We start from the raw sequence: 57,671 nt of genomic DNA on the forward strand, positions 1-57,671 counted from the left end.
TTTAATTTCCCCTCCTTACTTGCATGAACGGATCTGTCCGGGAGGACAGTGTCCCCAGCGCTTGGTGTAACCGTAGATATAGCCGTACTCAATCTGTCGTGCCCGATAGTACGAGTTGGCATTGGCTTTCCAGGTAACCCGGAAACCTCTGCCGCCGGTCGCCGAAGATCACATTTTCAGTTGAAGCTTGGGCCACGTGACACCCTTCGGCGCCGGCGCCGGGCTGCGCTCGTTGATCCGTGAGCTATTGCGAGTAGCCCTACCCACCGATCCGCGCGCGCTGCCGATACTTCTCCTTTTCCTCTTCCGAGAGAGACTCCCACAAAGAAAGGAAATCCTCCCGGCCGCCTCGAACAAGAGACCGATCCCGAAGGAAAGTACAGCGGCAGCGGCTTCGGTTCGGACAGGTTTCGGGCCGCCATTCAAGTTCCTCGCTCACGTGGACCTCCACGTTGGAACTCCCTAGAACGATCGGGTGCCACCATTGTTGCCATAAGAGCACATGACACAACAAGGACCACGCGGAATGCACCGCGGTTGCTCGATGACGGTCAGTCCGTGGCTGAGCGTCCGGCGACGATCCGCCCGAGCACGGCCTCGACGCTCGGCTCCTCGACCAGCCCCGACGGCACGTCCGGGCGCCGGACGACGACCACCCGCACGCCGAGTTCGCCGGCCGCGGTGAGTTTGGCGGCGGTGTAGGCACCGCCGGAGTCCTTGCTGAGCAGCACGCCGATGTTGTTGCGCTGCAAGAGTTCTCGCTCTGAGTCGAGCGTGTAGGGGCCACGGTCGAGCACCACCGTCCATGCCGGCGGCGCGTCGTCGAGCGGCTCGACCACCCGCACCAGCACCGGCATCTCACGCCAAGCGGCGTAGTGCGGCAAGGTCTGCCGACCGGTGCTGAGGAACGGCACGCCGCCGGTGTGCCGCAGGTGGTCCTCGGCTGCCTGCAACGCCTCCTGGTGGTCGTCGACCCACGTCCACGAGTCGGCGTCAGGGTGGTGCGCCCACCCGGGCCGCGCCAACCGCACCGCCGGCACGTCGGCGAGCCGCGACGCCTGCGCCGCATTGGCCGTCATCGCCGTGGCGTAGGGATGGGTCGCATCGACGAGCAACTCGATCTGCTCCGTCTGCAGGTAACGGGCGAGCCCTTCGGCCCCGCCGAACCCGCCCGAACGCACCGGTCCGGCCGGCAGGCGCGGGTGCTGGACGCGTCCGGCGAGCGAGGAGATCAGCGGCACGCCGGCGGCCACCAGGCCGTCGGCGAGCGCTCTCGCCTCGGCCGTCCCGCCAAGAATCAACACGGTCACGCAGACAGTTCTACCGGTCGCTGCACAGTGCCGCACCGGCGCGCCGGCCCCGGCTACTGCTCGGCGCCCGGGAATGCATCCTGGATCCGCTCGAAAGGATGCGCCTGCTCCACCTGCAGTGCGAGCTCGAGCAGCAACCGCTCGGCGCCGTGGGTGGCCGACAGCATCGCGCCCACCGGCAAACCCCGGTCGTCGACCCCCGCCGGCAACGAAATCGCAGGAGCTCCAGACGCATTGGCGAGTGGGGTGAAGCCGACGAGGTCGAGCAGACGATCGAAGTGCACCGACGGGTCGACCTCCGGTCCGAGGAAACCCAACTCGGGAGTGGGCGCCGTGAGCACCGGAGTGAGCACGACGTCCGGGCCGCGCCGGAACTCCCGGCGGCTCGCAGCACTCGAGGCAAGCAGGCGCGCAATGTAGAGCGGCGCCTTCGGCAACGAGGCCTTGCCTCGGCGGGCAAGTTCGACGGTAAGCGGCTCGAGTTTGGACGCGTCGAATCCCTTGCCGAACAACTTCTCCCCCTGGCTCGAACCCATGAACGCCAGGAACTGCCAATAGCGCGAGAAGTCGTCGGCGAAGAACTGCGGCACGTTCACCGCATAGGGCTCGACAGTGTGCCCGAGCGCTTCGAGGGACGCGGCGAAGGTCTCCACCACAGTCCGCACCTGGGGGTCGGTCGCCGGGGCGACCGGCGAGTCGAGCATCAGGCCGATCCGCAGTGGCCGCTCGAGTGGGCGCTCGATGCGGCCAATGGCCGGCAGCGTGCGGTTCTTGTAGGTCTTCTCAGCCTCGGCGTAGAAGCGGGCGACATCGCGCACCGACCGGGCGAGCACCGAGTCGCTGACGATGCGCACCGGCATCTTGCCGGCGTCACCGAGGCGCAGACGTCCACGCGTCGGCTTGAGCCCGACGAGTCCGCAGGCTGCTGCGGGGATGCGCACAGACCCTCCGCCGTCATTCCCGTGGGCGATGGGCACGACGCCGGACGCCACGAGCGCGGCCGACCCACCGGACGACCCGCCTGCGGAAACATCTGTGTCCCAGGGGTTTCGGGTGGTGAACGTGCGCGACTCCGTCGAACAGGTCCACCCGAACTCGGGCATGGTCGTGGTCGCAATCGGGATCAGGCCGGTGGCCAGGTATTGCGCCGCGACAGCGCCGTTCTTCTGGTGCGGGGTGCGCGGGAACGCCGCCGATCCCTCGGTCATCGGAAGGCCGGCCACCGGGATGTTGTCCTTGAACACCGCCGGCACCCCCGCGAACGCGCCGGTTCGGCTCTCCCCGGCCCGTCGACGGGCTCGTGCGAAGTCATCGCGCATCAATGCGTCCAGCGTGGGGTTCAGCTTTTCGGCGCGCGCGATGGCGGCCTCGACCGCCTCGCTCGCCGAGATCGAGCCGGACGCGATCGCTTCGGCGACCCCGGTCGCGTCCAGGTCGCCGAGGGCGTCGTCGGTGAAGGCATGAACTCGCTGTCCCATGCCTCCCTACTATGCAGTAGCCACGGCGTTCCGCGTCGTTAGTCGCCTTCCCGTCAACAGCAAGACCTGGCCCGCCCCCGCCGTGACCGCCCTCACAGCCCAAAAATTTGACCAATGGCCTGGCTCTTCCATAGCGTTCTGTTATTCATTGCATAGTTAAGAGTTATCTATGTTCGAAGGGTTTCGCTGTGCCTGCGTCCGACTCCGCCATCCCGCCTCTGCCGCCGTACCCGGGCCACGACCGCGGCAGATGGCTCGGCCTCATCGCGGGTGCCAGCGCACTCGCCCTCGCCGCCGGGTTCGGCATCGGCCGAGCCACCGCGGGTGACGACGGCAGCGGCCCGAAGCTGACCACCGTCAAGGTCGGCACCACCGAGGCGAACAGTGACATCTGGCCGATCATGCAGCGCCTGGGCAAGGCCGAGGGCCTCAACATCGAGCCGGTCAGCTTCAGCGACTACACGCAGGCGAACCCGGCCCTGTCCCAGGGACAGATCGATCTCAACCTGTTCCAGCACCTGCAGTTCCTGGGCAGCTACAACGTCGAGGCGAAGCAGAACCTCACGCCCATCGGCGCGACCGTCATCACTCCGCTCCCGCTGTACTCCAAGAAGCACCAGAAGCTGAACCAGATCCCGGCCGGCGGCAAGATCGCCATCCCGAACGACGCCACCAACCAGGCACGAGCGCTGCTGGTGCTGCAGGCGGCAAAACTGCTGACCCTCAAGGACGGCGGCAACGCCCTGTCCACACCGGCCGACATCGACAAGGCCGCCTCGAAGGTGACCGTCGTGCCCGTGGACGCCGCACAGACCGTCGCGTCCCTGCCTTCCGTGGACGGCGCGATCATCAACAACAACTTCGCGCTCGATGCCGACCTCGATCCGAACAAGGCGCTGTTCCAGGACGACCCGAAGTCGCGCAACGCCGAGCCGTACATCAACGTGGTCGTCTCCCGTGCCGAGGACAAGGACAACGCGACTTACGCCAAGGTCGTGAAGATCTGGCACAACCCCGAGGTCCTCGCTGCGAAGAAGAAGGAAACCAAGAACACCGCGGTGATCATCGACCGTCCGGCGGCCGACCTGAGCAAGATCCTGCAGCGGCTCGAGAAGGACATCGCGGCGAAATGACCGAGTCCATCATCCGCTTCGAAGGCGTCGGCAAGACCTTCAAGCGTGGCAAGTCGTCCGTGCGCGCTCTCGACGACATCACTCTCGACATCGAGGCCGGTGAGATCTTCGCGTTCATCGGCTTCTCCGGTGCGGGCAAGAGCACCCTGGTGCGCCTGATCAACGGTCTCGAAGCACCGACGGACGGCACCGTCACCGTGCACGGAGATACGTTGAACCGTTTGTCCCCCAAGAAGATCCGCGAAGTTCGCGGCGATATCGGGATGGTCTTCCAGCAGTTCAACCTGCTGCGTTCGCGCACCGTCTACGGCAATGTCGCCTATCCGCTCGAACTCGCGGGGTGGAGCAAGCGCGACATCTACGAGCGCATTACCGAACTGCTGCACTTCGTCGGTCTCACCGAGCGCGCCTGGTCCTATCCCGAGGAACTGTCCGGTGGGCAGAAGCAGCGGGTCGGCATCGCCCGCGCACTCGCCACCAGGCCGTCCATCCTGCTCGCCGACGAGGCGACCAGTGCCCTCGACCCGGACACGACCCGCGACGTCCTCGCGCTGTTGCGCAAGGCCAACGAGGAGCTCGGCACCACCGTCGTCGTCATCACCCACGAGATGGAGGTCGTCCGCTCGCTCGCCGACCGCGTCGCGGTGCTGGACGCCGGACGCATGGTCGAGCACGGCAGCGTCCGAGAGATCTTCTCCGCACCGAAGGCCGACGCCACCCGCCGCATCGTCGGCGCGACGCTGGACACCCAACCGGACGAGCAGGAGATCGACGAACTCGAAGCCTCCTACCGCGGACGTCTGATCACCGTCACCGCGAACCCGGGCGAGAACCTCGGCGCAGTCATCGGACGCGTCGGTGAGCGCGGTGTCGGGCTGGAGTTCGTCCACGGAGGTGTCACCCGGATCAAGGGCGACGACCTCACCACGTTCACGCTCAACCTGACCGGGCAGGAGTCCGACGTCCAGACCGTCGTCGACGAACTCGCCCGCATCGCCACCGTGAGGGAGGTCGCCTGATGGGTAACGACACCGACTGGGGCGTACTGTCGCCGATTCTGCAGGAATCGATCTGGCAGACGCTGCTGATGGTCGCGGTGACCGTGGTCGTCGGCGGCGGACTCGGGTTGGTCCTCGGCGTGCTGCTCTACACGACCCGCGCCGGCGGCATCCTGGCCAACCGCGCCGTCTACACCGTGCTCAACGTGCTGGTGAACATCGTCCGGCCGATCCCGTTCATCATCTTCATCACCGCGGTCGGTCCGCTGACTCTCAACGTGATGGGGACGACGGTCGGGACGCGTGCCGTGCTGTTCCCGCTCGCGCTGGCTGCCACGTTCGGCATCTCGCGCATCGTCGAGCAGAACCTCGTCTCCGTCGACCCCGGCGTGATCGAGGCGGCCGAGGCGATGGGTGCGTCACCGTGGCGGACCATCCGGACGGTGCTGATCCCCGAGGCGCTCGGCCCGCTGGTGCTCGGTTACACCTTCGCCCTCGTCGCGGTGGTCGACATGACCGCGATCGCCGGCGCCATCGGCGGTGGCGGTTTGGGTCAGTTCGCGATCACGTACGGATACCAGCGCTTCGACTGGACCGTCACCTGGGTCGCGGTCGCGATCATCGTGGTGATCGTGCAGGTCGCGCAGTTCAGCGGAAACGCGTTGTCGCGCAAGATCATGCGCCGCTGAATCGCCGCGAGGTCAGGTGCCGGCGGGCATCATGCGGTGGCGGTGGTCTTCGCCAGGGCTTCCGCAGTGAGCTGCAGGCGGCGGACGCCGGTGGCGTACGCGGGCACGTGGCTCAGGCCGTCGCGTTCGACGGCGTCCAGGATCCACGCCGCGACGGACGGCGGCACAGCGGCCAGGAAGCGCTCCTGGTCGAACCGGCCGAGGGTGGTGATCTTCTTCGCCAACCGAGCGTTCGGGACGAAGCGGGGCGAGTCGACGATCACGAGCAGATCCTCGACGCTCGACGCGGCGACCCCGTTGAGGTCGGACTCCAGCGACGGACGCCCGGCAGCACTGTGCGCGTCGACGATGTACAGATGGTCGATCCAGGACGCACCGGCCTCGTTGAGGCAGCCGTCCATCGCCAGCTCGTGCGTGCCGGTGACGCGGATGTCGTCGAGGGCGATCACCCGGGCGCCGGCGACGTCGATGCGGGGGTCGACGTGCATCGACTTCGCGCCGACCGCGAGTTCACGCTCGGCCGCGTCCATCGTGGCGTAGTCGCCGGGCGAGACACCGAGACGGTGCACCCGCAGCGGCTTCAGCTCCACACCGGGTGCCAGACGGCGCATGCGCGCGACGAACGGCGACACCAGGGACCGGGCTGCCGGCGGGACCGCTCCGTACCCGGAGGAGGTGACGAAGATCCGTTCACAGTCGCGCGGCGCGACGATCGAGTGGAAACGGTCGGCGAGCGCCCGGCCGAACGCGATGGACGCGACGCCGTCGCCGTACTTGAACCGGCTGTAGTCGATGGCCGGGACGACGCCGTCCGACGGCAGGACGCAGGCGTCGGCGGCGAGCGTGTGCAGGGCGATTCGGTCAGACATGGACGACCTCCCGTTCGCGGGCGGCTCGCAGCGTGGCCATGCCGTCGGGGTAACCGGCCATGAAGGTCTCGCCGGTGGCAACCGCTCCGTCGTACATCTCCTGCACCAGCGGCGCGGGCACCTGAGCGAGGAAGGACTCGAGCTCGGGCGAGGCGAGTGCGCGTTTGAGGAAGCGGATCGTGAGGTGGAAGCGCCCGGCCTGCGCGGCCGGCACCATCTGCAGGATCGAGGTGATGCTGGCGTGGTTGAGTGCCGACTCGACGTGTGGGGACGCAGCCAGTTCGGGTTCGCAGATCGCGACGTACCCGGTGACCAGGCTCTTCGGATCGGCCGCCTCGAGGGCAGTCAGCACGGTGCGTTCGGCCAGCCCGGTGACGCGGACGTCGTCGATCACGACGCAGTTCGTGCCGTCGATCGGCTCGGCCAACACGAACCCGATGCGAGCCAACTCGGCCTCGCGCTCGGCCTGGGTGGAGGCGGCGTAGTCGGTGTGCGTGACGGAGTCCTTGCGCACCTGCACGATGCGCCCAGCGGGCAAACCGCGGTGTGCCCGCTCGGCGTTCAGCTGGTCGAGCACAGCGTCGGCCAGGAACCAGCAGGACGGGCGGACCGCCAGGTACGCCACCGGCAAGGTGGGCACGGCGTCGTCGGTGATCAGGTGCGGACACTGCTCGATGAGCGCGTCGGCGAGCAGGTCGCCCAGCGCGCGGATCGCGTCCGCGTCACCGTGCTTCATCCGGGAGTAGGTGTCTGTGTCGAACGGTGCGCCGTCACTGGTGCGGACGGCGTCGACCGGGCCGGTCAGGCGCGCGGTGGTGACGCAGGTCGAATTCATCGTGTCCCCTCACGTCGGCCGCGCCCCCGCGCGACTGCTGTCAGTTCACCGCAACGCTTCCAACGCGTCCACGGTGCTCTTGCCGTCAGGCACGACCAGCACGGCTGTCATTCCGGCGTCACGTGCACCCTGCTCGTCGGCGAGCGGATTGTCGCCGACGTGTACAACGCAGGATGACGCAATACGTTCCCCGTTGGTTGCTTCCGCGAGGGTGAGAGTCTTCTCGAAGATTCGCCGGTCCGGCTTGGCCCAACCGACCTCGTTGGAGAAGACCATGCCGAGATTCCCGGTGAATCCGGCCAGCGCCAGCAGGTCACGCATCAGGACGCCCGGCAGCATCCCGGTGTTGCTGGTCAGGATCACCGGTCGCGTTTCGGCCAGCTCGGCGACCAGCGCGGGGATGCGGTCGTCGAGGGCTATCGGGTGGTGCTCGCGGGCCATCTGCGCCTGCTGCTCCATCAGCTCCCGGACGACGTCCTCGCGAATGTCAGCGGGATGGACGACCTGATCCGCGTGTTCTGCGGCCGGTCGGGCCAAATGGGCGAGGGTCAGCTGGACGCGTTCGTCGAACCCGACATCCGTACCGCGGGCCATGCAGATCTCGTCGGCCTCGCGGTCCATCGTCCGCATCGCCTCGTCGAAGAAGTCGGGGTCGACGTCCGCGGCGAGAGCATGACGCAGCATCTCGTTGCGGGCAGGTTTGAAGTCGGGGTCGCTGCGAAGCAGCGTTCCCCAGATGTCCAGGCTGATTGCTTCGGCACGCACCCCCCGAACCTACTAACAAACGTCGAACCCACCAGGCGGGCCTGGTGGGTTCGACGTGAACAGTAGGTTCGCGGGTCAGACGACCTGCAGAGCCAGAGGCTCCAACTCGCGGGCAATGCGTCCGTTGCCGGGGTGGCCGACGGCGGTGAAGGTCCAGCCGCCGCCCTGACGCGATACCTTCGCCATCACCAGCGCGGTGTGCGTGCCCGAACCCGACAGCTGGAAGCGGGCCAACTCGGTGTCGTTCGCGTTCGAGTCGACGACCCGGACGAACGCGTTGTCGACCTCGGAGAAGTTCTCACCCGAGAAGGAGTTCACGACGAACACGATGTGCTCGACCGAGCCCGAGACGGCGGTCAGGTCGACCACGATCGACTCGTCGTCGCCGTCGCCGGCACCGGTGAGGTTGTCACCGGTGTGCTGGATCGAACCGTCCTGACTGCGCAGATTGCCGAAGTAGACGGTGTCGAGCACACGTCCCCCACCGATCAGGAGCGCGGACGCGTCCAGGTCGATGTCCTTCTGCACCTGCTTGCTGCCACCGAACAGACCCTTCTTGGTGACGATCTTGGTGTCCCAGCCCAGGCCCATCCGGACGCGGGACAACTGGCCGCCGTCCTGCTTGGCCAGGTTGACGGTCTGACCCTTGCTCAGGTTGATGCTCATCGTGCTTCTCCTAGCTGTTGGTTGTTGCTGTCTTCTCAGCCAACGCGTGGCCGGAGTCGTCGGTTTCATCGTCCCTCTTGTTGGCGACGACCGAGGAGATCCACGCTCCCGCGATGAACGCGATGCCGACTCCGCCGATGATGAACTCGCTCAGGTGCGCCTGGATGGTCAGGATCAGCATGATCGCGAGCGCACCGATGGCCCAGTGGGCGCCGTGCTCGAGGTAGCGGTACTCCGCGAGTGTGCCTTCGCGCACCAAGTAGATGGTCATCGAACGGACGCAGAGCGCACCGACACCGAGACCCATCATGATGATCAGCGGGTCGGGCGTGATGGCGAAGGCGCCGATGACTCCGTCGAAGCTGAACGTGGCGTCCAGGACCTCCAGGAACATGAACATCGAGAACGCGGCCTTACCCGCGAGCTTGACGACCTCACCACGCGACTCGGCTTCCTCGAACTCGTGGTCCTTCTCCTCCTCGCGGGCCTCCATCATCGACGACAGGCCGTTGACCGAGAGGTACAGGACGATGCCGAGCAGGCCGGCGAACAACACCTGGTTGCGGATCTCGGTGGTCTCGGCGAGGTACTCCGCGGCGAGCAGCAACACGATACCGGCGATGATCACCGACAGCACATCGAGCTTGCCCAGCTTCTGCAGCGGACGCTCGATCCACTTCAGCCACAGGATGTCGCGCTCGTCGAACAGGAAGTCCAGGAACAGCAGCAGCAGGAACATTCCACCGAAGGCGGCGATGCTCGGGTGTGCCTCGTTCAGGATGTAGCCGTAGGTGCCCGGGGTTTCCGGGTTGCCCTTCTCCAGCGCGAGATTGACCGCCTCGATCGGGCCGATGCCACCGGTGAGGGTGACAATGAGGAACGGGAAGACCAGCCGCATACCGAAGACGGCGATCAGGACGCCGATCGTCAGGAAGATCTTCTGCCAGAACTCGTTCAGTCGCACGAGGTACTTGGCGTTGACCGCCGCGTTGTCGAACGAGAACACGATCTCGACGAGGATCAGGATGGCGGTGAGGACGACGGCTGCCCAGCCGTCGTAGAAGAAGGCGACGATCAGGACGATCGCCGCGACGATCAGGTCCGGAGTGAAGTGCCGAAGAGCTTTCATTTCTGCTTTCGTGACGGGGGTTCAGGCACGACGCAGCCGCCTCAGCGTGACTGAGGCGGCTGCGATCAGTGGTGGTTCAAGCGGTGGATCAGCCCACCGAGAGGCCGAAGTCGGTGATGACGCCACCGAGGCCGCTCGAGTAGCCCTGGGCGATGGCGCGGAACTTCCACTCGCCACCGTTGCGGTACAGCTCGCCGAAGATCAGCGCGGTCTCGGTCGAGGCGTCCTCGCCGAGGTCGAAGCGAACGCCCTTCTCGGCGTTCGTGGGGTCGTCGGCGTCGAAGACGCGGATGTAGGCGTCAGCGACCTGACCGAAGTTCTGGCCGCGCTGGTCGGCCTGGTCGATCGAGGCGATAAAGACGACCTTCTCGACGTCTGCGGACACACGGGTCAGGTCGACCTGGATCTGCTCGTCGTCGCCGTCGCCCTCACCGGTGCGGTTGTCACCCTGGTGGGTGACGGCGCCGTTGTCGGCCTGCAGGTTGTTGTAGAAGACGAAGTCGGCGTCGCTGCGGACCTTGCCGTCGGCGCCGCACAGCAGCGCGGACGCGTCGAGGTCGAAGGGGGCACCGTCGGTGGTGCGCGGGTTCCAGCCGAGACCGACGATCGCCGTCGTCATGCCGGGTGCGGCCTTGGCCAGCGAGATGTTGCCGCCCTTGCTGAGGCTGACTGCCATGTTTCTTCCCTTTCTGCTCAGGCGCGGATGCCTGATGGTCGTTCGAACGGTCCTGAAGTCTTCAGAACAGTGGCGTGAACGGATCGCGCCAAGTCATCTGGTCGTATCCGTAGACGCCGGCCACCTGCTGCAACGTTCCGCTGAAGGGGTCGTGTTCCGCTCGGAGCACGATTCTTCCTTCCACGACGTAACCGGTGATCAGCGCCTTGGCCCCGAAGGTGGCCGAACGGTCGAGAACGACCTCCAACCGCGACCCCCCGTAGGTCTGCACCACCAAGGTACCGCCGGGCATCGACCGGTCGGACGTCTGCGGCAGCCCGATGACGAAGAATCTCGCGGCACGTTTGATCCCGCGCAGGTTGATCGTGACGCCCTGGGTGGTCGAGCGGAAGATCGGACTGTGCAGGTCGGGACCCTGCGGACGCATGCCCGGCAGCACGATCGACTCACGTTGGTCGACGGTCTCGAACAGGCAGCCCAGCAGCAACTGGTTCGGCTGCGCGGTCGCAGCGGTGAACTCCAACGCGCCTGCGGACGACTGCATACGGGTGAGGTGGACGACGGGGTCCTCGACCGTGAGGATGCGTCGTTCTCCTTCGTCGAGGGTGGGGAGGCCGAGTTCGTGGTTGACCAAGGGGGCGAACCTTCCGGTGGAAGCCCGCACCGGCGCCGATCCGGACGGACCGGACAGGTCGAGCAGGTTATTGCTCGTCGGGACGGGCGCGTTTCTGCTCGGCGGCTCGACCCTCTGCTCAACCCGCTGCTCGGATCCGCCGAGGTCCAGCGGGTTGGAGCGCGGCGCAGACGGCCGGCTCGGCGGGGTGGGGTCCGATCCGCCGAGGTCGAGCGGGTTCCTTCCGGCGGACGAGGCCTGTGGCTGAGGGGGCGACGGTGCGGGTGCGGGAGTTTCGGGGCGGGACAGGTCGAGCGGATTCGACTGCGCTGCAGGCCGATCGGCGACCGGTGACTGGACTGAAGGGGCATCACGGCCCGGGCGCGCCGCGCGTCCGGTCAGGAAGTCGGCGACCGGTGAGGCGCTCGAACCGTTCGATGCCGGTCGCGGCGCCGCCTGCGGTTGCTCGCGGCGACGGGCCCGAAGGAAACCGAAGTCGCTCACAGGTTGACCCCGAAGTCGCGCGCGACTCCCTTGAGCCCGTCGGAGTAGCCGGCGCCGAGCACCCGCAGTTTCCAGTCGCCCGAGTGGCGGTAGAGCTCGACGAGCGACAGCGCGGTCTCGCCGCGCAGGCCGGGGACCAAATCGTTCGTGGTCACCACGGATGCTCCGCCGTCGAGGTTGAGCACTCGGACGACCAGGCGCCGCAACTGTCCGAGCGTCCGGCGTCCGCCGCCGCCCTCGTTGACGTAGAGAACGAAGACGATGCGCTGCACCTCGTCCGGCACGCCGCTGAGATCGACCTCGACCTGCTCGTCGTCGTCACCCATCGTGTCGGCGACGTGTCCAGTGGACAGATCGGCCGAGACCATCTGGTTGAAGTGGACGACGTGCTCCTGGCTGAGTGCCTTGCGGTCGCTGCCGCAGAGCACGGTGAGCAGGGTGAGGCTGTCGTGCAGGAAACGCTCGGCTCCGGCGTCCCAGTCGACGCCGACGACCAGGCCCTTCAGGCCGGGCACTTCACGGGTGAGGGCGACATTGGCCCCCTTCGCCATCGGACTCACGCTCGCCACCCTAATCGGGAGACGCTGACGATTGGTCGTCGGTGGCCTGCGCGGGTGGTTGGGAAAGCGACGGACGCGCCACCTACCGGTGACGCGTCCGTCGTGGTGAGTCGCTCAGCGACGGCCGTCGTCGCTTCCCCGCTTGAGGTTGTGCCGGATGGCATCGATCTCGCTGCGGATCTCGTCGCGGATCGATTTCTCGAACCGGCGACGGCGACCGTGCACGAGTTCGGCGTGCTTGCCGACAAGCTCCTTGCCGGTCGAGATCGCCATCAGGATCAGCACGATGCTGAACGGCAACGCGACCAGGATCGCCATCGTCTGCAGTGCGGCGAGGCCCTCGCCTCCCGCTCCACCGGTGAGGATCAGGGCTGCGGCGATGCCGCCCTCGAGCGAGGCCCACATCACCCGGCTCCACACCGGCGGGTTCGGGTTGCCGCCCGAGGCGATCATGTCGACCACGAACGAACCGGAGTCGGAGCTGGTCACGAAGAAGACCACCACGAGGACGATCGCGATGACGCTGAGCAGCGTCGAAGCGGGCAGTCCGTCGAGCAACTGGAACATGGCCAGGTCGGTCGAGACCTTGCCGTCCTTGATCAGACCCTTATCGCCGAAGATCTCGCGGTGCAGACCGGAGCCGCCGAAGATCGCGAACCACAGGCACCCGAGCAGGGTCGGGACGAGCAGGACGCCGGCTACGAACTCGCGCACCGTGCGTCCGCGCGAGATGCGGGCGATGAACACGCCCACGAACGGTGACCAGCTGATCCACCAACCCCAGTAGAACGTCGTCCAACCGGACAGCCAGTCCTTGCCGGCGTCGCCCTCGAAGGCGAGCGTGCGGAAGCTGAGTGAGAGGAAGTTCTGCAGGTAGGAGCCCAGCTGCTGCACGAAGTCAGCCATCAGGAACATCGAGGGTCCGAGCACCAGGACGATGAGCATCAGCAGTCCCGCGACGCCCATGTTGAGGTTCGACAGGAATTTGATGCCCTTGTCGACGCCGGTGACCACCGAGATCGTCGCGACGGCGGTGATGCCGATGATGAGCGCGACCAGCAGCCAGGTGCTGACCGTGCCGGAGTCGTCGGTCTCAGCGACGCCGAGGTGTCCCAGGCCGGCGCCGACCTGCGAGACGCCGAACCCGAGCGAGGTGGCGACGCCGAACAGGGTGCCGACGACGGCGAGGACGTCGATGACGTCACCCAGCCAGCCCTTCACCCGGTCACCGAGCAGCGGTTCGAGCGCCCAACGGATGGAGATGCTGCGTCCCTTGCGGTGCACCGCGTAGGCGACGGACAGACCGACCACCACGTAGATGGCCCAGGCGTGCAGGCCCCAGTGCAGGAAGGTGGTGTCCATCGCGGCGCGCGCCCTGGCGGGCTCGGAGGTGCCGGTGCCGGGCGGCGGTGACGAGAAGTGGTTGAGCGGTTCGGCGACGCCCCAGAAGACCAGGCCGATGCCCATGCCGGCGGCGAACAGCATTGCGAACCATGACGGCAGCGAGAACTCCGGATCGTCCTCGGGCTTACCCAGGACGATGTTGCCCATCGGCGAGAACACCAGCCAGAGTGCCCAGAACACGAACCCGGTCACGGTGATGACGTAGAACCAACCGAGATCGCGGACGACCGTGTCGTTCGCCTTGGTCAGCACGTCGTTCATCTGGCTCGGCATGATGAGCGCGGCAGCTACGAACAACAGCAGAATGATCGCGGCCGGCCAGAAGACCCGTGGCGCCTCCACCAAGCGCTTCTTGCCGTCCCCCGGCGGACTGTCGGTGGTGGTCGATGGCGGTGTCGATGAACTCATGAATCGGTCTCCTCGTCGGCGGTAGCACAAAGTGCCCCCGTCGTCCGTCGATGCAGTTGTCGTGCCTGAAGCATCTATTCAAGACAGACATGGGTGCCCGCTCGCAAGTCCACGTGACTCGTTTGCGCAACGAACAAGCGCCGGGGCGACACCATGGGTGCATGGAACTCGAGGAGACGTTGGCCCAGCTACGAGCCGCACTGAACGAGGCGATGCACGACCGCGATCAGCCCGCCGTGATGGCGTTACGGGCCGCCATCTCCGCTCTGCAGAACGCCGCAGCGGTGCCCGCGGACGACCGCGGTGGGTCGATCGAGGAATCACCGAGCAGGGTCGGCGCCACCGACGTCCCACGGCACGAGCTCACTCCGCACGAAGTGCAGTTCATCATCGAGACCGAGGTCGATCTGCGCGAAGCAGAGGCCGCATCGTGCGAGCGCCTCGGACAGCATGAGCGGGCCGAACGACTGCGGGCCGAGGCGGACGCCCTCGCGCCCTGGACCACCTGACCCCCGAAAGTCCGCGGGATGCGCGAGATGACCCGCGCGTCCTGCGGACTTTCGGGTCAGAGGTCGAGGTCGGACTGACCGAACTTGGACTCCAGGAAGCGCCCGTGCACCTGCAACGCCTGCACATCGCGCATCCGACTCGCCTCGGCCAACTCACCCACGGAGCGGCGCAGCGCGGTGAGTTGCTCGACCAACTGATCGTCGGCGGCGGCCATCTCCGGCGAACCCGGGGCCGCCGCGCGTGACGCGCCGACGTACGTCCGGATGGTGCTGGGCAGGTAGTCGGTCAGCACGCCGAAGATCGCGACCCGCACCGAGATGTCGAGCATGTTCGCTTCGGGCGAGGTGAGCACGGTACGGACGGTGTCGGTGACCGAGCGCGCGAGCACGACGCCGAGCCCGGGCAAGTGCGCAGCGCTCTGGTTGATCTCGAGCACCAGCGATTGGTTGTGCCGCAGCAATGAGGGGACGTCGTCCCCTTCCGGCCTGGGCGGCGGCGCGGCCGCGGTGGTGTCGACCGCCCGGCCACCTCGTTGAGACTGCGCCCGCGCGCGGTCCGACATCACCGAACCGCGCGCGGCCTGACCGCCTTGAGCCTGACCGTTCTGGCCGGGCTCGAACAGTCGTGACAGGAGCCCCACTTACTGATTTCCGCCCTGGTGCGGGTACGGCGGCTGCTCGCCCTGCCGCGGACCCTGCTGCTGGATGTTGTTCGGGATTCCGGGGCGCTGCTGCGGCGGCTGGAACTGCGCCGAGGTCGTCGCGTCCACACCCTGGTTGCGCAACGAACGCTCCAGGTACGGCTTGGCGCGCTGCACCTGACCCTCGAGGGCCTGGACGGTGGTCGCCATGTTCTGCGTGGCCTGCGAGCGGAAGGTGTCGATCGCGTCCATCGTCTGGAAGACGTTGTCGAACGCGCGCTGCAGCTTGTCGATCTCGATCGTGCTGGACGCCGCCTGCTCGTGGATCTCGACGCCCTGCGTCTTCAGCTGTTCGCTGGTCTTCTCGATCAGGCTGGACGTGGTGGAGTTCAGCGCGGTGATCTGGTCGAGGACGATCTTCTGCTGGCTGAGCGCCTGGCTGACGATGACCGCCGTGCGCAGCGCCGCGACCGTGGTGGTCTGGGCGCGGTCGACGCCGCGGATGAGCTCGACGTTGTTCTTGCGGACGAGGTCGAGCGCCAGGTAGCCCTGAACCGCCACGGCCATCTGGGTCATGATGTCCTGCCGGCGCTGGCGCACCGCGAACAACACGTCCGACTTCATGATCTGCGCGTCCTCGGTGCGGCCCTCGGCCTCGAGTCCGGCGATCTTGCTCTCGACGGCCTTGTCGAGCGCCGTTGCGAGCTGGTTGTACTCGCCCAGCTTCTGCATCGCGTTCCACATGTTCGTGCGCTCGACGTCGATGGACGCGTTGTCCTTGCGCAGTTCGTCCTGGCCGCTGGCGAGGCTGCGGATGATGGAGTCCAGGTGGCTCTGCGCCGACTGGTACTTCATGAAGTAGTTCTCGATCTTGTTGCCGCCCGGCATCCACTTCAGGATCTTCTTGGCGCCCTTGAGGTCCGCACGGTTCGGGTCGAGATCGGTGATCGTGCGACGCAGGTCGACCAGCGTTCCCGACACCTTGCCCTGCGCGGAGTCCTTGCCGCCCTGGGCGGCCGGGCGCTGCAGCATCCGGTTGGAGACCTCGGAGCTCTTGCGGATCTCGCTGTCACCCATGAGAACGATGGAGTTGACCTTCTCGGTGAAGGCCGGCGACTTCATGTCCATGCTGGTGAGGTCTTCGACGTAGGCCTGCGCCTTCTTGTCCAGTTCGGACTGCGCCTCGGCATTCACCGGGACGGCCTGCACCGCCTGGCTCTCCTCGACGACGGCGACCGCAGCGGGCGCTTCGAGGACGAGTCCCTCACCGCCGGGTGCGCTCGTCGCGGTCTGGGTGGGCTTGGTCGGCTGGCCGCCGAGGTCAAGGTCGGACATGGATTGCCTCTCTCGTCACGCTTGCGTGCGGGGCTTCCCCCATTTGGTTCCCCACTCTAGGCGGAACGCTCTGCCCATTGGCCCGCGTTCCCGACCGAACACCTCTACCCCCGTAGTCAAAGTTTCCGATCGTCACAGCGACCACTTGTCGAGGCTCGAGAACTGGTCGCGGTAGCAACCCGTTTCCTTGACTACGGGCGTAGTTGCTGAGTGCGGCGCAGGGCCATCTCGGCGAGCCAGGCGGACGCCTGCCACAGGACGTCGTCGTCGAACGCTGCCCGGGGGGAGTGATTGTCGGCGGCCGTCTTCGGGTCGTCCGTCGGGCAGCAGCCGAGGAAGAAGTAGGCGCCCGGGACGCGTTCGAGCACGAACGAGAAGTCCTCGGCGCCCATCTCGGGGTCCTCGCGCTCGACGTAGGCGTCCGCGCCGAACAGGTCGTTGACCACCTGCCGCCCCAGGTCGTAGTCGGCATCGGTGTTCACGGTGGGCGGGTAGGACTCGACCACCTGATGTTCGGCACTCAGACCGTGCGCCTGCGAGATTCCCTCGGCCAGACGGATCACCGTCTCGCGCAAACGCTTTCGTGACTCCTGGGACAGCGACCGCAAGGTGATGTCGAGCTCGGCGGTGTCGGGGATGATGTTCGACTTCGTGCCCGCCGCGATGCGTCCGATGGTCGCCACGACCGGGTCGAAGACGTCGAACCGGCGCGTGACGGCGGTCTGGATCGCAAGCGCGATCTCGCAGGCGACCGGCACCGGGTCGAGGGCGACGTGCGGCTGGGAGCCGTGACCACCCGCGCCCCGGACGACGATCTGGACGTCTTCCGCCGCCGCCATGCACGCGCCGCGGGTCGTCCACCAAGTGCCCTTGTGGAAGGTGGCGGAGGCGACATGCATCGCGTACGCCGCCTCGACAGGTCGTCCGGCGATGTCGAGCAGACCCTCGTCGAGCATCGGCTCGGCACCGCCCGGGCCTTCCTCGGCGGGCTGGAACATGAGGACGACGTCACCGGCCAGTTCGTCCTTCAGCTGGCACAGGATGCGGGCTGCACCGACGAGACCGGCGATGTGCATGTCGTGCCCGCACGCGTGCATGACCCCGGGATGCGTTGAGCAGTAATCGGATTCGTGAAGTTCCTGCACCGGCAACGCGTCCATGTCGCCGCGCAGCAGCACCACGGGTCCGTCGGTGCGGGCACCGCCCCGGATCACGCCCACGACCGAGTCGAGGTTGTCGCTCTGGTGGATCTCGATCGGCAGACCGTCGAGCGCTTCGAGCAACCGCGCCTTGGTCAGCGGCAACCGCAGGCCGATCTCCGGGATGCGGTGCAAGTCGCGGCGCAACGAACGAAGGTCGTCGCTCATCTGCTGGGCAAGTTCGACGGTTCGGCTCACTCACCCGAGGGTAGTCAGGCCGGCCGGCGACGCAGCACGACGTACAACACCAGCCCCGCGACCAACCCCCAGAACGCCGAACCGATCCCGGCGATCGTGATGCCGGACGCCGCCACTACGAGCGCGATCGCACCGGCTTCCCGTGCGCTCTCCTGGGCCAGGGCGGACCAGGCAGCAGCGGCGAAGGTGGCGATCAGCGCGAGTCCGGCGATGGTCTCGACGATCCCCTTCGGGGCCGCGACGGCGACGGCGGACACCAGTCCGGCAAGCGGGCCGAACGTGAGGTAGGTGAGCCCACAGGAGATTCCGGCGGCCCACCGGCGCTTCGGGTCCGGTCCCGCCTTGGGGCCCGCCGCGAGCGCGGCGGAGATCGCGGCGAGATTGATCGCGTGACCTCCCGCGAGCGCACCGACCGCCGATGCACCGCCGGTGTACAGCAGCGGACCTCGCATACCCGGCTTGTAACCGAAGGACGACAGCACCGCGATGCCCGGGATGTTCTGCGAACTCATCGTCACGATCCACAGCGGGATCGCGATCGCGAACATGGCTCCCGTGTCCCATTGCGGTGCAACGAAACTCAGGCTGGGTGCGGCGTTGGACAGATCGAGATGTCCGAACACGCCGCGCACCGCCATCACCACGAACGCGGCGAGCAGCGCACCGATGACCGCCCATCGGCGAGCGAGCGCGGTGAGCACCAACCAGGTGAGGATCACCGGTCCGATCGCCCAGGGGTCCGCCTGGACGGCGGACACCGGTTCGATGACCAGTTGCAACAGCACCCCGGCGAGCATCGCGGACGCGAGCGGGGCCGGGATCGACTCGACCAGCCGACCAAGCGGGCGGATGAGCCCGCAGAGTGCGAGCAGGATGCCGCAGACCATGAATGCGCCCACAGCAGAAGCGAATCCGCCGTGCGGTGCGGCCGCGGCCGCGAGCAGCGCGGCACCCGGCGTGGACCACGCCATGGTGACCGGCATCTTCAGGCGCCAGCTGAACAGCACGCATCCCAGACCCATCGTCAGGCAGAGCGCCATGAGTCCGGAGGCTGCCTGCGCCTGCGATGCACCGACCGCGCGAAGCCCGGTCAGCACGACGGCGAACGAGGAGGTGAAACCGACGAGCCCACAGACGATGCCAGCCATGACCGTGGGCATGACCGAGGCCGTCACCGGCTGCGTCGTGCTCGAACTCATGGGACGTCAGCGTAGGAGTCGCTCCCCGACGCTCGAGGTCCCGTCCAGCTCAGCCTCCACTACACGCGGTCGAGAGCCCGCGCCCGCCGCGAAGTCCCCCAGCTGCGCACGCACCAGATCCGGATCACACGGCCTCCGGTGGGGGTCCTCGAGGTGGTCGGAGACACGACGAGGTACGAGCGCGTACCAGCGATCGGCCTCACTCCACGCACCTCAAATCTCGGCCGCCGTTGCGGGCGTCGAGTGCAACGGTGCGCGAGACGCTGCTGTCCATCGAGTTCGTGACCTTACGCAGGGGTAGCGCAGGGGTAGCGCAGGCCTCCCGGCAGGTGCGGTCAGCTCGAGGGTCGGGTCGCACGCGAGTCGGAACCCGGGGAGCACGAAAGATCAGCGGTGATCATCGACCGTCAGTCGGCCGAGGTGACCAAGATCCTGCAGCGGCGTGCCACGAAGTAGTTGCGCCCGAGGACAACTCACGTGGTCTCGATCGCGGCACTCCGCTAACGCTCCGCACCTACTCGACCACCGTTCTGACGCCTACTCGACCACCGTTCTGACGCCTGCTCGACCACCGTTCTGACGCCTGCTCGACCACCGTTCTGACGCCTGCTCGACCACCGTTCTGGCGCCTGCTCGACCACCGTTCTGGCGCCTGCTCGACCACCGTTGTGACGCCTGCTCGACCACCGTTGTGACGCCTGCTCGACCACCGTTCTGGTGGTCGCACCGGCGGTGATGTGCCCGGCCGTAAGGACGATCGTGACCAGCGCGACGAGGCGCTGCGCGATGCCGAAACGAGTGCGGTCGGTCACCCGTCAGGGTACGTCGAGCCCTTTCCGCACCGACGTCAGCGGTGTTGCTGCTGTTGCTGCGCCGTGATCCGCTGCTGCAACATCGCCAGGCCGGCCGGCGAGACGAGCGGCAGTTGCTGCTCGATGTTGCGCACCACGTGGTGGTCGTGAACGACCTTCTCGCTGCTCTGGATCAGGACGGTGCCGGCGCCGGTGAAGTCGTACTGCCGCTCCTCACCGGAGTTGATGCCGAGCATCGCCGCGCCCGCCGACATGAAGCTGTTGACCCAGTTCTGGTCGTAGTGCAGCGACGGGGACGGGCAGTCGGCCCAGCCCACGAGTGCCTCCGGGTCGACGCGCAGCGGCGGCTCGACGAACATCACCGGTCCGTTGGAGGACGCGAGGAACTTGCCGGTGCCGATGAGGGTGAGGAAGCCGGGCACGATCGACTGGTTGAGCTGGATACCCGGCTCGAACGCGAGCAGGTTGGACGCGCGGACGGTGAGGTTGCCCTCGTCCAGGTCGTAGCTGTTGATCGTGTAGCCACGGTCGCCGATGATCAGCGTGCCCTGGCCCTCGACGACGACGAAGTCCTGTTGGTACATCGGGGCGCTGAAAGTGCCGGCGACCATCTGCTGCAGGCCCGCTCCGATGCCCGCGGTCAGCGCGTGGAAGCTGGCCTGACCGTAGTAGGCGATCATCGCGCCCTTGCTCATGAACCAGGGACGGTCGAGCGTGAAGTAGTACGCGTACTCGTTGCCCGGGATGTTGTCGTTGCCTTGCAGCACACCGGGATTCAGAACATTGCTCACAGCTTCTCCTCCGATGCCTGCACCAGCACGACTCCCTGACCGTTGCACTGCAACTGCATCGCCTCACCCGAACCACGACCCACCGCGTCCCGCCAGCTCATCGCCGACTGCAGCTGGGTCTGGACGTTGCCGACCGTGCCGACGAACGCCTGCGGATCGACGACCACCGGGCCGTTGCCGACCGGGATCTCGATGAGTTCGCCGTGAGCGACCAGCACGACCGCACCGACGCCGCTGAGTTGGGTGGTGAACATCCCGTTGCCGGTGAGCGCACCGGTGGCCGCCCCGCGAAGTGCTCCGCGGAGCCCGCCTCCGCCGCCCTGCTGGGACTGGGTCGAAACGATGGACGCCTGCATCCCGGCGGTGTAACCGAGCATCCGGGACATGTCGGCAGTGACCTGTCCGCCCTGCGGCAGGTCGATGACGTGCAGTGCCAGCCCCTGGAATCCGTAGTGCACCTGGCCGTTGCCCTGAGCGATCATCGTCCGCTCGTGCTCGCTGCGCATCATGGAGCCGACCATCGCGCCCATGCCCCCGGGTGCGCCGCCGGCGCCCGGGATCTGGTGCGGCGCGAAGTGCACCTGGCCGGAGTAGAAGAGCATCGAACCGCGGCGCGACACGATCGGACCGGTACGCCCAAGGTCGGCCTTCACGACCTTGCTGTTGACCTTCTCGAACATGCCGATCACCGTTCCGCCGGCTGGATGGAGACGACGCCCTGGCCCTGCCAGCGCAGCGAGAACGCCTCGCCGCCGCCCTGCCCGACTGCGGATCGCCAGGAGACGTCGGTGACGAACGACTGCTGCAGTTGTCCCTTGGCCGCGACGAACGCGTCCGGGTCGACGACCAGCGGGAGGTTCGGGTTGACCTCGAGGTGGATCAGCGGCCCACCGGCGCTCAGCAGCGCGACCTGACCGGTGCCGCTGACGGTCGTGGTGAACAAGCCCTGCCCACTGCTCATCCCACCGACTCCGGCGAACTGGACGTTGGTGTTGAGGTTGCCCGCGAGCGCCAGGATCTGGCGACTCTCGACCTGCATCGTCTCGTTGTTCAGCGGCAGCACGGTGACGTACTGCGCGTTGACGGCGAACTGGACGACGCCGTCGCCGGCGCACTCCATCAAGGTCAGCGACTCACCGGTCGCCTTCTGCTTGAGGCCGGCCAATACGCCTGCGCCACCGCCGAATCCGGCGTTCTTGAACTGCACCTGGCCCTGGTAGGAAACCATCGACCCGCTGATCGCACGCACCGACGACTTCTGCAACCTGGCCTCGATGACGCGCGACGAACGCGCGACGAGTTCTGTCATTTCACTCTCCCTGGTCGGCACCATCCTGGCTGATGCCCGGGCCTGCGACGAGACCCGGCGGCGAAACGTTCCAGGGTCGGCGAGTGGGGCGCCCTCAGAAGCGAAGCAGCCGCGGACGAAGCCAACACGCTTCGACGGGTGGGCACGCTCAGCCGTCGATGTCGGAGCGTTGGCGACCGACGTCGCGCAGGTTGGTGTCGAGGGTGACCCGGTTGTCGAAGACGAAGCACTCACCGTCGAAGTCGGCGTCCGCGTCCGGAATCTCCTTGAAATAGTTGAGAATTCCGCCTTGCAGCTGGTGCACCTTCAGGCCGAGGTCCTGCATCCACGGACTCGACTTCTCGCAGCGGATGCCGCCGGTGCAGTACATCGCGACCTGCTTGCCGTCCGCCTTCCACTGTTCGGCGTGACTCTCTACGTACTCGCGGAAGTCGCGGAAGTTCACGACTCCCGGGTCGACCGCTCCGCGGAAACGACCGACCTCGAACTCGAAGGAGTTGCGGTTGTCGAGGACGACGACGTCGTCGCGCCGGATCAACTCGCGCCACTCATGAGGCGGAACGTCGGTGGCAGCCACGTCGTCGACACGTGACGGCAGGTCGAGACCATCGACACCGAGCGGGACGATCTCCTGTTTGGCCTTGACCATCATGCGGGAGAACGGGATTCGCTCGTAGTCGGTGCGCTTGTAGGTGATCCCGCCGAACGCGACACCGACCGTCTGATCCGCCGCCGCCTCATCGATGAAGGCGTCGATGCGCTCGGACGGTGCGGCGAGCATCCCGTTCACGCCCTCACCCGCGACCAGGATCGTCCCCAGCAGTCCCTCGGTCAGTTCACGCAGTCGGTCGCAGACAGCCGCGACGTCGTCGATGCGGACGAAGCGGTAGAAGGCGATATGGACCCCGGAACTCATGCGCCCAATGGTGCCAGCGCCATGGCCCGGTGCCTCAATCGACAACCCGATTCGCGCGGTTCGCCCCTCGGCCAGAGCGGATCAGTCGGTGTAGGGCACCTGCGTCCAGGACAGGACGTCGGGCGAACCCTTCTTGTTGATCATCACGCGCAGCCAGTCCTGGTTGTTCGCCGATCCATCGCAGGTGATCCGCTGCAGGTTGTTCACCGGCGCGGTGACGCCGTACTTCGCCAACCACTTCGAGCCGGCCGCGAGCGGGCGGTCGTGGTTGTAGACGTGACTGTCACCGTTGAACAGGTAGGTCTGCCCGGAGAACCTGCGTGACTCGGCGGCGAGCGCCTGGACGTACGGACGGAACGCCGAGATGTCGTCCGGCTTCGGCTCGTACGTCGGGTCGAACATGTCGGCCTGCTGCATGACAACGACCGCCCGGTCACCACGACGCGCCGCGTCCGCAAAGGTCTTGCGCAGCAGCGAGATCGCTGCGCTCATCCGCTTGCGCTGGTCGGCGAGCTGCGCTGCGTTCGGGGTGGTCTCGCCAAGGCCGGTCCAGGGGAGGGTGCCGTCGTTGGAGCCGGTGACGTTCACCGCTGCGAAGGAGACGTCCTTGGCGCGGTAGGAGACGTTTTCCGGAATCCCGATGGACGCCTGCGAGTCGATGTTCATCTGCTTCTGTCCGAGGGTGCGGCCCGGCTGCGGGAAGAACATCCGGCGCAACGTGTCGAGTCGTTCGAGCGGGTTGTACGCGCCGTTGTTGGTGCGGTGACAGTCGGTCCACTCGTTGTCGCCAGGGGTGAAGACGGTCGGGTCGGCGAAGGCGTCGAAGTTGCGGCGGATCATCGCGAAGTACTCGTCCGAACAGACGGTCGACCCGTTCTTGATGTCACCGACATGCACGACCGAACGGACGGCAGGGTCGGAGTTGATCTGCTGCACCCAGCTCGGGAACTTCGCGACCTGGTCGGCGCCGTAGGGCACGTCGCCGATCAGCGCGAAGGTGTAAGCGGATCGGTCGTCCGGCACGCCGCCCCGATCGGCCGCGGCCACACCGGGCACGGTGACGGTGGCAGCCAGGGCGAGTGAGCCGGCGAGGACGGAACGGGTACGCAGCACGAGAACTCCCGGGGGAAGGGACGTCATTGGGGACGTTTCACTCTCGTGCCCCCGGGTTGCGGGCCGGCCAACCGCAGGTGACGGTTCGCCGAAGCGTCACCGCAGCCGCGGAATCACATCCGTCGCAACCGTCTCGAGGGTTTCACGTGAACCCACGTAGACCGTGTCCTGTCGCGGCCAGTGGGTGATGACGTCGGTGAACCCGAGTTCGGCGGCACGTCCGACCAGGGATGCTCGGCCAGCTGCATGCCGCGGCAGACACCGAGTTGCGCCGGGACTCCACGACCGAAAGGGTCGAGGCATGAACGGGACGATCGTGACTCTGGGCGGCGGCGGGTTCTCGGATGCACACCGCGACTCCGCGATCGACGACTTCCTGCTCGACCTGACGGGATCCTCGACGCCGAAGGTCTGCTTCGTACCGACCGCGAGCGGGGACGCGGACGGGTACTCGCAGCGCTTCGAGGAGGCTTTCGCGGGCCGCGCGACGACGTCCGTGCTGTCGCTGTTCTGCCACGACCCGTGGGGGTACCTCGACCCGGAGATGCTGCTCGACCAGCACCTCATCTATGTCGGCGGCGGGTCGACCGCGAACCTGCTCGCGGTGTGGCGCCTGCACGGACTCCCCGACATCCTGCAGCGCGCGGCGGCGCACGGCACCGTGCTGGCCGGTATCAGCGCGGGGATGAACTGCTGGTTCGAGCAGTCGTCGACCGACTCCTTCGGACCGCTTGCGCCGCTGGACGACGGTCTCGGTTTTCTGCCCGGGAGCGCGTGCCCGCACTATCTCGGGGAGTCCGAGCGCCGAGATCAGTACCTCGGCTGGGTCGCCTCCGGCGCGTTCAAGGACGGGTGGGCGGTCGACGATCACACCGCCCTGGTCTTCCGCGACGGGGAGTTCCTCGAAGCCATCGGTGAGCAGGACGGTCACCCGGCATTCCGGGTCGAACGGCGCGGCGACGAGGCGCTCGAGACCGCTCTCGACGTCCGTCTGCTGCGTTAAGCCGAGACGATCTTGTCCGGCGGTTCGGCGAGGCCGCGCAGGTAGCCCGCGAAACCTTCCGGCGTTCGTGCAACGAATCGTCCGGACGTCACCACGGGCGCCGTCGCGGTGGCGACGACCGCCGCACCATCGCCGGATCGCGTCGACGAGCCGGACGTCCTCATGCACCGGCAGTTCCGGAAACTCGCCCGCGCGGCGGTAGGTGCTGAGCCGGACGCCGAGATTCGCTCCGTGCACGTACGGGTGATCCTCCGCCAGGACGTGTCGCGCATGCCATGCCTCGATGACGCGCGGATCGACGGTCACGGCAACCCTTGTCGCACCTTCGGGATGACATCGCCGACCACCGTCTCGAGGGTCTGCATCGACCCCGCGTACGGGCTGTCGGGCCGCGGCCAGTGGGTGATGACGTCGGTGAAACCGATCTCGCCCGCACGGCCGACCATGTCTTCGAACAGTTGCGGACTCTCGAGCGAGAACCGGTGTCCCGCATCCATACTCAAGTAGCGAGGAAACGACTCGACGTCGCGGTCGCCCTTGTCGAGGGCTGCGTCGAGCTTCTCGTTGAGCGCGATCAGCGAGGCCCACCAGTCGTCCTCGTCGTCACCCTTGACGCCCATCGTGACCCAACCCGCGCCGAGCGTGGCCGCCATCCGGACCGAGCGCGGCCCGTTACCCGCCATCACGAACGGGGTGCGAGGTTTCTGGGTCGGCCCCGGAGCGGTCGACAACTCCCTGATGGGGAAGAACTCGCCCTGATGACTGACCCGCTCGTTGGTCAGCAGCACATCGAGCACCTGCGCGAACTCCTCGAACCGGTCAACCCGCTGCTTGGTCGTCAGGTCGGGCCCGCCAAGGATCTTCGAATCCGCGTCACCGCCGGTGCCTAGGCCCAGCAGGAATCGTCCGCCGGAGATGTCGTCGAGCGCGGTGATATCGCGCATGAACGTGCCGGGGTGACGGAAGTTGGCGGACGCGACGAGCATGCCCAGCTTGATCCGCTCGGTGACGGTCGAGGCGCCGGTCAGCGTCGTGGTGGCCGAGAACCACGGGCCGTCCGGCAGCCCGCTCCAGGTGATGTGGTCGTAGGTCGAGGCGTGGTCGAAGCCGAAGTCCTCGGCCTGCCGCCACAGATCCTTCGCCTTCGACCAGGGGTGCTCGGGCAGGATCGTGATTCCGAAGCGCATGACCGCAGCTTCTCACCGCCGTCTTATCCCGAGCCGAGCCGACTCAGGAAACGAGCAACGACTCGTCCACGTCGGCACCCAGGACGGCGAGGGCGGCACTGGTCATCGCCTCGACCCCGACGTCGACTGCTCGTGGGTCGACCACGAAGTCGGGACTGTGATTTCCCGGAATACTCGCCAGCCGGCTGGCCAGGTCTCCGGTGGCCGAGGCCCACTGCACGGGATCGGCACAGCCGAGAATCCAGTAATGGGAGCGCGTCCCCGCCGCGAGCTCGGGAAAGTCCTCGGTCGCCATGCTCGGCACCCAGCGCAGCACCGAGCGGTCGCCCAACGCCCCGCGATGGGCAGCGGCGACGGTCGCGGTGAGGGCCGTTTCGTTGACCACCGGCGAACTGGAGGCGACGACCTCCACGTCGGGCGCCGTGCAGTGCCCGGACGCGTCGGCCTCGGCGCGAACCACTCGTCGCACCGCGTGCTCCAGACGGTCCAGCCCGTGCGAATTCATCGCGCGCAGTGAGACCTCGAACCCGACGCGGGAGGGCACCACACCGGGCGGTTCGGGAGCGTCCAGGGCACCGACATTCAGCACCGCCGGTTCTGCCGGACCGGTCTCCCCGGCGACGACGTCCTGCAGTCGCCCGATCATCGCAGCGAGTGTCACCACCGGGCTGATGTGTCCGGCGCCGGCCGCGTGACCTCCGGCGGCACGCACGCTCACCCGCAGCACTCGGCCACCTGCGAAGACCGGGCCCGGGCAATGCGCCAGGTATCCAGCCGGCAACGGCGCACAGTGCTGGGCCAACAGGACGTCCGGAACACCCTTGCTGAAGACGTCATCGGCGATCATGGCGGCGGCGCCGACAAGGGTCTCCTCAGCGGGTTGCGCGACCACCGTCACGGTGCCGGACCACTTGCTGCGCGCGGCGGCTAGGTCGTGCGCTGCGCCGAGGACACACGCGAGGTGCAGATCATGACCACATGAGTGCCGCGCGACCAGGGCCCCGGCTTCCGACCGGTGTGCGAGGGCGTCGAGTTCGGTCCGTAGCCCGACGTGCTCGCCCGAGCCGTTGCGCAACTGTGCGACCACGCCATGACCACCGACTCCCGTCCGCACCGTCCAACCGTCCTGTACCAGCCGCTCGGCCGCATAGCTCGCAGTTCGTTCCTCTGCCCCGGAGAGTTCGGGGTGCTCGTGCAACCAGTCGAAGGCTCGACGGGCCCACCTGTTGATGGGTGGGATCATGTGCTTGTTCTTCCTGCGATGAACCACCCGATCAGCAACGCGACGAAGAAGGTCACCCCGGCGCCGATGGCAACGCCTGTGGATCGGGTGAGGTAGTACGAGATGCCGCCGGCGATCAGGATCAGGGGCACCACGAGGGCGAACCAGATTCGGACGAACGTTGTGGTCTCCATCGAATTTCCTTTGCTCGGGTTGATCGGTTGTTCAAGAAGATCGGCGCGACCGGTCACGGGAACGGGTGCGGAACACGGACGATCTCGTCGTCCCGCAGTAGGCTCTCGCGCCAGCCTGCGTGCTGAAAAGCGTTGCGCAAACGCGGCATTCGTAGTGCTCGCTGTCGGTTCCAACCGAAGTCGATCGGCAACAGGCCCGGCGAGAGGGTGGCGACGGTGCGCAGTCCGAGGGCGTGCTGCTCGGGGGTCGACTGGTCGACCACGATGGTGTCGTGTCCGGCGGCAGCGATCTGGTCCACCACAGCTCGTACGTCCTCGCGCAGATCCATGCTCGGACGCACCGTCCGGTTCGCGTATGCCTGCTGCACCGTCACCGTCCGCTCCGGTCGGGTGTATCGCCGGACGTGCGAGGCCATCTGCGGCAGGCCGAACAGGCGGGCGTGGTCGGTGAGGTGACGGATCTCGTCGTAGTTGCGCGCCATCTGCTCCAGGCGTCCCTGTGCCTTGCGCACCTGGGAACCCAGGTGCGGCAGGTAGGTGAGCGACTCCGAGAAGGCCCCCTCGATCGCCGAGAGCGGATCGAGACCGGCGCCGGCGGCGAACGACACCGCGCCGACGCCACCGTCGCGACGAACCGCAACCGAGGTCACCACCGGGACGTCGATGTCGACCCGGCTGTCGAAGGCCAGCAGGTCGTAGCCGAGTTGCTCGGCCTTGGCCCGCATGGCCCGAATGGCAGTGCTGTCGACGCTGTCCAAGTCGAGGGCAGGCGGGGTGGCTCCGCCGTACCAGCCCAGCAGAAAGGCGTCCCGTTCGAGCAGTTCGAGCAGCCCGAACAATGTCGCTTCCTCCAGTGAACTTCCCGTCGCGCATCCGTTGGAGCACTCGAAGACGAAGTTGTCAGCCGCAACACCGGCGCTGTAGTAGACCAATCGGCTGGGGACAAGAACCGCACGGTCATCGCGCAACGAACGACCCCACACCCAGGGAATGACCGCGTGCGGGTCAAACGGTTCGAGCAGGCTCTCCTCGCGATAGGTCTGGTCGTCGTAGTCACCACAACTCAACGGGTGGATTGCCTCGTCACGCACTTCGTCGTACGAGGCGTGCACGACTGCACCCGCATGGCGCTGATGAGTACCGGCGTACCGCTCGAGTCCTTCGGTGTAAGCCAGCAACCGGCTCGAGTCGTACCCGGACCCTTGGCCGCTCCAGGTGACGTCGACCAGCCCGGCGTATCCGCGCATGAACGTACTGCCGGCGACCGGCGCCGTCGTGGGTGACAGCACGTTCAACCACGTACGGGTCCCGAGCACTCCACACACCGGGTTGGCCAACGCGGCATGCGGCAGGCGGAAGTCGCTGAGGGATCGCCCACGCAAGGCATTCGGGTCGCTCTTGGGACGCGGCTGCAGCCGTGGTCCCTGCATTGCGGACTCCACAGAGCCTTCCGGGCTGCAATGCGTACACCGCGGCTCGGGCAGCAGCGAGTAGGTCGATACGGCGAGCGTCTCGATCTCGATGACACTCACCTGCCGAAGCTGCAGGTCTGCGGGGGTCTGCCAACCGTCGGCCCAGGGCGAAGGGGCCGGTCGGTGTACGTCAAGCAGATGCACCTGCGCCGCGACGGCGTCAAGCAGGAACGCTGTGGGTAGCGGCCACTGCCCGATGGGTTGCGGAATTCTGTTGTGCTCCAGTGCTTCGCGTTCCGAGCGCGTGCGCAACCGTTGCCAGCGCAGGGCGAGGCACGAGGCGCATCCGTCACCGTCACCCCAGGGGCCGATGAGGACGCTGTCGCCCGTGACGTGGACCAGCGGGTCGTGGCCCGGGTCATGGGTGATGCGTTGCACGTCGTAAGCGCCCAGGGTCCCCACGCGGATGGTGCGTCCGAACGCCGAGTGCAGATGCTCTTCGAGGGTGGCGGCGAGTTGTTCGATGGGCAGGGGGTCGGTGTGCTGCACGAGATCAGTCATTGCTCCACCTGAAAACCTTGACCGCGATGACCCCGAACACGAGGGCGAAAGCTGTCAGTACGCCCATGTTCGTGGCGAACGAGGCGGCGGTCGCGCTGCCGGTGAAGGCGTCGCCGACACCGTCGTTGAGGTAGTACAGCGGCAAGGCGTGTGCGATGGACTTCAGGAAGGAGGGCATCATGTCGATCGGGAAGAACGACCCGGACAAGAACGCCATCGGCACCATGATGACGTTGCTGATGGCCGCTACTGCCTCGGCGGTGTTCGCGAACGCGCCGATGATTGCGCCGACCGCGTAGAACGCGACAACTCCCATGAACAGCAACGGAATCGCCTGCCAGGCCGACGAGGCCGGGCGCAGCCCGAAGAAGGGCAGCATCGCCACTCCGACGAACAACACAGCCTGGATCGCCGCGATCCCCATCGTGACCGTGAGCTTGGAGGACAGCACCGACCGGGTGCTCGCCGGCGTCATCCGCACGATTCGCAACAGGTCGCTCTCACGCCACTGCATGAGCGCGAAGGCGATGCTGAAGACCGCCGCGTTGGCGATGCCCCAGGTCATCACCCCTGGCGCGATGTACTCGATGTAACTGCGTCCGGACGCTTCGACCGCCTGGCCGCGAAAGATCGTGCCGAATAACAGCAGGAAGACCAGCGGGAAGATGAACGTGAAGAAGATCGTGGTCGCGTCCCGGCGGGCTGACTTGGTGTGCACTGCCGTGAGAGCGGGGAATGCCATTGACATGGTGCTTCCTTCCTAGGCGGTCAGCTCGAGGTAGACGTCCTCGAGGCTCGCGGTCTTGGTCTGGATGTCTTCGATGTCGTGCTTGTTACTGAGCTCGACGAGCACTCGGCTCACCGAGCCGGTCTCCAGCACCAGCGAGCCACCGGACTCACGTGCCGAGGTGACCCCGTCCAACGTGCCGGCCTCGGCGACGCTGATCCGACCGACGGGCACGAGCACCTGGGTGGAACTGCGGGATCCACCCTTGAGAGCGTGCGGTGTGTCCAGGGCGCGCACCTTGCCGTCGACCAGGATGGCGACGCGGTCACACAGTGCTTCGGCCTCGTCGAGGTGGTGGGTGGTGTAGACGATCGTGCGGCCCTGATCCTTCAGATCACGCAGCACCGACCACAGTTCGCGTCGAGCTTGCGGGTCGAGTGCAGCAGTGGGCTCGTCGAGGAAGATCACGTCGGGCCGATGCACCAACGCACCGGCGATCGCCAGGCGCTGTCGCTGCCCGCCCGACAGGCGCTCCACCCGAACACTCTCGCTGTCGCTCAGACCGACCAGCCGCAGTGCGTCGGACGCATCCTGCTCGGTGACGCCGTACAGCGCAGCCATCGTGCACAGGTGCTCTCCGGCGGTGAGCCGGGTGAAGAAGGCGCCGTGCTGTGTCTGCACCCCGATCCGGCGCAACAGGTCGGGATCGCGGCGGGCCGGGTCGGCCCCGAGCACGCTCACCCGGCCGTCGTCCGCGACGCGTAGTCCTTCGACGATCTCGATGAGGGTCGTCTTGCCCGCACCGTTCGGGCCGAGAACTCCGAAGAACTCTCCCTCCTCGATACGCAGGTCGATGCCGGCCAACGCCTGCTTGGCGCCGTAGCTCTTGTGCAGCGCCTCGATCACGATCGCGGCTGCAGTCTCCACCCGCTGAGCTCCTGGCTCGTACGTGTGGTTCTGCGGGTCTCGCGGGATTGCCGACTCGGTGCGGTTGTTGATCTGCTCGATGGTCATGACGTCTCCGTTCGGTTGCGTTGGGTGGTTGCCATTCCGGTGATCACCAGCAGGACTGCGGCGATCGGACCGGCGTAGCGCCACGGTCCGGCGGACTGAGGGATGAAAGCGGCCGCTATGAACACGGCGCCGGTGGCGAGGGCAAGAACCAGCAGTGGTGCCAGCAGTGCGTAGCCCAGATAGATGCGGCGCAGCCGTGCCGGGTAGCGCTCACGGGTGGTGCGGGCTTCGTCGTCGCTGCGGCGGACCACGGCCCGCAGGTGCACACCCGCGTACTGCTGGCTCTGCGTCGTCAGACGCAGGACACCGGTCGCGTGACTGAGCACGACGTAACCATCCAACGGTGCCAGCGGCACCAGATTCGCGACCGTCAGCATGACGTTGCCGGCCCACACCAGGGCGAGGATGTCGGCCACCGTGCCGGTCCTCAGGCCCGCCAGCCACAGTGCCGCACAAGCGCCGGCCGCAACCAGATGGACCGCCGGGCCGGCGAGCGCAGCAGCGATTCGGCCACGTCGCCCCGGGATGAACAGGTAGTCCTCCACCCGGCAGAACGGGATGAGCACCGGCAGACGCCAGCGAATCCCGTACGCCGCGACCCTTCCGCCCTGCAGCGTTGCCACGACGCCATGTGCGAGTTCGTGGACCGCCGTCGAAAGCCACAGCAGCAGCACTGCCACCACCATCGCCACGGGAGACATCCACGCCTGCACGACCCGATCGGCAAGACCGCCGGACGCAACGGTTGCGGTAGCACCTGCGGCGAACAGCAGGAGGACGGCGACTGCGCTGTGCGCCGACGGTTTCACCACTGCGGCGAGCCGAGCCGACAACTTCTCGGGGTCGGCGGCCAGCCGGATCTCCGCACGCAGCAGCGTGTTGCGAGGCTCTGTTGCGTCCGACCGACGGTCCGACTCGCTAGTGTGGTGCGATGCGGGAGCCGAACTCGGGTCGTCGTTGTCGAATCCCTCCAACAGCCGGCGCTTGCCCAGCTGGCCCAGCAACTGCCACAGGCCGCGGTCGTCGAGCCGGCGACCCAGATGTTCTGCGTACTCGGCCTGCAACTGCGTGGCGGAGCGGGTGCCGTCCAAACGGGTCATCACGAAGTGCTCCTTGGTGCCGACCTCGAACGTGCGACCGGCAACGGTGTCGCGCACGAGGTGGACCGCGTTCGCGCCGTGCCAGTTGGCGTCGCTGATCTTCACGTCGCGACGCAAGCGAGGCAGTTGCGCATCCGCGGACCGATCAGTGATCGGCGCAAGCGCCGCGGATGCTGCCACCGCGGTCATGACAACCACTGACTCTCGGCACGTGCATCGCCAAGAACTCGTCCGAGCAGATGGGCCAGGTAGGCCTCGTCCCGGATCGTGACGTGCAACCGGTTGTTGGTCATGTGCATGTACGGCGACAACAGGATCGTGAGCGCTTCCTGACGATCGGTGACTCGGGTCTGGCGAGTGCCGTCCCAGGAACTGAACGTGAGCCCGCCCTGCTCGGCCAGGTCAGCGACCTTGTCGTGCAGTTCCAGGCAGTGCCGGCCCCACTCGACCAGGAAGGTCGGCAACCGTTCGGGTTCTCCGGCGGCCATCGCCTCCCGGACGACAGCGAACTGCCGCTGCAGCGATTCGCGGCTCTGTTCGTAACCCTGTTCGTACTCCTTGTCGGCGATGAAACCGGTTCCGGCGAAATGGGATTGCCAGAAGTCGTGGTACCGCGTGAGGAACTCGGCGCAGGTCTTCCGGTCAGGCAGGAAGGCCGCGCTCATCACCATCATCAGTTGAGCCGAGGTGCCCAGCAGCACTCCACGCAGGTGCAGGTTCATGCTGCGCAGCACCTCGATGGTGCAGTCGGACGAGTGTTGGAAATGCCACTGCGCCAACTCGATACCGGCGGGCCCTCCGTACTTGCCGTACTCGGGTTCGTAGGGCAGGTAAGCGAGGTCGTTGTTCGGACGAAGGTTCATCGTTCCGTCGGCCGCGGTGTAGTTCTGCTTCTCCTGCGGCGAGAACTCCATCTGGAAGAGCTGTTCGTACAGTTCCCCGAGGAATCCGGCGTCGACCTCGTACAGTGCCGGACGTCGCTTGAGGTAGGAGCGAACCATGTCTTCTGCGACCGCTCGTGCTGTTGCTTCGTCCTCTGGGCGCTTGGGCCGAAAACGCATCCGAACGTGCGGGCCCTCGAGCCAGTAGTTGATGTAGAAGTAGCCGTCGATGAGGTCCTGTTCGCTCAGCCGGGCGAAGACCTCGCGCACACATTCCACCAGCAGCGGCTGAGGGTTGGCCGCGTAGTAGATGTGCATCGCGACCCAGTCGCCGTGCTGCGAGACATTGTCAGTCCGGACCGTCGGTTCGGTCCTGGTCAAGATTTCGGTCATCACGAACTCCTCGGCTCGGGTAGAACTTCGATGGCGTACTCGATGGCGTGCGAACCTGATTCGCTGTGTCCCGGGGCGTCCGCGGGATCGGGAAGGCACTCGGTGAAGGTCACCAGTGCGTCGACGTCGAGGGCGCCTTCGAGCGCCTGGAGGGTCAGCCCGGATGCAAAGTCGACGTACATCGGTTTGCTGGTGCCCGCGCCTCGGAACCCGCTGGTTCGTGACACCTTCGCGAACACACGCTCCGGCAGTCCGTGGGCGCGCTGCCACCGGCGCCACGTCAGCATCCGGTCGGAGTCACCGCAGGTGTCGAGCGGCAGATCCGAACCGGCGACCCGCCAGGCTCGACGGGTCAGGACGACCTCGCCCACCCGCACCCGTGGCCGGTAGCCGACCCCGTCGGTGATCTGCGCGGACGCCTGGCCCGCCCACGGATCGAGCTGCATCATCGCGGTGTGCGCGAACAGCAGCAGCGAGCGGGGAATCTCAGGCAGCGCCAACGGAATCAGGTAACCGAGATAGGCCGGCACGACCTCCTTGCCCAGTCGCCGCGATCGAAGCGTCACCCGGTCACGCGCCACGTCGTGCACGGCGTACAGGTCGTCGAAGTCGATCTGCTGGTCCAGCGGACGCGAGCTTCGCTCACCCGGGCAGACGATCTCGTACGACGTGAGTTCGGGATGCAGGTTGAGGTTGCTGGTGACCAGACCTCCGGTCACCTCGGCGTACACCTGGTCAGTGCTGAGGCTGGAAACGGCGCGGGCGCGCAGGATCGCATCGAAGCCGGCTGTCTCGACTTCGGGAAGGGCGTACGCGAAGCGGGAGAACGGGAAGTGCAGTCCGCCGTACAACTGGTTGAGCACCACGCGGCGCTGCTTGCCGATCGTCGCTGATTGCACGAGGTAGCTACGCGGCTCGTCCGCGTCGATGAACCCGGCGGTGTGCTTGCCGACCGCCTCCACGACGTCGGCACCGACGACGATCTCCTCGGCGTCCTGGTGGCCCTCGTACAGTCGGCCGACAGCCAAATCGAACTCGCGGCGGGCTTCGTCCAGCGCGCTGATGGCCTGCGATCGCAACCAGTTGACCTCCGGCTGGTACTCCCCGTCGATGTGACTGGTCCGTTGACCGGAGATGGTCTGGTACTGGTCGAAGAAGTCTTCCTGGAATTCGTGCAGCAGTCGTAGGACGTCGTCGCACTCCCCGCCCGCGCCGAACCGCGCCACGAAGAAGGCGGTCAATGTCAGGCGCTGAGGCAAGGTGATGTCGAACGCCGACACCAGCGGGTCGAGTGCCTGCAACGGCTGGACCAGTTGTTCGTCCCAGGTGTCGGCCTGCACCTGCAGGGGCCCGCCGGCAAGCACATCGTCCTCGTAGACCAGGGTCTGCGGCAACGCCGGTTCGGCGTCGAGTTCGGCGAAAATCTCCCGTAGCATCACCGGCAGACGGTGCAACGCCTGCACCCGATGGTGCTCGTCGGCGATCTGTTCCACCACCCGGCCCACGTCGTCGAGCCGCAGCGCCAGAGCGGCCGACCACGGCGTGTCGACATCGGTGAGCGAGCCGGCCAGCGACTGGAGCGGGTCTGGCGAGTGCACCGGAACCTGCAGCACAGGGATGTCGACGAGGCCGATCTCGATGAGCGTGGAGAGGTACTGCGCACACAGTTGCGGCGAAGCGTCGTGACGTCGACCGATCCAGTCGCACATCTCACCGAAGGTGTGCCGTCCGCCTTCGAGCGCCCCCAGCAGCTCATCGATCGTCTCGGTGGTGCGCAGGAAGAACACCTTGTCGGTGACGGAGTCGAAGGTGACCGCTTGACCCTCGTCCCCCTGCGACATCCAACGGCGCACGTAGCGAATACGGTCCTCGACCTGCTGCCACCCGGCGGTCGCTTCGATCGGGAGGTGGTTGCGGGTCTGCGGGTTCTCGACCAGGCAGCGGGTGATGCGGGCCAACACCGCCACGTTGAGCCGTACGTTCGACCGGCTTGTCGATGGCAGACCGACTGCGCTGTGATTCTCGCCGTCCGCCGTGGTGCACACGGCCTGCACCGGGGTGAACGACCCGAACGGGCTCGGCTTCACCGCAGCGCGACTGAGATAGCTCAGGATCGACCGCTCGAACTTGCGCTGCTTCTTGTCGACCGTTTTCGACCCGGACGCGGCGAGGTAGCCCGGAAGTTGTTGCGCCAACGGCGGGGAGGCGATCTGCAAGCCGCGATGTAACGCCGGGTGCGCGGCCGCTGCTCGCAACATCGAGCGGCTGGTCGCCATCTCCTCGGCGACGGTCGTGTCACCCTGCTCGTGCAGAGCGCTCAGCCGTCGCATCGCCGCCGACCATTCGCCGAACACCGATGCAGCCCGCGGGTCGAGGTTCTCGAGCAACTCACGGTGCGGTGTCGGGTCGGTGATCGGCGCGGCCTTGAACACCTTGCGGCGAAGGTTGAGCAGAGCACGTCGCTGCTCCTGGTCGGTGTTGTCACCGATGAGGTCGTGCAGCAGTTCACTGAAGGTGTCGGCACTGTGGGCGACCACGGCTTCGGCGTCAATCACGGCATCGGCCCAGGCGAGCGAGCGATGGTTGTGCAGTTGGTGCAGGTGCTCCACCGGCAACCCGCCGATCCTGGCCAGCGCAGCCAAGGACTGCGCAGCAGGAAGGTCCGGTGACACCTGCGCCGACACCTGCGGCGGCGCGACTTCTTCTGTGGACCCAGCAACGGGAACCGATCGGGTCTTCGATTCGTGAACAGCCGAAATCATCTGCCTCACACCATTTCTGCGCGATAGTTGCCTGAGCCGGGGAGTTCGTTGCCGACCGCCATGATCAGCAGTGGCTTCTCCCCCGACTCCTGAAGTTCCAGCCGCTCGATGAACGAGATGTTGTCGAAACCGAGTGCTACGCCACAGCCGGTTCCGAGGGCGGACGCGGCTACGTACGTGTGTTGGGAGATGGCACCGATCGTGGCGTTAACCAGTCGGTAGCCACGCGCACCAGTTCCGTCCAGGACGTGATGGGTCGGTATCGCCGGGACGATGACCGCCCCGGCCTGTTCGAGGTTGTAGTTGGACAGGAAGTAGTTGTCCTGCAGGAAGCGTCCCTGGTCGCCGTCGACCAGTCTGATCAGGGATCCGGTGCGTGCGTCGAACTGGTAGGCGCCCTTGGCGATCGACTCGACGTGGTTGACGAAGACATAGATGCTCGCCGACGCGCTGGTGTCGGCACCGGCGTCCGTGACGAGCCCGCCTTCGCCGGCCGCACGCAGCAGCGTGTGCAGGTCAGCGGCCGACATCGGTGCTCCCACGAACCGTCCGAAGGAACTGCGTCGACCGGTCAGGGCTTTCACCAACGACCCCTGGAGCGGGGCGGGCGACGGTAGATCGAGGGATGGTCCCTGGCGCAGCCGAGGCCGGCCGACGCGCTCGAGGGCAGTGCGTGCTTCGTCGCTGAGTCGAGCAGCGCGGCTGCTTTCGCGTTGCATGCGCTCCACCGCATCGAAGCCGTAGCTGATCCGGGACTGCTCCTCGTCAGCGATCCGCACCTGGGCAGGGTGCGACGGTGCGCCCGTGGCCGCCTGTTCGAGCGACGACCCGTGTGCCGGACGGCTCTGCGCACTCATGGCGGTCAGCGGCACGACCGCGTAGATCGCTTCTTCGTCGTTGTCGACGCCGAGCAGGTCGGCCACCTCGGCCTCATCGAACCACAGGTCCGCGCTCAGCCGACGTCCGCGGGCTCGTGCCCACATCGTCCAGGTGGCCAGCACCGTGCCGAGGTCCATGGTGACGGCGTGGAAGCTGAAGCTGTTGTATTTGAAGGCGTTCTGCCAGTACTTCAGCCCCAGGACAAAGTACCCACCGCCCGCCTCCCGCTCCTGGTGCGTCGCGAGGGCACCTCGGATCTGCGCGGTCACGTCCCCGGTCAGCAACCGCTGGAACGCGTGATGCATCGGGGAGTAGTGGTAGATGCCCGAAGCGAGCTGGGAGTCAGCCCCGGCGACGTAGTAGATGGTGATCGGGTAGAGACCACCGCCGGAGGCTGTGCCCCGCGACCATCCCGCATCGACGTACCGCGGAAGTCCACCCAGGTCGGTGTTGGCCTGGATGCCGAGTCGACGTCCGATCAGGCCGTAGCTGTGCAACAACATCTCGGCCAGGTCGCTCAGGTCGTCGCCCAGCTGCTCCCCGTCGTTCGCGGTGAATGCTGCGGCGGTCGTGCCTGACGCGTCCGCGCCGCCGGCCGCGCGCGGCATCGGCACCCGGACGGCGTCGGGGTAGAACTTCTGCTTGCGTGGCTTGTCGAGCCAATCGGGAACGAAGTCGGCCGGTTCCATCATCACTCGGCCGCGATGCATGATCTGTTCGGTGTATTCGGGTGCGTAGGCGGTCATGGTGTCCTCGCTGTTCGCGCAGTAGGTGTCGGTCATGACGAATCTCGTTTCACGGCAACGGGTGTGGGGCGTGGGTGAGGTCGGCGGCGGCCAGTGGTTGCTGATCCAGGCCGGCGTCGTGGCGGGCGGTGAGCGTGCGCTCCATGGAGCGGGCCCGTTGCCGGGCCCACCCGAAGTCGACCGGCACCAGACCGGGAGTGATCACACTGACGGTGTGCAATCCCAATGAGCGTTGGACGGCCATCGTCTGGTCCACCGCGACGGTGTCGAAGCCGGCTGCCGCGACAGCGTCGACGAGAAGCTGCAGATCTGCGCGCAGGTCGGTGGTCGGGCGCGGCATCGGGCGGCGATGCTCGAACAATTCGCTCACCGAATGCTTGCCGTGCGGGTGGTCCAACAGGAATGCGGCGTGGTGGCGCATCTGCGGCAAGCCGTACAGCAGTGGGTGGTCGTGCAAGGACAGCACTCGATCGAGGTCTTCGACCATCGCTTCCAGGCGTGCCAAATGGTTGGTCGTGCGCATCCGGGAGTTGGGTGCGTCCGTCGCGATCTCGCACAACGCGGAAGCGATCGCTGCCTCGGGGTCGAACGAGGCGCCCGCGCCGAAACACAGCCGACCGAGTCCGCCGTCGATTCGTTCGGCCACGGCCATCACGACCGGTACGTCGAAAGTGACCCGGGCATCGAAGAAGCGGGCTTCATAACCGGCCATCCGCAACCGGGCGATCATCGCTCGGGATTCGGTGGAGATGATGGTGTCGGCGTCGATCTCCGGCAGCGGACGGCCGGCGTACCAACCGATCACGAACGCGTCCCGTTCGATCAGTTCCAACAGCCCGAACAGTGCCGCTTCGGTGACCGAACCGCCGGTCGCGCAGCCGCTGCTGCTCTCCTGCACGAATCGGTGCTGCTGGCCCGGGATGTGGTAGTAGGACAGCACTTCCGGCACCAGTACCGACCGGTCGTCGCGCAGCGAGTGACCCCATACCCAGTCGATCTCATGGTCCGGTTCGAAGGGGAGCACCCACGCAAAGGTGCGGTGGAACCGCTGGTCGTACAACCCGCAGACGCGCGGGTCGACAGCCGGCTGCGTGAGCTGCGTGAGCTGCGTCAGCGATGCATGTACACCGGTACGACGCCCCCGCGGACGCATCCCGGCGACCCGTTCGAGGCCTTCGAGCACCCCGACGAGGGCGCTGACGTCGAATCGGTCCTCATGCCCACCCCAGAACACCTCGCGCAGGTACGACCCGGACCGAGTCGTGAAACACCCAATCGTCGCGGAGGTCGTGGTGGAGGTGAGGTCTTCCACCGACCGCGGGCCGAGAGCTCCGCACACCGGTCCGACCAGTGCCTCCTGGTCGAGGTCGTACTCGAAGATCGACTGCTGCCGAAAGTCCAACGGTGCCCGCTTAGTGGTCCGACTTAGGTCGGCAGCACCAGGGACGTCCGTGGGCAGGTCACTACAGGTCTGGCACTCCGGATCCGGCACGACCGGCTGGGCCGCGACCAGCAGTCGTTCCCGGTCCACCGAGAACACCTGCGAATACCGACTGCCGGCCCGGTCGACAACTCCCTGTGCGAACTGTTCGACGGCGTCCACCGTCACCTCGGCGAACGGGTTGACGACGCCTGCTTCGTCCACTGGCGTAGTGCCCGTGCCGGCCTCGAGCGCTTCGCGCAGATTCTCCGGACGAAGCGCCTGCCAACGACGTGCGATGCAGTGGGCACACGCCGGCTCGCTGGTGTTCGCGCCGTCGATCGGCCCGATCAGCAACTCCTGTGCGTGCTCCTGCCGCCTGATTCCGGTCGGCCACGGCGCCGTCTCGAACTCGTCCGCCCGCCCGAGGGTGCGGGTACGCGGCGAGGCCGTCGATGCCCTGCGCAGAACCTCGGTCACTGTGAGTCCCGGTGCAACAGGACCGCAGCGGATTCCACGCCGCAGTCGATGAGGGCAGATGTGGTCGTGCGCACCAGAACCGGCGTGTATCCGGCGATCTGAGCACGGCGCGCTGCTTCCCGCCAGGTCGCGGGAGCGGCTTCGTGCGCGGTCGGACCGCCCGACAGCGTCCACGGGTCGAACTGATCCACTGGCTGCGAACCGCATGGGCGGCCCTGCCAACCCTGATCGCGCAACTGCACGTCCGCGACGAGATCGCGCAGTGCGTCACGGGTGGCCTGCGCCGCGGTGAGGCCACCGGCGATCGAGTGGTGACCCGAGTGCGCGTCGCGCACCACGGCCACAGCGCAGGCCTGCCCGGGTGCCGAGGTGATGAGCACCTCCGGCTGCACCTGGAACAGGTCTGCGGCTTCGGCTAGGAATCGCAGCGCAGCCGCGGTTCGGTTCTGCGCCGAGTCGGTGAGCGTCGTCAGGTCGGCCGACTGCACGGCTGCACCGTTGCCGGCATCGATCAAGGCGGTATAGGTCAATGCGTCCCGCAGTCCCCGAGCAGTGGCTCGATCCAGATTTACGGCGGCGCCCCATCCGATCGGCCTGACACCGAATCCGTTTGCAGCCCAGGCGTGCCCGGGTACGACTGCGTCAAGTGGGATGCGGGTGACATTGCCGGTCAGCAGGTCGGTCGCCGGCACCGACCAGTCAGAGCAGCGCACGCCGGGGTGGGCTGCGTGCACGAAGCGACCGCCCTCGATCTGAGTCTCTTGTTGCGATGCGCCGGCAACAAGCAGCGCGCCGGAGGCATGACGGATCGCGACCGCGTCCAGGAGGCGAAGCCGGGCATCGGCGACGTGGTCGACCGAAGCGGCTGCGAGTTGCACCGGCTCTGCCCCCGGCCTGGCGAAGTCGACGGTGGAGACCTTCATCGGCACCTGCGTCCAACCGGAGTCGGTGAACGTGGCCACCAACCCGCAGTGACGCTGCACCATGGCCGACCGGGCGTTCAGCTCGATCGCAACCGGGTCGGACTCGGCCGCCCCCTCGTGCGCCGAAGCGTCGTACTCCTGATCGTGGGGGGTGACGCTGGACAGGTCGATGACCGCGGGTGCCGGCACACCGGGCAGGCCCGGGTCCGCGAGCACGCGTTCGGCTCGAACATCGAGCGAGTCGATGTCCTGCAGGATGACGCCTTGCACGGTCTCGCCGGGCAGGCAGCCGGTGGTGATGCGGAAGATCTCGTACGCGAGGTGGTTCCCGACCATGGCAGCCATCGGCCCGTCGGGGGTGGGTGTCGCAGGCGGAGTGTTCGGGTTGGCGACCGCGTGCCAGAGGGCCGCTTCCTGTGTGGGAAAATCCCGACCGAGGGCACGCACGACGCTGACCCACAACGGGTGGCTGTCCGGCTCGGCCAGCGGTCCCATCACCAGCCGGCCACCCATCGTCCACGCCGGTACGACGACCTTTCCCTCAGGAATGGTGTCGCTGGTGAGGACGTGCATCTGGGACGCCGACGACGGGCCCGTAGGGCACACGATGTCCACGCCCTGCAGGTCCTGCCAGGTGAGCGGCCCACCGGTGTCGAGCGCACGGTGCTCGGCGCTCATCCCGGCCTGGGTCAGTTCGCTCAACGCACCGCGCACCTGCGGGCTGCTCCAGACCTTCGGGTCGGTGGCCACGCGAGCGGCACCGTTGCGCAACAGTCCGGCGACGGCCCAGTTGGCGGTCTCGCCCTCGCCGAGCACGGCGATGTTCGCGGTGCGGAAGGTCTGGAACCGGCGGACAGCGTCGCCGACATAGTGGGTGATGTAGTCGATCTGCGGGGCGAAGTACTGTGCGACCGGTGTCGCGACACCCACCTCGTCAGCGCTGCGGTCCTCACGTGCGTCCCGGGCGAAGCCGCGGTCGAGCAAGGTACCGACCAGTGAGGCCATCATGGTCTTCTGCTGCTCACCGGCTGACCCGGCGAGTTCGGACAAGGTCACCGAACCATCCAGATGCGGCACCAGGATGGTCGCGAGGCGGTACGCGGATGCCGCGTTGACGTGGAACCCGCCTTTGGAGTTGTGGAACAACACTCCCTTCGGGGTCTCGGTGAACAGCACGTCGCGACGGATGCGGGGCTTGGTGTCGGCCAGGTCGGAGAACGTTGTCATCAGGCGCCTTCTTTCGTGTTTTCGGTGGGTGCGAGAGCGAACACATTGGTCACTCGGCTTGCGAGATCCGTGGTGTTTGTGTCGAGGGGTCCGGTGTCCACCTGCAGGCAGTGCGCGATCATGCGGTCGAAGTGAAAGGTGTCCGGGGAGACCTCGTCCAACCAGCCCATGGCGACCAGTCGGGGAAGCAGCGAGTCGGTCGAGCCGTTGAGCAGCCCCCGTGCCTGGGTCTTACTGAACGAGGACTTACGGTCGAGCGTGCGCTCCGGGCGGTTGGCCAGCAGTTCGACCGTGTCGCGCAGTTCAGGTGCGAGTCGGTCGGAGGCCTGCTGGTAGATCTTGAGCAGCGACATCGATTCGCCCGCGGACGACAGTCGAAGCACCGGATCGTCGGACAGCCAGGCCACGCACTGCTGCGCCGACCACGACGGACGCACCTGCATCAGAGTGGCAATCATGCGTAGCACCAACGGATTTCCCCATCCGTTGCGCACCAGTTCGTGAGCGGAGGTGAGGTCTTCGACGAGCCGGTCGTCGCCGAGCAGCGAGCACAGCAGCGCGAAGGCCTCGGCGTCGGTCATCGGGCGTACGCGGTGCACGAACGCGCCGTGGCTGCGCACCAGACCGAGGAGGTCGACCGAAGCAGTGACCAGCGCTGCGGCTCCGGCAAGACCGTTGAGGATCTCGGCGACCTGACCCTCGTCACCGGCGTCGTCCAGGACCAGCAGCACACGCTGGTAGGAGGAGCCGACCCGGAATCGCACCTCCTCGAGCACCTCGTCGGTCGGTCGCGCTCGTCCGCCGGTTCGCAGGGCGACGACCTCCGCGGTCGGGTAGGTGCTCTTCACTCGTCCGGCGACCGCGGTGGCGAGGGCGGTCTTGCCGATCCCGGGCGCGCCGGTCACCAGGATCAGCGCCGGTGCTCCGGGGTTTGCGGTGAGCACGCCGGTGAGCGCGGCCAGGCTGTCTTCGCGTCCCACGAAGCCGGACTGCACCGCGATCCCGGACGATGTCGGCGCAGCCTCGATCGCCTCCTCAGCGGGATCCTCAACTGCATCTTCCGCGGTCGGTATCGCCTCGGACCCGGCAACCGGCCGGCTCGACTCACCGCGCAGGATCGCGACCTCGAGTTCACGCAACTCCTGAGTCGGCTCCAGACCCAACTCGTCGTCCAGGTAGCCCTTGATGCGGCGGCACTCGGCCAACGCGTCCTCTCGCCGTCCTACGGCGTGAAGGGTTTCGGCGAGTCGGAGGGCGAACCGCTCGTGACCCTCATACGTGCGCGTGAGCTGCTGCAACTCTGCCAACGCGGCGTTGTCATGACCGTTTGCTCGAAACACGGCGATCACTCGCTCCAGCGCCTGCAGTCGTTCCTCTTCCAGCAGCGGCACGACACCGCGGTGCAGCACCTCCGAGTCGACATTGCACAGCACCGGACCGTTCCACAGGTTCAGCGCATCCCGAAGCATCGTCAGCTGTTCGTCGGCGTCCGCCATTCGCACGGAGGTCGCGACAAGTTCGCGGAAGCGCAGCAGGTCGAGGTCGGCCGGTCCGGCCTTGAGGCGATAGCCGCCCGGCACGGTCTCGATGAGTTCGTCACCGAGGTTGTGACGCAGCAGCAACTTGCGCAGCCGGGTGGTGCACGTGCGCAATGCCGCACGGGTGTCGACGTCCGAGTCGTCACTCCAGACGACACGGGACAAGAAGTCGTTCGAGGTCACTTCGTTGGGGCTGACCAGGAGCCCGGCGAGCATGTTGCCCGGCTTGCACGCCGGCAGCGCGACGTACTCCCCCTCTACCTGGACGCTCAGTGCGCCAAGCACCCGGAAGGTGGGCCGGCACGCGTTCGACTGGTCGGTCATGCATCGACCATCGCCTCGAAAGGTGCTGGAAATGAAGGGCTTTCCGACCGCAACTGCGGCCGTGACCGCTACTTACGCCCCAGTCGGACGTCTGTGTCAGAACTCAGACGAGACCGCGGCGGGCGGCTTCTGCGGCCAACTGGAATCGACTGTCGACGCCGACGCTCTCGCTTGCTTCGGAGATGAGCCGACGCACAGTGCGTGCTGAGATGCCGAGGCGCCGTGCGACCGTGTCGTCCTTACCGCCCTCGGCCAGCAGGCGCAGGATCTCCAACTGCATCCGGTTGAGCGGTACGTCTGCAGGTTCCGTTGCCTCGTAGGCAAATTCATGGGCGCTCTGCCAGGAGTGCTCGAACGCGTTCAGTGCCAGACCGACCAGGGTGGGCTGCCGGGCGATGAGTCCACCGGCGGTCTCGTCCCGCAGGTCGACGGGCAGGACGGCAGTGCGGCCATCGACGACGATCATGCGGTGCGGCAATGTGGTGGCGACCCGCACGCGTACGCCCAGACCGATCAACCGTTCGACGTGGTTGACCAACTCGGGCGACCGGGTGAGGTGCCCGTCGAGCACGATCAGGCGGGCACGTACTCCGCGGGCCAGGAGTGCGGCGTCGCTGGATGCTGCGTACTCAAGGCTCTGCGGGCTCGGCAGGATGGTCAGCATCGTCAACACTTCGGTGTCGGCGTCCCCCAGAATCTCCGAGACGACGTTCGCGATCTCGGCGCCGGCTGCGACCGTCTCGAGGATTGTCCGCGTGCTTTCGGCTCGGGCGTCGTCCGCCCGCAGGATCAGGCTTTCGGCGGCCCGTCGGGCAACGCTCAGATCGTCCTGCCGACGCCGAAGCTCGGATTCGTGAGTGTCGAGGAGTCGGTTCAGGCCGACCTGCGGACTGACCACCCGCACGCTGGGTCCGTTGTCCGATCTCACCAACAGTTGGTGAGATTCGAGTTCGGCGACCGCATCGTCGAAAGCTTCTCGGTCGATGCCGAGCACCGACGCCAGTGTGCACATCGACCATTCGTCATCCACTAGCATGCGTTCGTAGATCTGCACCGCATTCGAGCTCAGCTCGAGAATGGACAGTCCCGCCCGCGTTCGAGCAGGCGCTGCACGGCCGACGTCGTCCGTCGCTTTCCTGCCCACAGACATCCCTGAATACCCCTCCCCGTCAGTCATGTTAACCGACGCACAAGGTGGGCTCAGGGTTGGGTTCGCAATGACCGATCAGGTCGGCCTTTCACGTCATTTGTTCACATTTCGTTTGACAGCACGGGCGTAGATACATGCCTGTCGGTTTGTCCGAGAGAGATTTGCGGCCATGTCCGGTTGCGGAAGGCGTGACCATATTCACGTTTGTGCCGCCTCCGGCCACGATGGTGGAAACGCAGCGGACAGACGGGCCCCTGCGACTCCTACGAAAGGCGTTCCGCAATGGTCAAACTTCTCTGCACCCTCACTCTCCTCGCCGGCGTTGCAGTCGGTCCGGTCGCAGCATCAGCCCCGTCGTCGGCATCCGCGTCGGTGGCCGGCCCCACCGTTCACAAGCCGACCGGAGGTTGCATCGACTGCTGGTGATGCAACCCACCATCGGCTCACGCACCCCACACCAAGCAGCCGGCTCGGCCGATATGGCCGAGCCGGCTTTCTTGTGCGTGGTGACGTCAGGCGCTGCAGCTGGTCGTCGACGTGGTCGAGGAGCAGGTCGAGGTCGAAGAGCTCGAGGTGCAGCCCGCCAGCACCATCTCGGCGTCGTCGGCGTAGTCAGCGATCTCGAAGGTCTCGGCCTCCAGCTCGGCGAGCTCAGCGGTGAGGTTCAGCTTGTTCATGTCAGTTCTCCTGTGTGGTGTTCAGTTCGAGCGGAAGTCGAGGTGGATCAGGCGGTGCAGCTGGTCGTCGACGTGGTCGAGGAGCAGGTCGAGGTCGAAGAGCTCGAGGTGCAGCCCGCCAGCACCATCTCGGCGTCGTCGGCGTAGTCAGCGATCTCGAAGGTCTCGGCCTCCAGCTCGGCGAGCTCAGCGGTGAGGTTCAGCTTGTTCATGTCAGTTCTCCTGTGTGGTGTTCAGTTCGAGCGGAAGTCGAGGTGGATCAGGCGGTGCAGCTGGTCGTCGACGTGGTCGAGGAGCAGGTCGAGGTCGAAGAGCTCGAGGTGCAGCCCGCCAGCACCATCTCGGCGTCGTCGGCGTAGTCAGCGATCTCGAAGGTCTCGGCCTCCAGCTCGGCGAGCTCAGCGGTGAGGTTCAGCTTGTTCATGTCAGTTCTCCTTGTGTCGTGGTGTGACGATCGATTCCGACCGGGTTTGCTTTCTGACAAGGAAGACATTGCCCCGTCGGGTGAACACGTCAAGATCACTTCGATGTCACCGGTGCTTCAGCTGAGAATCGTCATGTGACACACGGGAGACAGACACAACAAAAGTCCGCAGAACGCGCCGGTCAGGCCAGTAGTTCTGCGGACTTTCGTGGAAGGTCGGTCAGGCCTCGACGAACGGCGTGACCTTGCGGTCGCCGCGCCCGACGGCCTGAGCGCCCGATCTGGCACCACCGACGATGCCCTGGCTCATGAGGGTCAGCCCCGCGCCGACCAGCCAAATGTCCTTCGCGACTACGGTGCCGTCCCATGTGGGCCGAACGCCGTCGGACTGCGTCATGCCCGGAGTGCGCAGGTACATCCGCACCAAGCTTGCGCCGAAATCGGTGAGCGCCGAGCCGGCGACCGTGGCGGGAACCATCGGCGCAAGCAGCGCACCACCGACAGCAATTTCACTGTGAGACAGCAGCTTTGCGAACTTCTGGGTTCTATGCCGTCGAAGACGCCCAGGTAGGCGGCCTTGGCTGCGTTGAACAGGAATTCCGCGGTGCCTTCGTCCGCATGCCCGGAAACAACGGGCGCATGTTCACCGCCGGGGCCGTGAACAGCGAGGCATCCCGACACTCAGGCGCGCAGCCCTACATCGGGTCCGGACAGCTCGCGCAGGTAGGAGGCAAACCCGGCAGGGGTGCGCGCGGTGAACCGACCCGAGGTGACGACCGGCGCTGTCGCTGTGGCCACCACTGCCGCACCATCGCGCCGGATCGCGTCGACGAGCCGGACGTCCTCATGCACCGGCAGTTCCGGGAACTCGCCCGCGCGGCGGTAGGTGCTAAGCCGGACGCCGAGATTCGCTCCGTGCACGTACGGGTGATCCTCCGCCAGGACATGTCGCGCATGCCATGCCTCGATGACGCGCGGATCGACGCCGAGCGTATCGGGCACCACCGTCCCTAGCACCAGATCGGCCCCTCCACAGGCGAGTTCGAGTTGCCGGGTGAGCCAGTGGTCCGGGACGACGCTGTCGGCGTCGGTGTTGGCCACCCAGGCGGCACGGGCGTCCTGCACGCCGGCGAGCGCCGCGGCGTGCTCGACACCGGCGCGGCGGGCTGCCCCGACTTGGCCGAAGGCACTGACCAACGCGTGCGCCCAATGCCGAGAGGCGACGATGTCGGCGGAGGAGTCGGTACACCGATCGAGCACGACCACGCAGGTCACCCGGGTTTCGGGCCGTTCGACGCTCAACCGCTCGATCGCAGCTTCGAGGCCGTCGAGGCAGGCAGGCAGCAGCGCCTCCTCGTCGCGCGCCGGCACGACGACAAGGATGTTGCGGGGACAGGTTTCGATGTCGATTCTCGTTTCGGAGGACAATGCGTTTGGGCACACGGTGCCACCTCGCGGTGGTCAAATGGCCGTTGGCAGCGCGCGAAGTTTGCCGCCGAACCCAATGATGCATGCACTTTCGCCCGCAGGGGTGGACGTAGACGAGGGAGACCCCGATGAGCGACCCGCAGGCTCGCGCCGGACTGGCGCCGGACGCCGGACCGGATGATCTCTACGAGCAGGCCCGGCGGTCAGCAGGGGACGCGGCTGCGGCTCTGGCGCTGGCGCCCCGCATCGCCGAGGCGCTGCCGTTGCCCGGGTCGGGGTCGACCATCGAACTGTGGGAGGGCCTCGCCCGCCTGGGCATGATCGATCTGACCGTGGCACGCACCATCGAGCCGCAGCTGGACGCGCGGGCGATCCTCGCCGAGGCCGGCGACGACGCGCCCTGCGGCACCTGGGGTGTGTTCGCTGCGGAAGGTCCCGGCGTCCGGCTCACCGCGTCGCCGGACGGGGACGCGTGGAGGCTCGACGGGGTCAAGCCGTGGTGCTCGCTGGCTGCACACCTCGACCATGCGCTGGTCACCGCATGGGTCGACGACTCGCAACGCGGCTTGTTCGCCGTCGACCTGCAACAGGACGCAGTGACCGCCACCAGCGGCACCTGGGTCGCCCGCGGACTGCCGCAGGTGACGAGTGAGTCCGTCGAGTTCGCCGGGGTTGCGGCCACGCCCGTCGGTGATGCGGGCTGGTACCTGCGCCGGCCGGGGTTCGCGTGGGGCGGCATCGGTGTCGCAGCCGTGTGGTTCGGCGCTGCGGTGGCGCTTGCGTCCGCACTGACGTCGGCCGCCGGCAAACGGAAGCCCGACCAGATCGCACTGATGCACATCGGACGCTGTGACGCGGCCCTGCACGCGACCCGGTGCACCCTGCGGCAGGCAGCGGCCGACATCGATGCGGGCTCCGTGGACGACCCCGGTCTGCTCGCGGCGCGGGTGCGCACGATCGTGGCTCAGACCTGCGAGACGGTGATGACCGCCGTCGACCACGGCCTCGGCCCCGGGCCCCTCGTCGGGAACGAGGAGCACGCCGCCCGGGTCGCCGACCTACACCTGTACGTGCGTCAGTGGCATGCCGAGCGGGACCTCGCCGCGATCGGTTCGTCCGTGGTGTAGGAATGACGCAGACGTTCGACCTCGCCGACCCGGGCATTCCCGAGCGGGACTGGCTCGCCGCCCTCGCGTCGCGCGAATTTCCTACGCTCGATCTGCGAGCCTTCGAGCACCTTGTCGTCGTGGCCGCGCATCCGGACGACGAGACCCTCGGCGCCGGCGGACTGATGGCTACTGCAGCCGCTCTCGGGCTGAGGATCACGGTCGTCGTTCTGACCGATGGCGCTGCGTCACATCCGAACTCACCGACACACTCTCCGCGAGAACTGCGCCGCATCCGGGAGGCCGAGGTGCGTCACGCCGTGTCGTCGCTGGCTCCGGACGCGTCGGTCGTCACGCTCGGCCTGCCCGACGGCGCGCTGGCCGAGCAGGGCGACAAGCCGGTGAACGCGATCGTCGAGGCGATCGGTCTGGACGGCGCGTCCACGCTGTTGCTGTCACCCTGGCACGCCGACCGGCACCCCGACCACGCTGCGGCGGCGCAGGCGGCCGCGCTGTCCGCCCGCCGCACGGACGCAACCCACCTCGGCTACCCGATCTGGGCCTGGCATTGGAGTTCGGTCGACGAGTTCCCTTGGGAGTCAGCCGTTTCCATCGATCTGACGCCGTCGACCGTCGAATGGAAGCGGACGGCGATCGCGGCGCACACCAGTCAGGTCGAGCCGCTGTCGGACGCCCCAGGCGACGAGGCGCTCCTGCCAGATCACGTGCTGCAGCACTTCGCACGTGCTCAGGAAATCCTGCTGTCGCAGAACGTGATTCAGGATCAAGCTCTTGACGACCTGCACGACGAGCAGGCGGACCCGTGGAACGTCGACGAGTCCTGGTACGAACGGCGCAAGCGAGCGGTGACGCTCGGTCTGCTGACGCGTGCGCGGTACGAGTCGGCGCTCGAGGTCGGCTGCTCGATCGGTGCACTGACCACTGATCTGGCCGAACGCTGCGACCGCGTACTCGGTATCGATGCGAGCGCCCACGCGGCTCGCGCCGCAACCGCACGCGTACCGGAGAACGCCGAAATCCAGCAGCGCGATGCACCCGAGGACTGGCCGGACGGCAGGTTCGACCTGGTCGTGCTGTCCGAGGTCGGCTACTTCCTGAGCCCGCGCCGCTGGGACGCCTTGCTGGACCGCGTCCGCGAAAGTCTGACCGAGGGCGGCGAGGTGCTGTTGTGTCACTGGCTCCCGCAGCCGGACGGTTGGCCGATGGACGGCGAGGTCGTGCATGAAGCCGCGATCGAGCGTCTGAGCGGAGAAGGGCGGCGCGTAGTCGTGCAGTACCGGGACGACCACGTCCGCATGGAGGTGATCGGACCGAATCCGGTGAGGCCCCACTGATCGAGTTGGTGGAGCCCGGCTCGCAACAGTTGCGAACTGCGGGGGCGGGACGGACGGGCGGTCAGTCGCGCGGCGGAGACTCCAACTGCTCGAGCTCGTGCGACAACTGCTCCAGCTCCTCGCCGCCGGCCATCTGCGCCGTCAGCTCGTCCAGCGTGATCTGCGAACGCTCTCGATCCAGCGCCACACCGCCGAGTTTGAGCACGACGAAGTGACTGCCGACGAGGTGGGCGTGGTGCGGGTTGTGGGTGATGAACACGACGCCGAGGCCGGCGTCCCGAGCCTTGATGATGTACTTCAGCACCACACCCGACTGCTTCACACCGAGGGCGGCGGTCGGCTCGTCGAGGATGATCACCTTGGCGCCGAAGTAGATCGCGCGGGCGATGGCCACACATTGCTTCTGGCCACCGGACAGCGCACCGACGGGTCGGTCGAGGTCGGGGATCTGAATGCCCATCTTCGACAGTTCGGCGCCGGTGATCTTCTTCATCTCGGCGATCTTCATCAACCCGAGCGGGCCACGAATCTCCTTGCCGAGGAAGAAGTTGCGCCACACCGACATCAACGGTGCGAGCGCGAGGTCCTGGTAGACGGTCGCGATTCCGGCGTCCAGCGCCTCCCGCGGCGACTTGAACCGGGTCGGCTCGCCGTTGACCACCATCTCGCCGGACGTGTGCTCGTGCAGTCCGGCCATGATCTTGATCAGCGTCGACTTGCCGGCGCCGTTGTCGCCCAGCACGCAGGTGACCTCGCCCTGCCGCACGACCAGGTCGACGCCGGCGAGCGCCTCGACGTTGCCATAGGACTTGCCGACGTCCTGCAGCTCGACCACCGGGCCGCGTCCGGACGCGTCCGGCGTCTTCTCCTCCAGAGGGGCGCCGATGTCGGTCATCGCTTCTCCGCCTGTCGCCGGATGTAGGTGTTCACCAGAGTGGCGAGCACCAACATGATGCCGAGGAAGGTCTTCAACCAGTCGGGGTTCCAGCCGGCGTAGGTGATGCCGAGGTTGGTCATGCCGTAGATCAGCGCGCCGAGCGAGGCACCGATCACCGAGCCATAACCGCCGGTCAGCAGACACCCGCCGACGACCGCGGCGATGATGAAGATGAACTCGTCGCCGACACCGATGTTCGACTGCACGCTGCCGTAGTTGAACAGCGTGTGCATGCCCAGCAGCCAGGCGCAGAACCCGACGAACATGAACAGCCCGATCTTCACCTTGGTGACCGGGACGCCGACCGCGCGGGCCGCGTCCGCGTCGCCACCCGAGGCGAGGATCCAGTTGCCGAGCCGGGTCTTGGCGAGCACCAGCGCACCGAGCGCGGTGAGCAGGATCCAGAACAGGACGGTGATCTTCAGGTTCACCCGGCCGATGGTCAGCGAGGCCGCGAAGATGTTCTGCGCCGCGTCGAACCCGTCCATGTCCGAGATCCGCGGCGAGGTGACCCCGCCGGTGATCTTCTTGGTCATCGCCAGGTTGAAACCCTGCAGGATGAAGAAGGTGCCGAGCGTCACCAGGAAGCTCGGCAGCTTCGTCCGCACCAACAACAGCCCGTTGAGGAAGCCGACGAGCAACGCGACCGCGAGCGCCACGATCACCCCGACCCACAGGTTGGTACTGAACTGCCAGGCGAACATCGACGCGACCAGCGCCGATGTCGTCATGGCCACACCGGCGGACAGGTCGAACTCGCCGCCGATCATCAGCAACGCCACCGGCACCGCCATCATCCCGATGGTGGACGCGAGGTACCCGATCGTGCCGATCGCCGCCACCGAACGGAACGGGGGCGCGACGGTCAGGAAGAGGACGAGGACGGCGACCGCTCCGATGAGCGCTCCGACCTCGGGCGTGCTGAGCAGACCGCTGAGCGGCGACCGGGCCTTGACCCGGTCGTCACCCTTCGTCGTCGGTGTGGAACTCATGAATCAGCGGATGCCCTGCGAGGCGTACTTCTCGACCGCGTCGACGTTGCTCTTGTCGATGAACGCCGGCCCGGTGAGCGTCGGCTGACCGCCGCCGACCGTGCTGCCGTTGTACTTGTAGAGCCAGATCGACTGGATCGCGAGGTAACCCTGCAGCCACGGCTGCTGGTCGATCGCGAACTCGATCTTGCCGTCCTTGATCGCCTTCACCAGCTCGGCATTGGTGTCGAACGTGCCGACCTTCGCCTTCGACGACGCCCCGTCGCGGCCCTTCAGCGCGTTCAGCGACACGTCGGCGTTGAGTCCGATGATCCAGTCGATGTTCTTGGCCTGCGAGAGCTTGGCCTGGACGCTGGTGACGATGTTCGGCAGGTTCTTGCCGTCGACGTACAGCGTCTGGGTCGAGGGCACCTTCGCCTTCACACCGGCGCAGCGGTCCTCGAGGCCGACGTTGCCCTGCTCGTGGATGATGCACAGCGGGGTGGTCGCGCCGGCGGCCTTGAGCTTGTCGCCCACCGCTTCACCGGCGGTCTTCTCCGGCTGACCGAAGAACCCGATGAGACCGAACTCCTTGGCCTTGTCGCTGCCGGAGTTCACGCCGACGACCGGGATCTTCGCCTTGGTGGCGTTGCCGACGGCGCCCTTCATGGCGTCCGGCTTGCCCAGGGTCGTGGCAACCCCGGCGACCTTCTTGTCGACGGCGGCCTGCACCAGCGATGCCTGCTTGGTGCCGTCGGGGTCGGCGGAGTACTCGAGCTTGATATTGTACGTCTTCGCGGCCGTCTCGGCACCCTTGCGGACGATGTCCCAGAAGGTGTCGCCGGGACCGGAGTGGGTGACCAGGGCGACGGTCATCGACGGGGTGTCGACGCCACCGTTGCCACCGGCCGCCTTGGAGGACGCCGACTCGGTGGCCTTCTTGCCACCGGAGTCGCTGCTGCACCCGGTGATCGCGAGCGCTGCGGCGGCACCGACGGCCGCCAGTTTGATTGCAGCCTTGCCAGTCATGGCTGTTCCTTTCCGTCACGTCCTTGGGACGGCGATGAAGAAGTGGGACTTTGTCTGCTGGCGACTATCTCAGTCGCCGCGTTCCGGCGGTCGAATCGACACGGGAAGATAACCGACCGTTGCGTGAACGTTGTGGCGCCCTCCCCTTCCGTATCAGTCCAGCGCGATCGACATCAGGTAACCGACCGACCGGCTGACGTCGCCGATGGGTTCCAGATCCGACCCGACCGGATCGACGTCCAGGATCGTGTCCTGTTCGAGCACGTACCAACCGGTGTAGCCGGACGCCTCCAGACTGCGCACGATGCGATCGATCGGCACATCACCGTCGCCGAGCGGCACATACATCCCCTGCGCGACCGCCTGCATGTAGGTCAGCGAGCCGTCCTGCGCCTGCCGGGCGAGGTCGAGGCGCACGTCCTTGAGGTGGACGTGCCCGATGCGGTCGGGGTGTTGTTCGGCGATCGCCACCGGGTCGCCTCCACCGATCAGCAGGTGCCCGGTGTCGAGGCAGAGCGCGATCGAGGAACCCTCGATCACCCGCAGCGCTTCCTGCCCGCTCTCGATCATCGTGCCGACGTGCGGGTGCAGCGTCGCGCACAGACCGTTCTCGGTCGCGGCGGCGTCGATGCGATCGAGATTGTGCAGCAACGATCCCCACTGCTCCTGCTCCAGCACCGGACGGGCGTCGTAACCGTCCTGGCCGGTGGAGGCGGCGATGACGACGGTCGACGCCTGCGCCAACACCAGCGAGTCGATCGCGCTGAGCACTTCCGGCAGCGGGTCGTGGTCCGGGTCATGCAGCACGACCGGCACGAACTGGCCGACCGCCCGCAGGTCGTAGGAGACCAGCGTCTCGACCTTCGCGTCCGGGTTCTGCGGCAGGAAACTGTCTGGGCCGAACTCCGTTGCCTGCAGCCCGATTCCACGCATCTGTTCGAGCACCACTTCGGGCGGCAACTGGTAGCCCCAGCCGGGCACCTCGCACACACCCCAGCTGATCGGGGCGCCGGCGATGCGGGAGGCGAGGGCGCTCATGCCGTGGCGACCTCGTCCATCGACACCGGACGTCCACGCATCCGCGACAGTTCGCAGGCCTCGGCGATCCGGAACGCCTCCAACGCGTCCCGCACCGTGCACGGGCTCTCCCGCAGCCCGGACGCGACGTCGAAGAACGCGGTGAGTTCGGCCTGGTAGGCGGGCAGGAAGCGGTCCATGAAGTTGGTGTGCACCGGCCCCTTGGGGAAGTCGACGCCGTCCTCGGCCGAGACCATCGCGAGGGTGTCGTCGAGCCCGACGCACATCGAACCCTTGCTGCCGAAGACCTCCGTGCGCACGTCGTGACCCTGGCCGTTGTAGCGGGTGGAGGAGATCTGGACGACGGTCCCGGAGTCGAGCGTGAGCATCGCGCCGCCGGTGTCGTAGTCGCCGGACTCCTTGAAGAACTCGGCCCCCTGGTTACCGCCGGTCGCGTAGACGGTGGCGACCTCGCGTCCGGACACGAAGCGCACCACGTCGAAGTCGTGGATGTTGCAGTCGCGGAAGATGCCACCGGATGTCGGGATGTAGGACGCGTGCGGCGGGTTCTGGTCGAGGGTGTGGCTGCGGATCGTGTGGATGAACCCGAGTTCGCCGGCGGCGACGGCCTGCTGCACCCGCTGGTAGCCGTGGTCGAAGCGGCGCTGGAAACCGACGTGCACCGGGGTGTCGGACGCCTCCGCCAAGCGGGTCAGGTCGATCGTCTCGTCCAGCGTGGCGGCGACCGGTTTCTCACAGAAGGTCGGGACGCCGGCCGCGATCGCCTTGCGCAGCATCGGCGCGTGCCCCGGCGTCGGGGTCGCGATCACCAACCCGTCCAGACCGGCAGCGAGCAACGCGTCCTCGCTGTCGACCACCTCGGCGCCTATCCCATCGGCGGCCTTGCGCGCCTGGTCGCCGACGAAGTCGTAGAGCACGAGTTCGTCGACGGATGCGAGGGAGTGGAGCGTGGCGGCATGGAACGCACCGATGCGTCCCACTCCCGTCAGGCCGATGCGCATGGGGTGTCCTTCCGAGCCGTTCGAAGCAGTGGAGCGCCCGGCGGCGCCGCACTCCCAAGCTTTTCGGCCGTCCGGAAGGGTGTCAAGGATTTGTCAGAACAATTGAGCATCGACCGCCGTCCCGGATCAATGACTGATACCGGCGGGTAAAGCTCCCGTCGTGCCACGATGGCCGGCATGGCCCCGTTCAAACGCCCCGCCCGCCAGGACATCGTCAGCGATCTGGTCGCCAACGTCGCCCAGGTGCAGGTCGCCATCGGCGACAAGGTGGAGGCCGGTCAGGAACTGGTGCTGCTGGAGTCGATGAAGATGGAGATTCCGGTGGTGCCCGAATGGGAGGGCACAGTCACCGATGTCCGCGTGGTGCCGGGCGACGTCGTCCAGGAGGGCGACATCCTCGTCGTCCTGGAGTGACAACCCCGCGCGGAACTAGGAGGTTCGCGAGGACTCGGGCTGCTCGGCCCACCAGCGCAACAACTCCTCGCGCGCAGCGTCCTCGCCGACCGGGCCGGCGTCCAGGCGGTAGGCCAGCAGGTGCTTGTACGCGCGGCCCAGCACTGGGCCGGGCGGGATCCCCAACACGGACGCGATCTGGTTGCCGTCCAGCTCCGGACGCACCTTGCCCAGTTCCTCCTGCTCGAGCAGGCGGGCGATGCGGCGCTCAAGATCGTCGTACGTCGCCGCGAGGGTGGCGGCCTTGCGCCGGTTGCGGGTGGTGCAGTCGGAGCGGGTCAGCAGGTGCAGGCGCGCCAGCTGCGACCCGGCGTCGGTGACGTAACGGCGCACCGCGGAGTCGGTCCATTCGCCGCCGCCGTAGCCGTGGAAACGCAGGTGCAACTCGATCAACTTGGTGACATCGCGGATGGTGTCCTTGTCGAAACGCAGTTCCCGCATCCGCTTACGGGCGAGCTTGGCGCCGACGATCTCGTGATGATGGAAGGACACCCCGCCACCGGACTCGAACCTGCGCGTCGCCGGCTTGCCGATGTCGTGCAGCAACGCGGCCAACCGCAGTACCAGGTCGGGTCCATCGACGACCGCGGGTGACTCCAGAGCCTCCACCGCCCGCGGACCTTCCAGCGCGATCGCCCGGTCGAGCACGGTGAGCGAGTGTTCGTACACGTCCTTGTGACGGTGGTGTTCGTCGATCTCGAGCTTCAACGCGGGCAGTTCGGGGAGCACCTGCTCGGCCAGACCGGTGTCGACCAGCAGTTCGAGGCCGGCGCGCGGGTCGGGCGCCACTATCAGCTTCACCAGCTCGTCGTGAACCCGCTCGGGCGACACGATGTTGATCGTGGCCGCACGCTCGGTCATGGCCTCGACCACTGACGGCGCGGCGGTGAGGCCGAGCTGTGCGACGAACCGAGCTGCGCGCATCATCCGCAGGGGGTCGTCGCCGAAGGACACCTCGGCCGGCGCAGGCGTGACCAACTCCTTGCGGGCCAGCGCACCGAGTCCGTCGTAGGGGTCGATGAACTCCAGCGACGGCAGCCGCATCGCCATCGCGTTCACCGTGAAGTCCCGGCGGATCAGATCGTCGTTCAGGTTGTCGCCGAACGCGACGATCGGCTTGCGAGTCACGCCGTCGTACGCGTCCGCGCGGTAGGTCGTGATCTCGACCTTCCACTGCCCCTTCTGCGCACCGATCGTGCCGAAGTCACGGCCGACGTCCCAGGTGGTGGACGCCCACGGTTTCAGCAAGGCCTCGGTCTGCTGCGGCGAGGCAGACGTGGTGAGGTCGATGTCGACGCTTCCGCGCCCCAGGAACGCATCGCGCACCGGACCACCGACGAGCGCCAGTTCGTGGCCGGCACCGGTGAAGATCTCACCGAGTTCGGTGAGCACCTTCAGATGGGGCGCGAGGTGGGTGACCGCACGCTCGCGAAGAACGCGCAACGACGCCGCTGACTGTGCTGCGGACGGCGCGGCGGACTCTGGGGTCGGGGAGGGGGACTGCTGATCGGGCACCTCCAAAGGTTAGGTCGAAGTCTTCTACCGGGCCGCATCGCCTGGTTACAGTGAACAAATGACCCTCCAAGTTCCTCGAGCCAGTCGCCCGCAGCGGCGACTGCCGTCGTTGGAGGAGATTTCCGCGGGTGGAGTGGTGATCGACGTCCGCTCCGGAGCCGCCTGGCTGGCGCTGATTGCCCGCTACAACCGAGCCGGACGCCTGGAATGGTGCCTGCCCAAGGGTCACGTCGAGCCCGGCGAGACGCTGGTCGAGACAGCAGTGCGCGAGGTCGCCGAGGAAACCGGCATTTACGGTCGCGCCCTGGTCACGCTCGGCACCATCGACTACTGGTTCAGCACCCCTCGATTTCGGATCCACAAGCGAGTGCACCACTATCTTCTCGAGGCACTCGACGGCGAGATCACGGTCGAGAACGACCCCGACCAGGAAGCCGTCGACGCGGCCTGGTTCCGGCTGGACGAGGTCGATTCCCGGCTGACCTTCGCCAACGAGCGCCGTATCGCCCACATGGCCTGGCGCCGGCTTGCCGGT

Annotated in this window: 54 protein-coding genes (1 of these 54 running past the window's edge); 9 read left to right on the plus strand and 45 right to left on the minus strand. The window is 66.9% G+C overall.

Annotation, left to right across the window (positions count from 1 at the left end; all coding sequences use genetic code 11):
* Positions 1-551: 551 nt before the first annotated feature.
* Positions 552-1,310 (minus strand): cobalt-precorrin-6A reductase, encoded by a 759-nt coding sequence (locus EU513_RS12000; RefSeq protein ID WP_129626264.1) that lies wholly within the window; start codon positions 1,308-1,310, stop codon positions 552-554.
* A 53-nt stretch (positions 1,311-1,363) separates the two neighbouring features.
* Positions 1,364-2,788: an amidase gene (locus tag EU513_RS12005; RefSeq protein ID WP_129626266.1), complete on the minus strand. Its 1,425-nt coding sequence runs from the start codon at positions 2,786-2,788 to the stop codon at positions 1,364-1,366.
* 188 nt (positions 2,789-2,976) lie between these two features.
* Between EU513_RS12005 and EU513_RS12010 the strand changes: the two genes are divergently transcribed.
* From EU513_RS12010 to EU513_RS12020, 3 genes are read left to right on the plus strand one after another with little or no spacing between them, the layout of a single operon-like run.
* Positions 2,977-3,921, plus strand: coding sequence for a MetQ/NlpA family ABC transporter substrate-binding protein (locus tag EU513_RS12010; RefSeq protein WP_239702693.1), 945 nt, complete (start codon positions 2,977-2,979; stop codon positions 3,919-3,921).
* Positions 3,918-4,940 (plus strand): methionine ABC transporter ATP-binding protein, encoded by a 1,023-nt coding sequence (locus tag EU513_RS12015; RefSeq protein ID WP_129626270.1) that lies wholly within the window; start codon positions 3,918-3,920, stop codon positions 4,938-4,940. The genes EU513_RS12010 and EU513_RS12015 overlap by 4 nt, the downstream gene beginning before the upstream one ends.
* Positions 4,940-5,608, plus strand: coding sequence for a methionine ABC transporter permease (locus tag EU513_RS12020; RefSeq protein ID WP_129626272.1), 669 nt, complete (start codon positions 4,940-4,942; stop codon positions 5,606-5,608). The genes EU513_RS12015 and EU513_RS12020 overlap by 1 nt, the downstream gene beginning before the upstream one ends.
* 29 nt (positions 5,609-5,637) lie before the next feature.
* Here the strand turns inward: EU513_RS12020 and EU513_RS12025 are convergent, their stop codons facing one another.
* The 9 genes from EU513_RS12025 to EU513_RS12065 all read right to left on the minus strand — a co-directional run bounded on the left by EU513_RS12025 (position 5,638) and on the right by EU513_RS12065 (position 14,037).
* On the minus strand, positions 5,638-6,477 hold the full coding sequence (locus EU513_RS12025; RefSeq protein WP_129626274.1) for a phosphoribosyltransferase family protein: 840 nt from the start codon (positions 6,475-6,477) through the stop codon (positions 5,638-5,640).
* The gene (locus EU513_RS12030; RefSeq protein ID WP_129626276.1) at positions 6,470-7,312 is read right to left on the minus strand and encodes a phosphoribosyltransferase family protein; all 843 of its coding nucleotides are present in this window, start codon (positions 7,310-7,312) and stop codon (positions 6,470-6,472) included. The genes EU513_RS12025 and EU513_RS12030 overlap by 8 nt, the downstream gene beginning before the upstream one ends.
* Positions 7,313-7,357: 45 nt before the next feature.
* Positions 7,358-8,077 (minus strand): HAD family hydrolase, encoded by a 720-nt coding sequence (locus tag EU513_RS12035; RefSeq protein ID WP_129626278.1) that lies wholly within the window; start codon positions 8,075-8,077, stop codon positions 7,358-7,360.
* Positions 8,078-8,152: 75 nt separating this feature from the next.
* Entirely contained in the window at positions 8,153-8,743 is a 591-nt protein-coding gene (locus EU513_RS12040; RefSeq protein ID WP_129626280.1) for a TerD family protein, read from the minus strand.
* A gap of 10 nt (positions 8,744-8,753) precedes the next feature.
* Complete coding sequence (locus tag EU513_RS12045) at positions 8,754-9,872, minus strand: DUF475 domain-containing protein (RefSeq protein WP_129626282.1); 1,119 nt, start codon at positions 9,870-9,872, stop codon at positions 8,754-8,756.
* An 88-nt stretch (positions 9,873-9,960) separates the two neighbouring features.
* Positions 9,961-10,548: a TerD family protein gene (locus EU513_RS12050; protein ID WP_129626284.1), complete on the minus strand. Its 588-nt coding sequence runs from the start codon at positions 10,546-10,548 to the stop codon at positions 9,961-9,963.
* 61 nt (positions 10,549-10,609) lie between these two features.
* A complete protein-coding gene (locus EU513_RS12055; protein WP_129626285.1) occupies positions 10,610-11,182 on the minus strand; it encodes a hypothetical protein in 573 nt (190 codons plus the stop codon).
* 479 nt (positions 11,183-11,661) lie between these two features.
* Complete coding sequence (locus EU513_RS12060; protein WP_205744774.1) at positions 11,662-12,216, minus strand: TerD family protein; 555 nt, start codon at positions 12,214-12,216, stop codon at positions 11,662-11,664.
* Between the two features lie 123 nt (positions 12,217-12,339).
* Positions 12,340-14,037: a BCCT family transporter gene (locus tag EU513_RS12065; protein ID WP_129626289.1), complete on the minus strand. Its 1,698-nt coding sequence runs from the start codon at positions 14,035-14,037 to the stop codon at positions 12,340-12,342.
* A 161-nt stretch (positions 14,038-14,198) separates the two neighbouring features.
* Between EU513_RS12065 and EU513_RS12070 the strand changes: the two genes are divergently transcribed.
* Entirely contained in the window at positions 14,199-14,546 is a 348-nt protein-coding gene (locus EU513_RS12070; RefSeq protein WP_129626291.1) for a hypothetical protein, read from the plus strand.
* 56 nt (positions 14,547-14,602) lie between these two features.
* On the opposite strand, the gene EU513_RS12075 is transcribed toward EU513_RS12070, so the two are convergent.
* The 9 genes from EU513_RS12075 to EU513_RS12115 form a co-directional block, all read right to left on the minus strand.
* Positions 14,603-15,187, minus strand: coding sequence for a hypothetical protein (locus EU513_RS12075; protein WP_129626293.1), 585 nt, complete (start codon positions 15,185-15,187; stop codon positions 14,603-14,605).
* Positions 15,188-16,522 carry a toxic anion resistance protein gene (locus EU513_RS12080; RefSeq protein ID WP_129626295.1) on the minus strand — a complete coding sequence of 445 codons (1,335 nt, stop codon included), beginning with the start codon at positions 16,520-16,522 and terminating at the stop codon, positions 15,188-15,190.
* Between the two features lie 191 nt (positions 16,523-16,713).
* Entirely contained in the window at positions 16,714-17,919 is a 1,206-nt protein-coding gene (locus EU513_RS12085; protein ID WP_240796038.1) for a M20 family metallopeptidase, read from the minus strand.
* Between the two features lie 14 nt (positions 17,920-17,933).
* Positions 17,934-19,118 carry a benzoate/H(+) symporter BenE family transporter gene (locus EU513_RS12090; RefSeq protein ID WP_129626297.1) on the minus strand — a complete coding sequence of 395 codons (1,185 nt, stop codon included), beginning with the start codon at positions 19,116-19,118 and terminating at the stop codon, positions 17,934-17,936.
* A gap of 847 nt (positions 19,119-19,965) precedes the next feature.
* Positions 19,966-20,721 carry an AIM24 family protein gene (locus EU513_RS12095; RefSeq protein ID WP_129626299.1) on the minus strand — a complete coding sequence of 252 codons (756 nt, stop codon included), beginning with the start codon at positions 20,719-20,721 and terminating at the stop codon, positions 19,966-19,968.
* Positions 20,718-21,401: an AIM24 family protein gene (locus EU513_RS12100; RefSeq protein ID WP_129626301.1), complete on the minus strand. Its 684-nt coding sequence runs from the start codon at positions 21,399-21,401 to the stop codon at positions 20,718-20,720. The genes EU513_RS12095 and EU513_RS12100 overlap by 4 nt, the downstream gene beginning before the upstream one ends.
* A 5-nt stretch (positions 21,402-21,406) precedes the next feature.
* Positions 21,407-22,030, minus strand: a complete 624-nt coding sequence (locus tag EU513_RS12105; RefSeq protein WP_129626303.1) for an AIM24 family protein — start codon at positions 22,028-22,030, stop codon at positions 21,407-21,409.
* 148 nt (positions 22,031-22,178) lie between these two features.
* Positions 22,179-22,946 carry a rhodanese-like domain-containing protein gene (locus EU513_RS12110; protein ID WP_129626305.1) on the minus strand — a complete coding sequence of 256 codons (768 nt, stop codon included), beginning with the start codon at positions 22,944-22,946 and terminating at the stop codon, positions 22,179-22,181.
* 81 nt (positions 22,947-23,027) lie between these two features.
* A complete protein-coding gene (locus EU513_RS12115) occupies positions 23,028-24,086 on the minus strand; it encodes a metallophosphoesterase (protein WP_205744768.1) in 1,059 nt (352 codons plus the stop codon).
* A 274-nt stretch (positions 24,087-24,360) separates the two neighbouring features.
* Here EU513_RS12115 and EU513_RS12120 point away from each other — a divergent pair, with 274 nt between their 5' ends.
* Positions 24,361-25,062, plus strand: coding sequence for a peptidase E (locus EU513_RS12120; RefSeq protein ID WP_129626307.1), 702 nt, complete (start codon positions 24,361-24,363; stop codon positions 25,060-25,062).
* Positions 25,063-25,364: 302 nt separating this feature from the next.
* On the opposite strand, the gene EU513_RS12125 is transcribed toward EU513_RS12120, so the two are convergent.
* The 19 genes from EU513_RS12125 to EU513_RS12205 form a co-directional block, all read right to left on the minus strand.
* Positions 25,365-26,249: an LLM class flavin-dependent oxidoreductase gene (locus EU513_RS12125; protein WP_129626309.1), complete on the minus strand. Its 885-nt coding sequence runs from the start codon at positions 26,247-26,249 to the stop codon at positions 25,365-25,367.
* Positions 26,250-26,292: 43 nt separating this feature from the next.
* Entirely contained in the window at positions 26,293-27,492 is a 1,200-nt protein-coding gene (locus EU513_RS12130) for an amidohydrolase (RefSeq protein ID WP_129626310.1), read from the minus strand.
* Positions 27,489-27,665 (minus strand): hypothetical protein, encoded by a 177-nt coding sequence (locus EU513_RS15945; RefSeq protein ID WP_168990264.1) that lies wholly within the window; start codon positions 27,663-27,665, stop codon positions 27,489-27,491. The genes EU513_RS12130 and EU513_RS15945 overlap by 4 nt, the downstream gene beginning before the upstream one ends.
* Positions 27,666-27,718: 53 nt before the next feature.
* Entirely contained in the window at positions 27,719-29,638 is a 1,920-nt protein-coding gene (locus EU513_RS12135; protein WP_129626311.1) for a TOMM precursor leader peptide-binding protein, read from the minus strand.
* Positions 29,631-30,386 carry an ABC transporter permease gene (locus EU513_RS12140; RefSeq protein ID WP_205744769.1) on the minus strand — a complete coding sequence of 252 codons (756 nt, stop codon included), beginning with the start codon at positions 30,384-30,386 and terminating at the stop codon, positions 29,631-29,633. Before EU513_RS12140 ends, EU513_RS12135 begins: the two co-directional genes overlap by 8 nt.
* 12 nt (positions 30,387-30,398) lie before the next feature.
* On the minus strand, positions 30,399-31,379 hold the full coding sequence (locus EU513_RS12145; RefSeq protein WP_129626312.1) for an ABC transporter ATP-binding protein: 981 nt from the start codon (positions 31,377-31,379) through the stop codon (positions 30,399-30,401).
* A complete protein-coding gene (locus EU513_RS12150) occupies positions 31,376-32,584 on the minus strand; it encodes a metalloprotease (protein WP_129626313.1) in 1,209 nt (402 codons plus the stop codon). Before EU513_RS12150 ends, EU513_RS12145 begins: the two co-directional genes overlap by 4 nt.
* An 80-nt stretch (positions 32,585-32,664) precedes the next feature.
* Positions 32,665-33,753, minus strand: a complete 1,089-nt coding sequence (locus EU513_RS12155) for a lantibiotic dehydratase C-terminal domain-containing protein (protein ID WP_129626314.1) — start codon at positions 33,751-33,753, stop codon at positions 32,665-32,667.
* The gene (locus EU513_RS12160) at positions 33,753-36,425 is read right to left on the minus strand and encodes a lantibiotic dehydratase (protein ID WP_168990265.1); all 2,673 of its coding nucleotides are present in this window, start codon (positions 36,423-36,425) and stop codon (positions 33,753-33,755) included. The genes EU513_RS12155 and EU513_RS12160 overlap by 1 nt, the downstream gene beginning before the upstream one ends.
* A 95-nt stretch (positions 36,426-36,520) precedes the next feature.
* Positions 36,521-38,176, minus strand: coding sequence for a SagB family peptide dehydrogenase (locus EU513_RS12165; protein WP_205744770.1), 1,656 nt, complete (start codon positions 38,174-38,176; stop codon positions 36,521-36,523).
* Between the two features lie 13 nt (positions 38,177-38,189).
* Positions 38,190-40,040, minus strand: coding sequence for a TOMM precursor leader peptide-binding protein (locus EU513_RS12170; protein ID WP_168990266.1), 1,851 nt, complete (start codon positions 40,038-40,040; stop codon positions 38,190-38,192).
* Positions 40,037-42,190, minus strand: coding sequence for a hypothetical protein (locus EU513_RS15950; RefSeq protein WP_168990267.1), 2,154 nt, complete (start codon positions 42,188-42,190; stop codon positions 40,037-40,039). The genes EU513_RS12170 and EU513_RS15950 overlap by 4 nt, the downstream gene beginning before the upstream one ends.
* Positions 42,190-44,052, minus strand: a complete 1,863-nt coding sequence (locus tag EU513_RS12175; protein WP_129626317.1) for an AfsR/SARP family transcriptional regulator — start codon at positions 44,050-44,052, stop codon at positions 42,190-42,192. Before EU513_RS12175 ends, EU513_RS15950 begins: the two co-directional genes overlap by 1 nt.
* Positions 44,053-44,155: 103 nt before the next feature.
* Positions 44,156-45,064, minus strand: a complete 909-nt coding sequence (locus EU513_RS12180) for a helix-turn-helix domain-containing protein (RefSeq protein ID WP_205744771.1) — start codon at positions 45,062-45,064, stop codon at positions 44,156-44,158.
* Between the two features lie 650 nt (positions 45,065-45,714).
* Positions 45,715-45,879, minus strand: coding sequence for a thiazolylpeptide-type bacteriocin (locus EU513_RS12185; RefSeq protein WP_129626321.1), 165 nt, complete (start codon positions 45,877-45,879; stop codon positions 45,715-45,717).
* A gap of 47 nt (positions 45,880-45,926) precedes the next feature.
* On the minus strand, positions 45,927-46,091 hold the full coding sequence (locus EU513_RS12190; RefSeq protein WP_129626323.1) for a thiazolylpeptide-type bacteriocin: 165 nt from the start codon (positions 46,089-46,091) through the stop codon (positions 45,927-45,929).
* 47 nt (positions 46,092-46,138) lie between these two features.
* Positions 46,139-46,303 carry a thiazolylpeptide-type bacteriocin gene (locus EU513_RS12195; protein WP_129626323.1) on the minus strand — a complete coding sequence of 55 codons (165 nt, stop codon included), beginning with the start codon at positions 46,301-46,303 and terminating at the stop codon, positions 46,139-46,141.
* A 220-nt stretch (positions 46,304-46,523) separates the two neighbouring features.
* Positions 46,524-46,781 carry a hypothetical protein gene (locus EU513_RS12200; protein WP_129626325.1) on the minus strand — a complete coding sequence of 86 codons (258 nt, stop codon included), beginning with the start codon at positions 46,779-46,781 and terminating at the stop codon, positions 46,524-46,526.
* Between the two features lie 203 nt (positions 46,782-46,984).
* Positions 46,985-47,731, minus strand: a complete 747-nt coding sequence (locus tag EU513_RS12205) for a glycosyltransferase family 2 protein (protein ID WP_240796039.1) — start codon at positions 47,729-47,731, stop codon at positions 46,985-46,987.
* 128 nt (positions 47,732-47,859) lie between these two features.
* On the opposite strand from EU513_RS12205, the gene EU513_RS12210 reads away from it, so the two are divergent.
* A complete protein-coding gene (locus EU513_RS12210) occupies positions 47,860-48,858 on the plus strand; it encodes an acyl-CoA dehydrogenase family protein (RefSeq protein WP_129626327.1) in 999 nt (332 codons plus the stop codon).
* A 2-nt stretch (positions 48,859-48,860) separates the two neighbouring features.
* Complete coding sequence (locus tag EU513_RS12215; RefSeq protein WP_129626329.1) at positions 48,861-50,192, plus strand: PIG-L family deacetylase; 1,332 nt, start codon at positions 48,861-48,863, stop codon at positions 50,190-50,192.
* Positions 50,193-50,253: 61 nt separating this feature from the next.
* Here EU513_RS12215 and EU513_RS12220 read toward each other — a convergent pair whose 3' ends face one another.
* From EU513_RS12220 to EU513_RS12240, 5 genes are all read right to left on the minus strand, one after another.
* Positions 50,254-51,087, minus strand: a complete 834-nt coding sequence (locus EU513_RS12220; RefSeq protein WP_129626331.1) for an ATP-binding cassette domain-containing protein — start codon at positions 51,085-51,087, stop codon at positions 50,254-50,256.
* Entirely contained in the window at positions 51,084-52,121 is a 1,038-nt protein-coding gene (locus EU513_RS12225; protein WP_129626333.1) for an ABC transporter permease, read from the minus strand. The genes EU513_RS12220 and EU513_RS12225 overlap by 4 nt, the downstream gene beginning before the upstream one ends.
* Before the next feature lie 3 nt (positions 52,122-52,124).
* Positions 52,125-53,129 (minus strand): substrate-binding domain-containing protein, encoded by a 1,005-nt coding sequence (locus EU513_RS12230; protein WP_129626334.1) that lies wholly within the window; start codon positions 53,127-53,129, stop codon positions 52,125-52,127.
* Positions 53,130-53,282: 153 nt separating this feature from the next.
* The gene (locus tag EU513_RS12235; protein ID WP_129626336.1) at positions 53,283-54,167 is read right to left on the minus strand and encodes a TIM barrel protein; all 885 of its coding nucleotides are present in this window, start codon (positions 54,165-54,167) and stop codon (positions 53,283-53,285) included.
* Complete coding sequence (locus EU513_RS12240) at positions 54,164-55,168, minus strand: Gfo/Idh/MocA family oxidoreductase (protein ID WP_129626338.1); 1,005 nt, start codon at positions 55,166-55,168, stop codon at positions 54,164-54,166. Before EU513_RS12240 ends, EU513_RS12235 begins: the two co-directional genes overlap by 4 nt.
* A 177-nt stretch (positions 55,169-55,345) precedes the next feature.
* Here EU513_RS12240 and EU513_RS12245 point away from each other — a divergent pair, with 177 nt between their 5' ends.
* Positions 55,346-55,582 (plus strand): biotin/lipoyl-binding carrier protein, encoded by a 237-nt coding sequence (locus tag EU513_RS12245; RefSeq protein ID WP_129626340.1) that lies wholly within the window; start codon positions 55,346-55,348, stop codon positions 55,580-55,582.
* 15 nt (positions 55,583-55,597) lie between these two features.
* Here EU513_RS12245 and EU513_RS12250 read toward each other — a convergent pair whose 3' ends face one another.
* Positions 55,598-57,136 carry a CCA tRNA nucleotidyltransferase gene (locus EU513_RS12250; RefSeq protein WP_129626342.1) on the minus strand — a complete coding sequence of 513 codons (1,539 nt, stop codon included), beginning with the start codon at positions 57,134-57,136 and terminating at the stop codon, positions 55,598-55,600.
* A 58-nt stretch (positions 57,137-57,194) separates the two neighbouring features.
* Here EU513_RS12250 and EU513_RS12255 point away from each other — a divergent pair, with 58 nt between their 5' ends.
* Positions 57,195-57,671, plus strand: the 5' portion of a protein-coding gene (locus EU513_RS12255) for an NUDIX hydrolase (protein ID WP_129626344.1). It continues 3 nt past the right edge of the window; 477 of the gene's 480 nt are visible here — the first part of the coding sequence; it begins with the start codon at positions 57,195-57,197; its stop codon lies beyond the right edge, outside the window.

Origin of the sequence: Yimella sp. RIT 621 (assembly GCF_004146205.1) — a bacterium.
Taxonomy (GTDB): Bacteria; Actinomycetota; Actinomycetes; order Actinomycetales; family Dermatophilaceae; genus Yimella; species Yimella lutea.

Bases quoted from the DNA above. Each gene is read 5' to 3' on its own strand.
- EU513_RS12005 (WP_129626266.1), bottom strand. From the start codon at position 2,788: ATGGGACAGCGAGTTCATGCCTTCACCGACGACGCCCTCGGCGACCTG.
- EU513_RS12015 (WP_129626270.1), top strand. From the start codon at position 3,918: ATGACCGAGTCCATCATCCGCTTCGAAGGCGTCGGCAAGACCTTCAAG.
- EU513_RS12020 (WP_129626272.1), top strand. From the start codon at position 4,940: ATGGGTAACGACACCGACTGGGGCGTACTGTCGCCGATTCTGCAGGAA.
- EU513_RS12025 (WP_129626274.1), bottom strand. From the start codon at position 6,477: ATGTCTGACCGAATCGCCCTGCACACGCTCGCCGCCGACGCCTGCGTC.
- EU513_RS12030 (WP_129626276.1), bottom strand. From the start codon at position 7,312: ATGAATTCGACCTGCGTCACCACCGCGCGCCTGACCGGCCCGGTCGAC.
- EU513_RS12040 (WP_129626280.1), bottom strand. From the start codon at position 8,743: ATGAGCATCAACCTGAGCAAGGGTCAGACCGTCAACCTGGCCAAGCAG.
- EU513_RS12045 (WP_129626282.1), bottom strand. From the start codon at position 9,872: ATGAAAGCTCTTCGGCACTTCACTCCGGACCTGATCGTCGCGGCGATC.
- EU513_RS12050 (WP_129626284.1), bottom strand. From the start codon at position 10,548: ATGGCAGTCAGCCTCAGCAAGGGCGGCAACATCTCGCTGGCCAAGGCC.
- EU513_RS12060 (WP_205744774.1), bottom strand. From the start codon at position 12,216: ATGGCGAAGGGGGCCAATGTCGCCCTCACCCGTGAAGTGCCCGGCCTG.
- EU513_RS12065 (WP_129626289.1), bottom strand. From the start codon at position 14,037: ATGAGTTCATCGACACCGCCATCGACCACCACCGACAGTCCGCCGGGG.
- EU513_RS12070 (WP_129626291.1), top strand. From the start codon at position 14,199: ATGGAACTCGAGGAGACGTTGGCCCAGCTACGAGCCGCACTGAACGAG.
- EU513_RS12080 (WP_129626295.1), bottom strand. From the start codon at position 16,522: ATGTCCGACCTTGACCTCGGCGGCCAGCCGACCAAGCCCACCCAGACC.
- EU513_RS12090 (WP_129626297.1), bottom strand. From the start codon at position 19,118: ATGAGTTCGAGCACGACGCAGCCGGTGACGGCCTCGGTCATGCCCACG.
- EU513_RS12100 (WP_129626301.1), bottom strand. From the start codon at position 21,401: ATGTTCGAGAAGGTCAACAGCAAGGTCGTGAAGGCCGACCTTGGGCGT.
- EU513_RS12105 (WP_129626303.1), bottom strand. From the start codon at position 22,030: ATGACAGAACTCGTCGCGCGTTCGTCGCGCGTCATCGAGGCCAGGTTG.
- EU513_RS12110 (WP_129626305.1), bottom strand. From the start codon at position 22,946: ATGAGTTCCGGGGTCCATATCGCCTTCTACCGCTTCGTCCGCATCGAC.
- EU513_RS12115 (WP_205744768.1), bottom strand. From the start codon at position 24,086: ATGACGTCCCTTCCCCCGGGAGTTCTCGTGCTGCGTACCCGTTCCGTC.
- EU513_RS12120 (WP_129626307.1), top strand. From the start codon at position 24,361: ATGAACGGGACGATCGTGACTCTGGGCGGCGGCGGGTTCTCGGATGCA.
- EU513_RS12125 (WP_129626309.1), bottom strand. From the start codon at position 26,249: ATGCGCTTCGGAATCACGATCCTGCCCGAGCACCCCTGGTCGAAGGCG.
- EU513_RS12130 (WP_129626310.1), bottom strand. From the start codon at position 27,492: ATGATCCCACCCATCAACAGGTGGGCCCGTCGAGCCTTCGACTGGTTG.
- EU513_RS15945 (WP_168990264.1), bottom strand. From the start codon at position 27,665: ATGGAGACCACAACGTTCGTCCGAATCTGGTTCGCCCTCGTGGTGCCC.
- EU513_RS12135 (WP_129626311.1), bottom strand. From the start codon at position 29,638: ATGACTGATCTCGTGCAGCACACCGACCCCCTGCCCATCGAACAACTC.
- EU513_RS12140 (WP_205744769.1), bottom strand. From the start codon at position 30,386: ATGTCAATGGCATTCCCCGCTCTCACGGCAGTGCACACCAAGTCAGCC.
- EU513_RS12145 (WP_129626312.1), bottom strand. From the start codon at position 31,379: ATGACCATCGAGCAGATCAACAACCGCACCGAGTCGGCAATCCCGCGA.
- EU513_RS12155 (WP_129626314.1), bottom strand. From the start codon at position 33,753: ATGACCGAAATCTTGACCAGGACCGAACCGACGGTCCGGACTGACAAT.
- EU513_RS12165 (WP_205744770.1), bottom strand. From the start codon at position 38,176: ATGACCGACACCTACTGCGCGAACAGCGAGGACACCATGACCGCCTAC.
- EU513_RS15950 (WP_168990267.1), bottom strand. From the start codon at position 42,190: ATGACAACGTTCTCCGACCTGGCCGACACCAAGCCCCGCATCCGTCGC.
- EU513_RS12175 (WP_129626317.1), bottom strand. From the start codon at position 44,052: ATGACCGACCAGTCGAACGCGTGCCGGCCCACCTTCCGGGTGCTTGGC.
- EU513_RS12180 (WP_205744771.1), bottom strand. From the start codon at position 45,064: ATGTGCACACTGGCGTCGGTGCTCGGCATCGACCGAGAAGCTTTCGAC.
- EU513_RS12185 (WP_129626321.1), bottom strand. From the start codon at position 45,879: ATGAACAAGCTGAACCTCACCGCTGAGCTCGCCGAGCTGGAGGCCGAG.
- EU513_RS12190 (WP_129626323.1), bottom strand. From the start codon at position 46,091: ATGAACAAGCTGAACCTCACCGCTGAGCTCGCCGAGCTGGAGGCCGAG.
- EU513_RS12195 (WP_129626323.1), bottom strand. From the start codon at position 46,303: ATGAACAAGCTGAACCTCACCGCTGAGCTCGCCGAGCTGGAGGCCGAG.
- EU513_RS12200 (WP_129626325.1), bottom strand. From the start codon at position 46,781: ATGGTTCCCGCCACGGTCGCCGGCTCGGCGCTCACCGATTTCGGCGCA.
- EU513_RS12210 (WP_129626327.1), top strand. From the start codon at position 47,860: ATGAGCGACCCGCAGGCTCGCGCCGGACTGGCGCCGGACGCCGGACCG.
- EU513_RS12215 (WP_129626329.1), top strand. From the start codon at position 48,861: ATGACGCAGACGTTCGACCTCGCCGACCCGGGCATTCCCGAGCGGGAC.
- EU513_RS12220 (WP_129626331.1), bottom strand. From the start codon at position 51,087: ATGACCGACATCGGCGCCCCTCTGGAGGAGAAGACGCCGGACGCGTCC.
- EU513_RS12225 (WP_129626333.1), bottom strand. From the start codon at position 52,121: ATGAGTTCCACACCGACGACGAAGGGTGACGACCGGGTCAAGGCCCGG.
- EU513_RS12230 (WP_129626334.1), bottom strand. From the start codon at position 53,129: ATGACTGGCAAGGCTGCAATCAAACTGGCGGCCGTCGGTGCCGCCGCA.
- EU513_RS12235 (WP_129626336.1), bottom strand. From the start codon at position 54,167: ATGAGCGCCCTCGCCTCCCGCATCGCCGGCGCCCCGATCAGCTGGGGT.
- EU513_RS12240 (WP_129626338.1), bottom strand. From the start codon at position 55,168: ATGCGCATCGGCCTGACGGGAGTGGGACGCATCGGTGCGTTCCATGCC.
- EU513_RS12245 (WP_129626340.1), top strand. From the start codon at position 55,346: ATGGCCCCGTTCAAACGCCCCGCCCGCCAGGACATCGTCAGCGATCTG.